Below are 56,888 nucleotides of genomic sequence, written 5' to 3' on the forward strand. Positions count from 1 at the left end.
CCGCGACCCAGCGCCGCTGACAGCGAGGCCTCGATCGCAGGAGTCGACGCGACCGCCTCGACGCAGCCGCGGCGTCCGCAGGTGCAGATGCGGGACGGGTCCGCGAGCGGCAGATGGCCGATCTCTCCCGCCACCCCGTACGCGCCCGTCACGACCTGCCCGTTCAGGTGCAGGCCGCTGCCGATGCCGCGACCGATCGTGACGATCGCGAACGACTCGGTGCCGAGCCCGACGCCGAACCAGTGCTCGCCGACGGTCAGGGCATGCACGTCGTTCTCGAGCGTCACCGGGCGGCCGAGTCGCTCCTGCACGGCGGGGCCGAAGGGCTCGTCGGTCCAGCCCATGATGGCCGACTCGCGCACGATGCCCGACGACGTGTCGACGTCGCCCGACACCGACACCCCGACGCCGGCGATGGCGTCGGTCTTGTCGCCGAGTCCTGCCTCGAGCGCGTCGACCACGTCCGCGATGGTGTCGGCGGCGGTGCCGGGGTCGTGCGCCGTCAGCGGACGGCTCGCGCTCACCAGGACGTTGGTGGCGAGATCGGTGGCGACGCCGATCACCTCGTCGACGTTGACCTTGATGCCGAGCATGACCATCGCGTCGGGCACGATCGACACCGGTGCGGCCGGGCGCCCGGGGTTGCCGTCGCGCTGCGTCGCGGGCGGGGCGTCGACGAGGCCCGCGGCGACGAGCGGCGAGACGGCCTTGGTGACGGCGGCCTGCGACAGCCCGGTCTGGCGCGCGATGTCGATGCGACTGATGGGGCTTCGCGTCAGGATGGTGGCGAACACCCTCGATCCGGCTTCGGACGCCGTGCGGATGAGCGTCGTGCGCGCGGCGGTGTCGTGGTCCATCGGTTCCCTCGGTCGTTGTCGTTACGGTAGCGAATCTGCGCGGGCGACGTGCGTCACGGCACTCGCAGGTGGCCGGCGGCGAACTCGAGCGCGTTCTCTTCGTCGAGGTCGCCACCGGCCTCGTGGCCGTTGTACGGCCACAGCACCACCTGCTTCTCGCCCGCGTAGGCGGTGAAGGCGGGAAGGACGGATGCCGGCGGGGCGATGCCGTCGCGCAGTCCGGTGCTGAGCAGCGCCGGCGCTGCCGCGCGCTTGGCGTGGTTGACGCCGTCGAAGTAGCGCAGCGTGTCGAGTGCGGCCGACGTATCGAGGCGGCGGTCTGCGAAGTACTGCGTGAGCAGCGCGTACGGGTGCTCGTCGCTGAGGTCGGCGGCCCGGTCGAGTTCGCACAGGAACGGCGCCTGCACGATCGCGACGGCGAGGTCGGGCACGAGTCCGGCGATCGCGAGCGAGATGCCGCCGCCCTGGCTCGCGCCTACCGTGCCGACCCGCGCGGGATCGACGAGGTCGAGGGTGCGCACCGCCTCCACCGCGCGCACGGCGTCGGCGTACACGCGGCGGTAGTAGTACTCGTATGGCGAGCGGATGCCGCGCGTGAGGAACCCGCCGGCAGAGGGCCCGCCGTCGGGGTGGTCGTCGTCGGTGTCGCCGTGGCCCTGGCCGCGGGCATCCACCACCAGATGGGCGTAGCCGGCGGCGGCCCACCGCAGATCGCGCAGCGCGTGCCCGCGGCCGTTGCCGTACCCGAAGAACTGGACGAGGCCCGGCAGGGGAGCGGTCGCGCCGTGCGGCACGCGCAGCCACGCGTGGATCGGCGTGCCGCCGAAGCCGCGGAAGGTCACATCGAACACGTCGATCACCGCCAGGCGCGTCGGCCGGGGCTCGATCGTGACGTCGAGGGGATGCCGCCGGGTCTCGGCGAGGGTCTCGGCCCAGAAGGCGTCGAAGTCGGAGGGCTCGGTCTGGGTGGTCGGCTCGTCGACGAGCGTGAGCTCACCGCGCATCGCGGGCTCCGATCGTGCGGGCGGCGGCATCCACGAGTCCCTCCAGGGGCACCTCGACGGAGCCGTTCGCGGGCACCTGAAGCTCCAGGCGACGGTCGCCGTACGCGACCGCGACCGTGCGGTCGTCGCCGCGGATGCTGCGCACGGTCGCCGTCGCGAGCGCCCCATCGCGCCACGCGAGGTCGACGACGAGGCCGGTGCGCGCGCCGAGTCCCTGCGCGTCGCCGTCCGCCCACGCGGAGGGGAGCGCCGGCAGCAGGCGCACCACGCCGCCGTGGCTCTGCACGAGCATCTCAGCGATCCCGGCCGGGAAGCCGAGGTTGCCGTCGATCTGGAACGGCGGGTGCGTGCTGAACAGGTTCGGCAGAAGACCGCCCCACTCCGAGCCGTCCACGGGTCCGTGGCGGGCGGCGTCGCCCTCGAACGGAGCGAGCGCTTCGTCGAGCAGCGACGCGGCCGTGTCGCCGTCGCCGATGCGCGCCCGCATCGCGATCTTCCACGCCCACGACCAGCCCATCGCGCCGTTGCCCCGCGCGTCGAGCAGCCGCACCCCGGCCTCGAACAGCTCGGGATCGCGGTCGCGGGTGAGCAGGTCGAGCGGGTGCAGCCCGATGAGCGGCGACAGGTGGCGGTGCAGCGGCTCGGCCTCGACGACCTCGGCCGACCACTCCTGGAGCCGGCCGTCCGCGCCGATCCCGATCGGCGCGATCGCGGCCAGGGCCCGGGCGATCTCGGCCGCCAGCAGGTCGTCGGTGCCGAGCGTCGAGATGGCCGTGAGCGCGCGCTCCAGCATGCCCCGGATGAGGAAGAGATCGGATGCCGCCGTCAGCCCGATCGCCGTGTTCTCACCGTCGGCGGCGACGAACGAGTTCTCGGGCGAGGTCGAGGGCGACGTGCGCAGGGTTCCGTCGGGCCCGGGAATGAGCCAGTCGAGGCAGAACTCGACGGCGCCGCGCATGACGGGCCAGATCCGCGAGCGGAGCAGCTCGACGTCGCCGCCGAACTCGTACGCGTCCCACAGGTTGTGGGTGAGCCACACGCCGCCCATCATCCAGATCGCCCAGCTGGGTGCGCCGTGTCCGCCGCCGACGGGAAGGCTCCAGCCCCACAGGTCGGTGTTGTGGTGCGCGACCCAGCCGCGGGCGCCGTACAGCTCGCGGGCGACGTCGGCGCCGGTGCGCGACAGGTGCTCGACGAGCGCGAGCAGCGGCTCGAACGCGTCGTCGAGGCCCAGGACGGGAGCGGCCCAGTAGTTCATCTGGGTGTTGATGTTGATCGTGTAGTTGGACGACCAGGCCGGGCGCAGCTGGTCGTTCCAGATGCCCTGCAGATTCGCCGGGGGTCCGCCGGCGCGTGACGCCGAGGCGAGCAGGTAGGCGCCGTACTCGGCGATCACCGTGGCGCGCAGCTGCGCGTCGTCGCCGTGCAGGATGTCGCGGTCGACGTCCCAGACGCCTTCCCGGCGACCACCGATCGCGAACCGCGCCCGAGCATGGCGCCGGCGGTCGGCGACGTGCTCGGCGAGCAGCGCGGACGGGGCGCGGCGAACCGCGGCATCCACCCGCTCTCTGGCGCGATCCCGGATCGCCTCACGGGAGGCGGTCCGCCACTCCCTGTCCTCGCCGGCCCACCACGACGCGGCGCGGGACGATGTGGAGAGGGCGATCAGCAGCCGGCGAGCCCCGCGGACGCTCGCGCCGGCAGGCGCGACCTCCACGGAGCCGTCGGTGTCCAGTGCGACCGAGACGGACGCGAATCCGTCGTAGTCGGCACCGGCCCCGGCGTACCGCAGGGGCGGTTCGACGGAGGTCTCGTGCAGGGGCGCGCCGTCGACGGGGATCTCGATGTCGAGTCCCAGCCCTTCCGGCGAGCTCCACAGCGGAGAGGTGAGCGAGAGGGATGCCGCGAACGCGACGTCGGCGGTGAGCTCGACGATCAGCGCCTGGGCCGGCGCCGATACCCAGGAGCGGCGCCGCAGCGTCCCTCCGGGCACCCGCAGAGTCTCGGTCAGCACCGCCTCGTCGAGGTCGAGCACGCGCGCCGGCGTCAGCGCCTCGGCGCCCTCGATCGCGACGGACAGGTCGGCGAGCGGCAGATACTCCTGCGAGTACGGACCCTCGAACGTCATCAGCAGCCGCTCGGCCGTGCGGACGTCGCCGGCATCGAGCGCAGCTCTCACTTCGGCCAGCCGCGCCGGGCCGGCGCCGCCTGCGAGCACCTCGTGCAGCGCCGTCGCCGGGCCGTCGGGCGTGCCCGACCAGACCGTCGCGTCGTTGAGTGCGTAACGGCCGGTCGCGCCGCCGAAGGCCATCGCGCCGATGCGCCCGTTGCCCAGCGGGACAGCGGCCTCCCACCGATCGGCGGGCGCGCTCCACGCCAGTCGCAGGGTGTCGCTCATCTGGGTCCTCGATCGCTCGGCGACGGAGATCTCGGGTGTCGGGCGTCATCGCCCGCAGACCTCGGATCTTTGCTTGCGACGCCAGCGTATTCATGATTAATTACCGATGTCAAGAAACTCGACGGAGGAGTGCGAATGGTCAACGGTGACGGTGCCGTCCATACCCTGCGGGCGGCGGGCGTCGCGCTGGTCGTCGACCTGGCGGGACCGCATCCCCGCGTGCTGCATTGGGGCGCCGACCTGGGCGACCTCGACCCGGAAGCCGCCGCTGCGCTGCGCGTCACCGCGGTGCCCGCGGTGCTCAACAACTCGCCCGACGTCCCCCGCGTGTTCTCCGTGTGGCCGACCGAGCAGGACGGCTGGGCGGGCACTCCCGCGCAGGCCGGACACCGCGGTGGCACCGCGACCACGCCGCGCCCTCGCCTCGTCGACGCCGACGTCGTCCACGCCACGGACGGCGGCGGCCGCATCGCACTCCGCTTCGACGACGACGTCGCCGGCACCTGCGCCCGTCTGCAGTACGGCATGGACGCCGCCGGCGTGCTGTCGATCGACCTCTCGATCGAGAATCCCGCGGAGGCGGCATCCCCCTATTCCGTGGATGGCCTGCGGGCGCTCGTCCCCCTGCCCGATCGGGCGGGCGAGCTGCTCGACTTCACCGGCAAATGGTGCCGCGAGCGCTCGCCGCAGCGGCTGCCGTTCGCGTTCGGCACGCACGCACGGCGTGCACGGCGCGGCAAGCCCGGCCATGACACACCGTTCCTGCTCGTCGCCGGAACGCCCGCGTTCGGATTCGGGCACGGCGAGGTGTGGGGCGCCCACTTGGCGTGGAGCGGCGACGGCGAGTACCTCGCCGAGCGGCTGCCCGAGGGCGCCGGCGCGCTGTCGCGCGTCATCGGGGCGGGAGAGCTCCTGCGATCGGGAGAGATGGTGCTGCAGCCCGGCGAGCGCTACGACGCGCCGACCGTGCTGTTCACCTGGTCCGACCGAGGGCTCGACGGGCTGTCGGCGCGGTTCCACCGGCGGCTCCGCGCCCGCCGCAGCCACCCGGGTTCGCCCCGCCCGCTCGTGCTCAACACCTGGGAGGCGGTGTACTTCGACCACGACCTCGAGCGTCTCGTCCAGATCGCCGACCGCGCCGCCGAGGTGGGCGTCGAGCGCATCGTGCTCGACGACGGCTGGTTCCAGGGGCGCCGCGACGCCAACGCCGGCCTCGGCGACTGGCTCGTCGACGAGCGGGTGTGGCCGGACGGCCTCGGGCCCTTCGTCGACGCCGTCCGCGCGCGCGGCATGCAGTTCGGCCTGTGGTTCGAGCCCGAGATGATCAGCCCCGACTCCGACCTCGCCCGGGCGCACCCAGACTGGGTGCTGGCGCCGCGGGAAGGAGTCGGGCCGACCGCGCGCAGCCAGCATGTGCTCGACATCGCGAACCCCGACGCGTACGCGCTCGTCCTCGAGCGCATCAGCGCGCTGGTCGCCGAGTACGACATCGACTACCTCAAGTGGGACCACAACCGCGACCTCGTCGAACCCGTCGGCCGCCGCGGCGACGGCGACCGGCCCCTCGTGCACGACCAGACTCTCGCGCTGTACCGGCTGCTGGACGAGTTGCGCGCCCGCCACCCGCGGCTGGAGATCGAGACGTGCTCGGGCGGCGGCGGGCGCGTCGACCTCGGCATCCTCGAACGCACCGACCGGGTGTGGGCGTCGGACTGCAACGACCCGGTCGAGCGGGCCCGCATCGAGCGCTGGACACGCCTGCTGGTGCCGCCCGAGCTGATCGGCTCGCACCTCGGCGCCGGTCGCTCCCACACGACATCGCGCGAGACCGACCTGTCGTTCCGCCTCGCCGTCGCGCTCACCGCGCACGCCGGCATCGAGTCCGACCTGACGGTCGCAGACCCCGACGACCTCGCGACCATCACCGCGTGGGCGGCGCTCTATCGCGAACTGCGCGACCTCATCCACACCGGCACCGTCGTCAACGCCGACCTGGCCGACGACGCGGCGATGCTCACCGGCATCGTCGCGCCCGACGGCGGGCGGGCCCTGTTCACCTGGGCGCGTCTGGCGACCTCGCCCGACGGGCAGAGCGGCCGCGTGCGCTTCCCCGGCCTCGACGCCGCCGCGCACTACCGCGTGCGCGTGCGCGCCGAGCTCGGCCCGACGAGCCGTCATGAGGTGACCGATCCGGAGTGGATGCTCCCCGCCGTCGACGGCGGCATCGAACTGCCGGGCACTGTGCTCGCCGTCGCCGGGGTTCCGCTTCCCACGCTCAACCCGCAGCAGGCGCTGCTCTTCGACGTCGTGAGGGTCGCATGAGCGACTGACGCGTTCGCATCTTCTGGGAACCGCGCGACGGGGCGCGGGGTTCACCGTCGAACCCACCGCAGAGAGGAAATCATGAACACCAGGAACCGCCACGCCCTCGGGCGACGGTGGCTCGCGGCGCTCGCTGTCGCTGCCGTCGGCACGACCATCGGAATCGGAGGTGCCGCGGCCGCCGCGGAGCCCCGAGCCGAAGCCTCCACTCCCGCACCCGCGGTCGCACCCGCGGCGACGACGCCTGACGACGCGCTCGGAGCGCGGCCGTACATGGGATGGAGCAGCTACAGCATGCAGGTCTACGCCGGCAACGGATCCACATGGATCACCGCCGATCAGATCATGGCGCAGTCCGATGCCATGCACGCGAAGCTGCAGTCCGCCGGGTACGAGTACATCAACATCGACGCCGCGTGGAACGACGGCGTCGACGAGTACGGCCGCCCGACCCCGAGCGCGAAGCTGTATCCGAACGGCCTCCAGGCCGTGATCGACCACATCCACGCCAACGGGCAGAAAGTCGGGCTCTACGCGATCCCCGGCATCTCGCCGCAGGTGTACGAGGCCGACCTGCCGATCTACGGCGCCCCCGACTGCTCGACGGGCGACATCGTGAAGCAGCCGATCCAGCAGGCGGACTACTGGGGGATCGGGTACCGCATCGACTTCTCGAACCCGTGCGCCCAGAAGTACGTCGACTCGATCGCCGACATGTTCGGCCAGTGGGGCATCGACTTCCTGAAGTTCGACAGCGTGACCCCGGGATCCGGCATCGGAGACCTGTCGCTCGACGCGCGCGACGACGTCAAGGCGTGGTCGCAGGCGCTGGAGCGCAACGGCATCTGGTTCGAGCTGTCGTGGGCGCTCGACATCCGGTACGCCGACTACTGGGCGCAGTACGCGAACGGCTGGCGCGTCGAGTGGGATGTCGAGTGCTACTGCGAGAAGACGGCGCTCACGAACTGGAACAACATCGCCCGCCTCTTCCCGCGCGCTGCGGACTGGTGGCGCTACGCCGGCCCCGACCGCGGGTGGAACGACTTCGACTCGCTCAACGTCGGCAACGGCAAGATGGACGGCCTGACCAAGGACGAGCGGCGCACCGCGGCGACGCTGTGGGCGGTCTCGGCGGCGCCGATGTACGTCGGCAACGACCTGACGCAGCTCGACGACTACGGCATCCAGCTGCTCACCAATTCCGAGGTCATCGCGGTCAACCAGGCCGGGCGACCGGCGCACCCCGTCTCGACGGCGTCCCCGCAGCAGACCTGGTACACCGCCAACCCCGACGGGTCGGTCACGGTCGCGGTCTTCAACCTCGGGCAGACGGATGCCGACATGACGGTGTCGCTGGCCGACGTGGGTCTCAGCGGTCAGGTCAAGGTGCGCGACCTGTGGGCCCAGAAGGACGTGGGCAAGGCCGAGGGGTCGTTCGTCGCCACCGACGTGCCCGTGCACGGCACGCGGCTGTTCACCTTCACACCGGCGAAGGGCGCCACCGTCGCCCTGAACGACGACGACGCACAGCTGAAGTACGAGGGCGCGTGGTCGCGCAACGGCGGCGAGGAGCAGGTCGCGGCATCGCAGTCGCTCACCGTCTCGGTGTTCGACTCGTCGACGGGCGGCACGGCGCCCGCCACAGGCTCGTCGCGAGTCATCGCGGTGAACGACACGGACCCGGGCATCGCGTACAGCGGCAACTGGGGTCACAGCACGGGCCGCGGGCTCGGCGACTACCAGGACGACGTGCACTACGGCGAGGCCGACGGCAGTGCCTTCCAGTACTCGTTCGTGGGCACCGGCGTCGACTGGATCACCGAGACGCACTCGTCGCAGGGCGACGCCGAGGTGTACATCGACGGTGTGCTGGCCGCGACGGTCAGCACCTACCAGGCCGAGGGCCGAGGTGCGCAGCAGGTCGTGTTCAGCAAGCGCGACCTGCCGAACGGTAGCCACACGATCCGCGTCGTGAAGAAGTCCGGACAGTTCATGCTGCTCGACCGCCTCGACGTCGTGCAGGAGAGCCTGCTCGACATCGACCACGTCGCCTTCGACCGTGCCGCTCCCGAGGATGCGACCGTCCACGTGCTGCGCGACCCGGGCGAGCTGCTGGGCGTCTATCGTGACGGCGCTGCGCTCAAGAGCGGCACCGACTACACGGTCGAGGGGGATGCCGTCGTGTTCGGCGCCGGGTTCCTCGGGGCGCTCGCCGACGGCGACACCGCTCTGGAGTTCCGCTTCCGCGGCGATCTGCGTGACGACGTCCACTGGGCGAAGGACGACGGCGCGGCGGTGTCGCTGACCTTCTCGGGCACCGCCGTCACCGTGAACGGCCCGATCGGTCCCGACCAGGGTGAGGTCGAGGTGTATCTCGACGGCAAGCTCGTCGACACCGTCGACCTGCACGGCGATGCGCGGCTCACGCAGCAGAAGCTGTTCGAGAAGAGCGGGCTGAAGAAGGGCCAGCACACGCTGCGGCTCGTGAAGACGTCGGGTGAGATCCTCCGCGTCGACGCCCTGTCGTACGTGACCGGCTGACGTACGCGCCCGAGGCCGGACTCCGTGCGGAGTCCGGCCTCGGGTCGCCGTTCGTCGCCCGGAAAAGGCGAAACCCCCGCGATGTAGAAGCTACGCGAGGGTTCCTGGGGTGATTGTAACGATCACCCGTGTGGCTCCGACCGGCATCGATCCGGTGACCTTTCGATTTTCAGTCGAACGCTCTACCAACTGAGCTACAGAGCCGTACGGCACATACAAGATCTGCCGCATCCTAGACGAAAGGCCCTCTTCAAGAAAAGGGCCCGTCGCTCGGAGCGACCCTGACGGGACTTGAACCCGCGACCTCCGCCGTGACAGGGCGGCACGCTAACCAACTGCGCTACAGGGCCATGCTTATTCAATTGTGGGCGTGACCCCAACGGGATTCGAACCCGTGCTACCGCCGTGAAAGGGCGGCGTCCTAGGCCGCTAAACGATGGGGCCGGGTGAACCGCGGGGGCTCACTGCCGAGGACCAAGCATACGTAAACATCGCGCAAAACACCAATCGAGGGCGTGGCGCTCTTGTGAAACCCCGTTCGCGGGGAGAAACTGTCGAGGTGACCGCTCCCTGAAGGCGGCCCTTCGACGTGCGAATCTGGGGGTTGCGCACCGCCGATCTGGGGGTTGCGCATGTTACTGATGTTGCTAGTGTGAAAACGCTGACGTCGCGAGGGGAGGACCCGTGCAACCCGACAACGTCACCGCCGACTCCACTGCGGAGTCCGATCTGCTCTCAGCGACCGAGTGCGGGTGCGCCCCGTCGCCGGCCGAGCGCAAGCGGCTCTGGCCGACGATGAACCGTCGGGCGGCGCTCGGCCTGGGCATCCTCGGCGTCGCCGCGCTGAGCGCGTTCGGCACCGCGGTGAGCCCGCTCGGCAGCCGTGCGTTCGCCGCCGACTATCCGTCGTGGGACGACGTCGAGGCGGCCAAGGCCAACGAGGCCGCCAAGCAGGTCGAGATCACCAACATCCAGAACCTCATCGCGGGACTGCAGGCCGACGTCGACGCCAAGCGGCAGATCGCGCAGCAGGCCTCCGAGGAGTTCTACGCCGCGCAGCAGGCCTTCTTCGACGCGGCTCTGCGTGCCGACCAGCTGCAGCAACAGGCCGACGCGCAGGCTGCGGCAGCGACAGCCGCCGCCGACAAGGCAGGACGCGTCGCCGCACAGCTGTACCGCAACGGCGGCGACGACACCTCGATGGAGCTGTTCTTCTCGGGATCGGCCAAGGGCGCCGACGACCTGCTCGCCCGCCTGGGCACGATGGACAAGCTCGTCGAGCGCAATCAGGATCTGTACGCGCAGGCGGTCACCGCCCGCGACTCCGCCCAGAGCCTCAGCGACCAGGCCGCGGTGCAGCGCACGGAGCGCGACCGGCTGCAGAAGCTCGCCGAAGAGAAGATGGTGGCCGCGCAGAAGGCCGCTGATGAGGCTCAGGCCGCTCTCGACCTGCAGACGGCGAAGCAGGGCGAGCTCGAGGCGCAGCTCGCCGCCCTGCAGGACACGACGGCGAAGACGATCGCCCAGTACCAGGAGGGCGAGCGCATCCGCAAGGAGGCCGAGGCCGCGGCAGCCGCCAAGGCGAAGGCCGACGCCGAGGCCGCAGCGCGCGCGAACTCCGGCGGCGGAGGCGGCGGCGGTGGTGGTGGCGGCGGAAGCGGCGGCGGTGGCGTCGTCATCGGCTCCGGCTGGTGCAGGCCCTCGTCGGGGTGGCGCAGTTCGGGCTACGGCAGGCGCGCCACGCAGTGCGGCAGCCAGGGCTGCTCCAGCAGCTTCCACTACGGCGTCGACCTCGCCGCCGGCTGCGGATCCGGGATCTACGCGGCTTCTGCGGGTCGTGTCGTGTATGCCGGATGGAACGGCGGCTACGGCAACTACGTCAAGATCGACCACGGCGGCGGCATCGGCACCGGGTACGGCCACATCCGCAACGGCGGCATCTTCGTCGGCGTCGGCCAGTGGGTGTCTGCCGGCCAGCTCATCGCGAGCGAGGGCAACACCGGCCGATCGTTCGGCTGCCACTGCCACTTCGAGACCTACGTCAACGGCTACCCGGTCAACCCGGTCGACTTCATGGCGGCCCGGGGCATCTCGGTCTGACCCCCCTGAACGCAGAAGAGGTGGATGCCGGGCGCCCGGCATCCACCTCTCTCGTTCGTTCAGGGGGTCACAGCGTGCTGGGAGCCACGCCTTCACCCTGGGTCTTGGTCTGGCCCTCGTGCTCCTTGAAGCGGTCGAACGCCTCGGCGACGAGGCGCTCGGCCTCTGCCGCGTCTGCCCATTCGTCGACCTTGACCCACTTGCCGGGCTCCAGGTCCTTGTAGTGCTCGAAGAAGTGCGCGATCTCTTTCTGCAGGTACTCGGAGATGTCGCCGACGTCCTGGATGTGCGCCCACCGCGGGTCCTTGGCGAGCACGGCGACGACCTTGTCGTCGCCGCCGGCCTCGTCGCTCATCTTGAGCACGCCGACGGGGCGGACGCTCGCGAGGATGCCGGGCGCCAGGTCGACGTCGAGGATCACGAGCACGTCGAGCGGGTCGCCGTCCTCGCCGAGCGTGTTCTCGAAGAACCCGTAGTTCGTGGGGTAGCCCATGGGCGTGTACAGGATGCGGTCGAGGAAGACACGGCCGGTGCCGTGGTCGACCTCGTACTTCACGCGGCTGCCGCGCGGGATCTCGATGACGGCGTCGTACGCGCCCATAGTGGTGCTCCTTCGGAAAGACTGCGGATGCCGTCGACAAGCCTAGTCGCGGCCCGCGATCCGGGTCGTTGAGAGGAGCGAAGACGAAACGAGGTGGGCCGCTCTCGAGAACCCGGCCCCGCTACCGTGGACGCGTGGACGCGCGCAGACCAGGACTGGACCCCGCCGTCGCCGAGGTGCGCCGGGCGGTCCGCCAGGCGCTGGCGGCGCTCGAGCCGGGTGGCACCGTCGTCGTGGCGCTCTCCGGCGGCGCCGATTCGCTCGCGCTGGCCGCCGCGACCGCGTTCGAGGCGCCCAAGCGCGGGCTGCGCACGGTGACGGTGACGATCGACCACGGTCTGCAGGATGGATCCGGGGATGCCGCAGCCGCCGCCGCGGCCGCGGCCGAGGCGCTGGGGCTCGAGGCCCGCATCGTGCGCGTCGAGGTGGGTGCCGCGGGCGGACCCGAGGCGGCGGCACGCGAGGCGAGGTACGACGCGCTGCGCGACGCGGCGATCGCCGAGGACGCTGCGGCGATCCTCACCGCGCACACCCTCGACGACCAGGCCGAGACCGTGCTGCTGGGCCTTGCTCGCGGGTCGGGCGCGACGAGCCTGCAAGGCATGGCCGAGGCATCCGGCCTCTCCGGAGTGCTGCTGCTGCGGCCGCTGCTGGGTGTGCGGCGTGCGACGACCCGTGCCGCGTGCGCGGCCGAGGGACTGGAGCCGTGGGAGGACCCGCACAACCGCGACCCGCGGTTCGCGCGCGTGCGCGTGCGCGAGAAGGTGCTGCCGGTGCTCGAGGGCGAGCTCGGCCCGGGCATCGCCGAGGCGCTGGCCCGCACGGCCGCACAGCTGCGCGAAGACGCGGCGGCGTTCGACGAGATGATCGACGAGACGATCGAAGACATCGTCGAGCACGCCGAGGCCGGCATCTCGGTCTCGGCGGCGGCACTGGCGGCGAACCCCGCCGCGCTGCGGCACCGGATCATCCGGCTGGTCGTCGCGAGCGAGTTCCACCAGAGCCTCACGCGGGCGCAGACGCTCGAAGTGGCGCGGCTCGCGACGGACTGGTCGGGTCAGGGACCCATCGACCTGCCTGGATGCCGCGCCCGCCGTGCCGGCGGGCGCATCGAGTTCACTGCCCGTCGCTGAGGAGACTTCTCTGCTGCGTGCCGGCGGGCGCATCGAGTTCACAGCCCACTGCTGAATAGACTCTCTGCATGCGCGCGGCCGACGTTTCCAGCGACATCACCGAAGTCCTCGTCACGGAGGAGCAGGTCCGAGCAAAGCTCGACGAGATCGCGGTGCAGGTCGCCGCGGATTACGAGGGCAAGGATCTGCTGCTCGTGGGAGTCCTCAAGGGGGCGGTCATGGTCATGGCCGACTTCTCGCGGTCTCTCAAGAAGCACGTCACGATGGACTGGATGGCGGTGTCGTCGTACGGCGCCGGCACGAAGTCCAGCGGTGTCGTGCAGATCCGCAAGGACCTCGACACCGACATCCTCGGCAAGCACGTCCTCATCGTCGAGGACATCATCGACTCGGGCCTCACCCTGAGCTGGCTGCTGGAGAACTTCGAGGCTCGCGGTGCGGCATCCGTCGAGGTCTTCGCGCTGCTGCGCAAGCCCGAGGCCGCCAAGGTCGAGGTGCACTGCAAGTACGTCGGGTTCGACATCCCGCCGGAGTTCGTCGTCGGCTACGGCCTGGACTACGCCGAGAAGTACCGCAACCTGCGCGATGTCGCGGTGCTCGCGCCGCACGTCTACAGCTGACCGTCATCCGGCGAGCAGGTCGATGAGGCCCGGCGGGGCCGCGAACGTCGAGATGTAGTCCACGATGAGCCGGCGGCAGCCGTCCAGCTCGACGGTGATCGGCGCCGCACCGCCGCCTGCGTCGAGCACGACGAGCGAGCCGGGCACGTCGTCGCAGGGCGCCGGCAGAGGTTCGGCCGAGGCGGCAGCGTCGAGCACGGCCCGCGTCTCGGCGGCGTCGAGCTCGCGCGTCCCGGTGAACCACGCCGTCCCTTCGGACTTGATGGTCACCCATGTCGTGGCGCCCGGCGCCGGTGTCGTGGCGGGGTTGGCCGCCTCGTCCGTGGAGTACGCGCAGAGCCGGAGCGAGTCGACCTCGCCCGGCGCCGGCACCCTCGGTGCGGCCCAGGGGATGGTCTGGATGCCGTCGCCCGACGGCGAGGGCTGGGGAGCGGGGCCCGCTTCGAGGTCTTCCGCGGGCGCGAGCCGCAGCGGCCGCGCGGCCCACGTCGGCGGGCATCCCGATTCGAGGGCTTCGCGCGGCTGCGCCAGCGTGCGCTGCTCCTCGTCGGTGCGCACCACGGTGAGCCCGGCGATCGCCTCGGCGACCAGGTCGACCTTCGGCTGGCCGCAGCCGTCGACCGGTATGCGGACGAGGATGCCTCGGCCGCCGGCATCCGTCAGCCAGATCTGTGGCGCGATCGTGGCGATCGCTGCGCAGGGGCCGAGGGAGCGTGCGTCGTCCGGCGTCGCCGGCACGGCCAGGAGGGGCGCCAGGTCGCCCTCGAGTCGCTCACGGGCGACGACCGACCAGATGCCCTGGTCGTCCTCGGCGGAATGGAACGGCAGGCAGCGCACCGCGGCGACGGGCTCGAAGCCGTCGGGGATGCGCCCGGCGTCGACGTCGGGGACGCCGGTCAGCGGGTCCGAGCCCGCACACGAGATCTCGTCGACGATGTCGGACGGGGCGAGCGCCGCGGGCACCGAGGCGCACCCGGTCAGCACGGCCATGGCCGCGATCAGGACGACGAGGGTGCGGCGGATGCGGGGCACGGAGTCCTCCTCGACGTGTCTCGTGCGACGCTTCACCACAAACTACCGGACGCCGGGGATTACGCCCGGGGCGAATGCACAGACGGCGCCTAGGAAGCCCGCTGTACCCTGAAACAACCGTCGACGGGGGTATTCGGTCCCGCGACGGGTCGTCGACGAAAGGGATCGGGCTCGGGCCCGCACCATGGACTTCAAGAAGATCACTCGCAACCCGCTCTTCTACGTCCTGCTGATCGGGGTCTTCCTCATCGTGGGGTTCTCGCTCATCTCGAGCCTGAACGGCGCGAAGCAGATCTCGACCCAGGAGGGTCTCGAGCTGCTCAAGGGCGACACCGTCACCGAGGTGGTCAACACCGACGGCGACCAGCGTGTCGACATGAAGCTCTCGAAGGACTACGAGGGCGCCAGCGACGTCCAGTTCTACTACGTGACCGCCCGCGCCGATGAGGTGGTCGACGCGATCAATGCCGCCGACCCCAAGGACGGCTTCAACGACGAGGTGCCGCGCGCCACGTGGTTCGACGGCTTCCTGTCGCTGCTGCTGCCGATGCTGCTGCTGGGTCTGCTGTTCTGGTTCCTGCTGTCCAGCGCCCAGGGCGGCGGCAGCAAGGTCATGCAGTTCGGCAAGTCCCGCGCGAAGCTCGTGACCAAGGAGATGCCGCAGGTCACCTTCCAGGACGTCGCCGGCTCCGACGAGGCGATCGAAGAGCTCGAAGAGATCAAGGACTTCCTGAAGGATCCGTCGAAGTTCCAGGCGGTCGGCGCCCGCATCCCGAAGGGCGTGCTGCTGTACGGCCCTCCCGGTACGGGCAAGACCCTGCTCGCGCGCGCCGTCGCCGGCGAGGCGGGCGTGCCGTTCTACTCGATCTCGGGCTCGGACTTCGTCGAGATGTTCGTGGGTGTCGGCGCCAGCCGCGTGCGCGACCTGTTCAACAACGCCAAGGACAACGCGCCGGCGATCATCTTCATCGACGAGATCGACGCGGTGGGCCGCCACCGCGGTGCCGGTCTCGGCGGCGGTCACGACGAGCGCGAGCAGACGCTCAACCAGATGCTCGTCGAGATGGACGGCTTCGACCCGAAGGCGAACGTCATCGTCATCGCGGCGACCAACCGCCCTGACATCCTCGACCCGGCGCTGCTGCGCCCGGGCCGCTTCGACCGTCAGATCGGCGTGGACGCGCCCGACCTCAAGGGCCGCCAGAAGATCCTCGAGGTGCACGGTCGCGGCAAGCCGCTCGCCGACGGCGTCGACCTCGAGGTGGTCGCGCGCAAGACGCCGGGCTTCACCGGTGCCGACCTCGCGAACGTGCTGAACGAGGCCGCGCTGCTGACGGCCCGCTCGAACGCTCAGCTGATCGACAACCGCGCCCTCGACGAGGCCATCGACCGCGTGATCGCCGGCCCGCAGCGCCGCACCCGCGTGATGAAGGACAAAGAGAAGCTCATCACGGCCTACCACGAGGGCGGCCACGCGCTCGCGGCGGCGGCGATGAACCACACCGACCCCGTCACGAAGATCACGATCCTGCCGCGCGGCAAGGCCCTCGGCTACACGATGGTGCTTCCGCTGGACGACAAGTACTCGGTCACCCGCAACGAGCTGCAGGACCAGCTGACGTACGCGATGGGCGGCCGCGTCGCCGAAGAGATCGTGTTCCACGACCCCACCACCGGCGCGTCGAACGACATCGAGAAGGCGACGAGCATCGCCCGCAAGATGGTCACCGAGTACGGCATGACCGGCGACATCGGTCCGGTCAAGCTGGGCCAGTCCTCGGGCGAGGTCTTCATGGGCCGCGACATGGGTCACGGCCGCGACTTCTCGGAGCGGATCGCCGAGCGCGTCGACTCGCAGGTGCGTGAGCTGATCGAGCAGGCGCACAACGAGGCGTACGAGGTCATCAACGCCAACCGCGGAATCCTCGACAAGCTGGCGCTCGCGCTGCTGGAGAAGGAGACGCTCGACCACCTGGAGCTCGCCGAGATCTTCAAGGACGTCAAGCGCCTTCCGCCGCGTCCGCAGTGGCTGTCGAGCGAGCAGCGCCCGGTCTCGGAGCTGCCCCCGGTCGAGGTGCCGCAGCGTCGCGACGAGGCAGGACTCGCGGCGAGCGTCGAGGCCGAGCAGGCGACGGCCGAGAAGGCCGCCAAGCGCCGTCCGTCCGGGCAGGCGCGTCCTGCGACAGCCTGAGGCGCGGCTGTGGCCGTCGACCGTGAACGTGTCGCCGCTCTCGTCCGCGAACTGCTCGAGGCGATCGGCGAGGATCCCGAGCGCCCGGGGCTGAAGCAGACCCCGGAGCGCGTCGCCGATGCGTACGCCGAGTTCTTCGCGGGAGTGGGTGCGGATCCCGCCGCTCCGCTCGCGCACACGATCTCGGTCTCGCGAGGGCCCGCGCCCGACACGCTGCCGTCGGGCGCCGTGATCCTGCGCGATGTGCTCTTCCGCTCCGTGTGCGAGCATCACCTGCTGCCCTTCCGCGGTCACGCGCACCTCGCGTATCTGCCGGGCGAGCAGGTCGTGGGGCTGGGCGCGCTTCCCAAGGTCGTCGAGATCCTGTCGTCGCGCCCTCAGGTGCAGGAGCGCCTGGGCGAGCAGATCGCCGACGTGATCGCCGGGTCCCTCGACGCCCGCGGCGTGCTCGTGGTCCTCGACGCGACGCACGAGTGCGTCACGATGCGGGGCGGGCGCCAGACGGATGCCTCGACCGTGACGATCGCGGCGCGCGGCGAGTTCGCCGAACCAGCCGCGCGGGCAGAGATCGTGGCGCTGATCGGGGCGGCACGATGAACCGCGATCGGCCGTTGAGCGAGCGAAGCGAGACGAAACGCCTCGGATGCACGAGCGACCCGGGGCGCCGATGACGCTCATCATGGGGATCGTGAACGTCACGCCCGACTCGTTCAGCGACGGCGGACGCTACGTCGATCCCGACGACGCCGTCGCGCACGGGCTGCTGCTGCGCGCGCAGGGAGCGGACGTCCTCGACGTGGGCGGCGAGTCGACCCGGCCCGGCGCCGATCGCGTCGATCCCCGCGTCGAGCAGGAGCGCGTCCTGCCGGTCGTGCAGGCGCTCGCCGAGGCCGGCATCCCGGTGAGCATCGACACCATGAACGCGTCGACCGCGGTGCTGGCCGTCGAGGCCGGTGCGCGGATCGTCAACGACGTCTCGGGCGGCCTCGCCGACCCCGACATGCTCGCCGCGATCGCGCCCACCGCGGCCGATGTCGCGATCGGGCACTGGCGCGGACACTCGACCGACATGTACGCCCGCGCCGAGTATGGCGACGTCGTCGGCGAGGTGATCGCCGAACTGCGCGAACGGGTCGAGGTGGCGGCATCCCTCGGCATCGCGCCGTCGCGCGTGATCCTCGACCCCGGTGTCGGCTTCGGCAAGCGCGGCGACCAGAACTGGGCCGTGCTGCGCGGGCTCGACCGCCTCGTCGGACCGGGTTCGCGGGTGCTGGTCGGCACGAGCCGCAAGCGGTTCCTCGCCGAGGCCCTCGACGACGAGCCCGCCGAGGTCGACGAGGCGCGCCGAGACGTCGCGACCGCGGTGACCAGCGTGCTGGCGGCGCAGGCCGGCGCGTGGGCGGTGCGCGTGCACGATGTCGCAGGTACGCGCGATGCTCTCACAGTGGCGCGCAGCTGGGAGGAGGGAGCCGCATGGGTCCGCTCGACGAGATCACGCTGACCGGCGTCCGGGCGTTCGGCCATCACGGCGTGTTCGCCGATGAGCGTCGTGACGGCCAGGAGTTCGTCGTCGATGTCAGCCTGTACGTCGACACGGCGGCGGCTGCGGCATCCGACGACGTCGCCGACACCGTGCACTACGGCGAGGTCGCGGAGCGCGTCGTGGAGCTCGTCGGACGCGATCCTCTGAACCTCATCGAGGGCGTGGCCGCGCGCATCGCCGACGATCTGCTGCAGCACCGCCTGGTGCACGTCGCCAGGGTCACGATCCACAAGCCGCACGCACCCATCACAGTGCCGTTCTCGGACGTGTCGGTCACGATCACACGCCGCAGGCTCGACGGGGCCGACGCGTGAACCGCCGGCTCGCACAGGGCTTCGACGGCGACGTCGAGCGCGACCCCCGGGCTCAGGTCGAGGCGGTCGTGGCGCTCGGCGCGAACCTCGGCGACCGTGCCGAGACGATGGCCGCCGCGATCACCGACTTGGCACGCCTCCCGCTGGTGGATGCGGTGCGCGCATCCGAGCCGGTCGAGTCCGTCGCGCTCAAGCCCGAGGGGAGGGATGCCGCGGCCCCCGCGTACCTGAACGCCGTGGCGGTGCTCACCACGCGCCTCGCGCCCTCGGTGCTGCTCGCGTACCTGCACGCGATCGAGCGCAGGCACGGTCGCGTGCGCGGCGCCGAGCGCTCGGCGCTGGAGGCCGGGTGGGAGGACCGCACGCTCGACCTCGACCTCATCGCCTACGGCGATGTCGTGAGCGACGACCCCCGCCTGCTGCTGCCGCACCCGCGTGCCGCGGAGCGCGACTTCGTGCTCGGGCCGTGGCTGGCTGTCGATCCCGACGCGGTGCTGCCCGGCGTGGGGCGCGTCGACGAGGCACTGCGCAGGCTGCAGGGGGAGCGATGAAGCGCACCGGTGCGGGCGTGCTCATCGTCGCGGCGGTCCTGGGTCTCGCCGCGGGTTTCCTCGTCGACCAGGTGCTGACCTCGGCCGGCCGCTCGACGTTCACGCCGGCCGTCACGCTGCCGATCCTGCTGGTGCTGCTCGGCGCGGTCGTGATCGCGCTCGCGGTCCCCATCCGGCGGGCCACGCGCGGCACCTCGAAGGCGGCCGTCAACCCGTTCCGTGCGCTGCGGATCGCGATGCTCGCGAAGGCCTCCAGCATCGTCGGGGCAGCTATCGGCGGACTGGGCGGGGGACTGTGGATCTTCCTCGCGACGCGGCCTGTCACGCCGTCGATAGGCTCGTGGGGAACGGTGATCGCGACGACCGTGTGCGGCGCCGTGCTGGTGGCCGCCGGACTCGTCGCGGAGCACCTGTGCACCATCCGGAAGGACGACGATGACGAACAGCCCGGAGATGATTCCGGACTCGAGCCGCGACTCAGGGACCACTGACACGCCTGGCGCGCCCAGCGGTGCCGCGGTGGGCGGTGGGGCGGCTGCGCCCGCGGAATCGTTCGACCGGATCGCAGAGCCGACGTCCGAGAACCGTCTCGTGCTCGAGGGCGGGGTGTGGCACCAGATCTCGCCCAAGTACGTGACCGTGCAGCTCATCTCGCACGGGTCGTTCCTCGCGATCGTGATCGCGGCGACGCTCGTGCTCACGCTGCTGCTGCATGTCGGCTGGTGGGCGTGGGCGGTCGGCGGCGTGCTTGCGGTGATCCAGGTGTGGACGCTCGCGATCCTGCCGAGGCAGGCGCGCTCGATCGGGTACCGGCTGCGCGAGGACGACCTCGTGTTCCGCCGCGGCATCCTGTGGCAGCGGTTCGTCGCCGTGCCGTACGGCCGCATGCAGCTCATCGACATCACCCACGGTCCGCTCGACCGCGGGTTCGGCATCGCGCAGCTCAAGTTCGTGACCGCCGCGGCGGCGACCGGCGTCGTGATCCCGGGGCTCGCCCAGTCGACGGCCGAGACTCTGCGCGATCACCTCATCGAGGTCGCCGAGAGCCGGCGCACGGGTCTATGACCACGGTTCCCGACTCCGCCGGCGGGCCCGCCGCGCCGCCGCCGCAGCTGGTGCGCTCGCCGCTCAGCGACGGCGAATGGCACCGGCTCCACCCGCTCACGCCCCTGCTGCGCGGCGGTCTGTTCCTGCTCGTCGTGATCGGCATCGTGTTCTCGAACCTGCGCGACCGGCTGCTCTACATCTTCCTGCCGTGGCTGGCGCCCGGCGTCGGCGACGAGGTCGTCGAGTGGGAGGAGATGGGCGGAGACCCGGTCGACTTCGTCATCGCGAACAACCTGTACGTGCTGGCCGCAGTGGCGGTGCTGGCCGTGCTGATCATCCTGGTGGCGGTGTTCTACACGTCCTGGCGGTTCCACACGTTCCGCATCACCGAGGACGACGTCGAGGTGCGCAGCGGCATCCTGTTCCGCACGCAGCGGCGGGCGCCGCTGGACCGTGTGCAGGGGGTGAACCTCACGCGCCCGATGATCGCCCGGCTGCTCGGCATGGCCAAGCTCGAGGTCGTCGGTGCCGGCATGTCGGCGAACGTCAAGCTCGAGTACCTCTCGACCGCGAACGCCGAGGCGGTGCGCGCCGACATCCTGCGTCTCGCCTCGGGTCGCCGGCTGGCTGATGAGGCTGCCCCGGTCGGCGCGCGTCCGGCGAGCCGCACCGCCGCGTTGGGGCTCACCGTCAGTCGCGAGCTCACCGGCATCCTCGAGGGGCCTGAGGCGCCCGTCGCCGAACCCGAGTCGGTCGTGCACATCCCGCTCGGCCGGCTCGTGGCATCCCACGTCCTCAGCATGTCGACGGTGGGTCTGCTCTTCGCGATCGTCGCGATCGTCGTCGGCGTCACGCAGGGAGTCACGTGGCTGCTGTTCGGCTTCGTGCCCGCGATCATCGGCTTCGGCGCGTACTGGGTCCGCTCGATCTTCAAGTCGCTGCGGTACTCGATCGCGCCGACGCCCGACGGGGTGCGCATCACGTACGGGCTCACGACGACGATCACCGAGATCCTCCCGCCGGGGCGCGTGCACGCCGTCGAGGTCACGCAGCCGATCCTGTGGCGCCCGGCAGGGTGGTGGACGATCCGCATCAACCGGCTCACCGGGCGCAGTGCATCCGACGGCAGCAACGACGACTTCACGACGGTGCTGCCCGTCGGCACGGTGGTCGACGTCGAGCGGGTGCTGCGGCTCGTTCAGCCGGCGATGACCGACGACGAGCGGGCGCTCGTGGTCGAGCAGGGCATGTTCGGCCCGCGGGAGGGCGACACGTTCGTCAACACACCGCGTCGCGCGTGGTGGATCCGGCCGCTGTCGTACCGGCGCAACGGCTTCCTGCTGACCGAGGACGAGCTGCTCATGCGGCGCGGCGTGGTGTGGCGCAAGATCGTGGTCCTGCCGCTGGCGCGGCTGCAGAGCTTCGGCCTGTACCAGGGCCCCCTCGATCGCCTCACGCGCGTGACCAACGGGCGCGCGCACGTCGTGCAAGGCCCGGTCACGCCTTTCCTCGCGGCGATCGACCGCGACGTCGCCTTGCAGCTGTTCGATGATGTGGCACGTGCATCGGTGCGGGCGGCGCAGTCCGACCGCACGCACCGCTGGGCGCAGGACGAGATGGATGCCGGCGTCCCGGCGCCCCCGGCGGCCTCGGTGCTCGCGCCCGTGCCCACGCCCCCGGCGTCGGCCGGCGCGCCCGCGGAGCCGCGCGTGCCGGAATCGAGTGCGACCGAGCTGCGTGTGCCGGAGGCGGGCGCCGCGGATCTGCCGGATGCGCCGACGCGACCGGCCGATCGTGAGGAGGACGGCGCATGACCCGTGACGGGCGTCTGGGCGTCGGCGTCATCGGCGCCGGCCGCGTGGGACCGGTGATCGGGGCGGCGCTCGCCGGCGCCGGCCACGCGCTGGTGGGCGTCACCGCCGGGTCGGATCCGGAGCGCGTCGAGGCGATCCTTCCGGGGGTCCCCGTGCTCGATGCCACCGAGGTCGCGCGTCGCAGCGAGCTCGTGATCGTCGCGGTGCCGCATGACCAGCTCGAGGGTCTGGTGGCCGGTCTCGCGGAGGTGGGCGCCTGGCAGCCGGGCCAGCTCGTCCTGCACACCGACCCGGCGTGGGGGACCGGCATCCTCGCTCCCGCCGTCGCGAAAGGGGCGATCCCGCTCGCCGTGCACCCTGCGATCGAGTTCAGCGGCACCTCGATGGACTTCCGTGCGCTCGCGAGCGCGTACGCGGCAGTCACCGCACCCGGACCGGTGCTGCCGATCGCGCAGGCGCTGGCGGTAGAGCTCGGCTGCGAGCCCGTCGTCGTGGACGAGTCCGCCCGCCCCGCATACGCCGAGGCGATCGCGACCGCACGCGACTTCTCGCGGTCGATCGTGCGGCAGGCGACCGCGCTGCTCGCCGAGGCCGGCGTTCCGCACCCTGGTGCGTACCTGTCGCAGCTGGCGCACACGACGATCGACCACGCGCTGAGCGAGGCCGGGTCGGGGCCGGCGGGCGATCCCGCCGCTACGATCCAAGGATGATCAGCACCGTCGACGCTCTGAAGACGCGGCTCGCCGAGGTGCGCGCCGGCGCACCAGATGCCCGGGTCGCACTCATCTCGACGATCGGCTCGCTGCACGACGGTCACATCGACCTCGTGCACCGGGCGCGCGAGGTCGCCGACATCGTGGTGGTGTCGCTGTTCGTCAACCGGCTGCGGTTCGGGTCGCCCGCCGAGTACGAGGCGTATCCGCGCACGCCGGACGACGACGAGCGGCTGCTGCAGTCGCTCGGCGTCGACGTGGTGTTCGCTCCTCGCGCGGACGAGCTCCTGCCCGACGGCGCCGCGACGACGAAGGTCGGCGCGGGCGACCTCGGCCTGCGGTACGAGGGCAGGTCGCGGCCCTACTACTTCGACGGTCTGCTGACCGTCGAGGCGAAGCTGCTCAACCTGGTGCGTCCCGATGTCGCCGTGTACGGCGAGCGGGACCGGCAGCGCGTGTTCCTCGTGCGTCGCATGATCCGCGACCTCTTCTTCGATGTCGAGGTCGCCACCGTGCAGACCGTGCGCCGCGACGACGGCCTGCCGGTCTCGACCCGCGTCGGCATGCTCGACGACCGGGACCTCGCCGCGGCGGTGCTGCTGCCCGCGGCGCTGGACGCCGCCGCGGCCAACGCCGATCGCGGGATCGATGCGTGCATCGCCGCTGCGCAGTCGACGCTCATGGGCGAGCCGCGCATCCGCCTGGAGTACCTGAGCGTCGTCGACCCGCAGACGTTCCTGCCCGCGGACGAGGGCTCCCAGGGGCCCGCTCTGGCGCTGATCGCGGCGACCGTCGCGGGCCACCGATTCGTCGACAACGCCGAGATCTACCTCGGCTGAGCACCGCCGAGCGGGAAGGACACCTGTCGTCCCCGCTCGGCGCCCTCCGGGCGGAGCACGCCGTCGTGTCCGCACGGAGTGCTGGCGATCACGAACCCTTGCGGGTGCGCACCGTGCTCTCTTCGACCTTCGCCCGCTTCTGCTCGCGCTTCTCTTTGAGCGACATCTGAGCGGGCTTCTTCGCCTGCTGCTTCGACATGGTGTCCTCGCTTCCCCTGTGATAGTTGGCGGGTCCGGCCGACCATAGCCCAGTTCGCGAGGGAAGTCACTTCGCCTCGGTCGCCGTCCGAGCGGAACGCTCACCACCGCTGCGCCGCGGGCGCCGACGGACTCAGCGAGCCCCGGGACGGCCCTCGGTAGAATCGACGGGTCCGCGCTCTGCGGACGACACCCCACTGAGGAGCCCACCCCGTGACCGACACGCCGCCGCCCGTCGAGCCGACCGAAGAAGACGTCTTCGAGCAGAAGGCCGTGCGGCTGGCCAAGCGCGAGCGTCTGATCGCCGAGCGGACGGATGCCGCGGGTGGGGCGTACCCGGTGAGCCTGCCGATCACCGACACGATCCCGGCGCTGCGCGAGCGCTTCGGCGATCTGGAGGCCGGCGCCGAGACGGGCGTCGTCGCGGGGGTCGCGGGTCGTGTGGTGTTCAGCCGCAACACCGGCAAGCTGTGCTTCGCATCGCTGCAGGCCGGCGACGGCAGCCGAATCCAGGCGATGGTCTCGCTCGCCGCCGTCGGCGAGGAGTCGCTGCAGCAGTGGAAGGAGCTCGTCGACCTGGGCGACCACGTGTTCGTCTCGGGCGAGGTCGTCTCCAGCCGTCGCGGCGAGCTGTCGGTCATGGTGTCGGACTGGCGTATCGCGTCGAAGGCCGTTCTGCCGCTGCCGAACCTGCACTCCGAGCTCAGCGAAGAGAGCCGGGTGCGCAGCCGCTTCCTCGATCTCATCGTCCGTGACCGCGCCCGAGAGACGGTGATCGCGCGCGCCAAGGTGAACGCGAGCCTGCGTGAGACGTTCTCCTCGCACGAGTTCATCGAGGTCGAGACCCCCATGCTGCAGGTGCAGCACGGCGGCGCCTCGGCGCGCCCGTTCATCACGCACTCGAACGCCTTCGACGCCGATCTGTACCTGCGCATCGCGCCGGAGCTGTTCCTCAAGCGCGCCGTCGTCGGTGGCATCGACCGGGTCTTCGAGATCAACCGCAACTTCCGCAACGAGGGCGCGGACTCCACGCACAGCCCCGAATTCGCGATGCTCGAGGCCTACCAGGCGTACAGCGACTACAACGGCATCGCCGACCTCACCCAGGAGCTGATCCAGAACGCGGCGATCGCCGTGTCGGGTTCGACGACGGTGGTGTGGGCCGACGGCACCGAGTACGACCTGGGCGGCCAGTGGGACCGGCTGTCGATGTACGGCTCGCTGTCCGAGGCCGCAGGGCGCGAGATCACACCGGAGACTCCCTTCGAAGATCTCGTCGCGCTCGCCGAGTCCGAGGGGGTCGAACTGCCCCCGCACGCCATCCACGGCAAGCTCGTCGAGGAGCTGTGGGAGCACTTCGTGAAGCCCGGGCTCGTGCGCCCGACGTTCGTCATGGACTTCCCGCTCGACACGAGCCCGCTGGTGCGTGAGCACCGCTCGATCCCCGGCGTCGTCGAGAAGTGGGACCTCTACGTGCGCGGTTTCGAGCTCGCCACGGGCTACTCCGAGCTCGTCGATCCGGTGATCCAGCGCGAGCGCTTCGTCGAGCAGGCCAAGCTCGCCGCGCGCGGCGATCTGGAGGCCATGCGCATCGACGAGGAGTTCCTGCGCGCGCTCGAGCACGGCATGCCTCCGACGGGCGGCATGGGCATGGGCATCGACCGCCTGCTGATGGCGGTCACCGGCCTCGGCATCCGCGAGACGATCCTCTTCCCGCTCGTCAAGTAGCCCCTTCCCAGGGCGATAGCGGACTCTCACCGCCGGAACGCCCAGTCCGGCAGGTGCCCCGCGCGCACGAACGAGAGCACGATCTGCGCCAGGCCGTGGTCGGGATCGATGTCGCACGCGCGCTGGGCGTACTCGCCGGCATGCGTCGAGCGGCCGAGCGCCCACGCCAGCCACGCGCACATCGCGAGCGGTCCGGGCAGCGCATCGCGCGGAGTGCACCCCGCGACTGTGCGGACGAGCTTCAGCGCGGCGTCCAGACGCGCGGGTGACGGCTGCTCGCCGTCACCCCACATGCGCATCGCGAGGTGCGGCGGGTACTCCTCGCCGGACTCCCACCGCAGCTGCGCGGCGAGTGCCTCATCGCCCTGGGCGAGATTGCCGCTCCACTGCACGAGGGCGATGTCGCGCAGCGACGGCCGTTCCAAGCACCAGACGAGTGCCGCCCGGTCGTAGGCGTCGAGGTCCTCGGGATCCCCGCGGAGCACGGCTTCGAACAGTTCGGGCAGATCGTCGAGGCGGGATGCCGCGGCGAGCGCGCGCGGGTCGACCCGGTCTGCGTCGGGGGATGCCGCCTCCGCGGCGATCCCGCTGACCGGCGCGGGCACCGGTCCGAGGTCGTCGGTCGGCGCGTGCGCCGGAGCCGGCGGATCCGCGGTGGCGGCGGCATCCACTTCTGGAGTGTCGGGCCCGCACAGCTGGGTGAGCGCGCGGCGCAGCTCGTGCAGTGCACGACCGACGAGCTCGCGCCGGCCCGGTTCGGGCTCGGGCAGCGCGGCGCCTGAGGCCTGGTCGCCCACGGGCAGCGGCAGCGCGGCGAGGTCCGCGTCCTCGCGGTCGAGCTCGTCGAGTCCACGGCCGCCGGCGGGGCTCTCCGGATCGAGGGCCGAGCCCCACGCATCCCGGGCCACGCACAGCAGGTCGGCGAGCCGCAGCCCGCACGCGTCGGCGCGGAGCGCGAGGGCGTCGAGCAGGTCGCGGTGCGGCATCCCCTCATCGGCGAAGCCGAGGTCGGTGTAGACGACCGCGGCGATCGCATCGGCCCCGGCCACGCGGCAGACCATGCCGATGACGGTCGACGCGACCCGATCCACCGCTTCCGCGTCGTCGGGCGGAAGATCGAACCGCATCGCACCGAGGCTGCGCGTGCCGCCGAACGGGATCACCACGAGGCTGCGGGTGGGCTGGAAGCCCAGCAGCCTCGGGACGAAGGAGAGGAACTGCGCGGCATCCGCGGCTTTCACGATCGTGGGGGTCATGGCGCACGACTCTCGTGGCCGGGGGGACCTGCGCGTAACCCCTGTGGATGGATCACGGCCGCGCGGAGCCGTCGGCGGCCCCTGGGGAGGAGGCGATACCCGCACGGCGTATCCTTGAAGGCATGGACTTCTGGACTGCGGCGCTGTGGACGCTTCTGCCGACCGTCCTGGTCTCGCTGATCTTCTTCTTCGTGCTGCGCAGCATCGTCCGCGCCGACCGCACCGAGCGGCGCGTGTACGCGAAGGTCGACGCGGAGGAGCGCGCCAAGCGGGGTCTGCCGCCCCGGGCCGCGGCATCCGGTCCCTCCGACAGCTGAGGCGGCGCGTCGTCGCCGCAATCCGGGCGTGTCGGCCGACCCCGCTACAGTGGGGCACACGTCAGCTCTGATCAGCGCTTGAGAGGCACTGCCCGATGATCACCGTCACGATCGACTCGACGTGGTGGGTGCTGACGATCCTCGTCATCGACATCATCATCCGCGTCACGGCCGTCATCGTGGTGCCGCGCAACCGCCGTCCCACCGCGGCGATGGCCTGGCTGCTGGCGATCTACTTCATCCCGATCATCGGGGTGTTCCTGTTCCTGCTCATCGGCAACCCGCGGCTGCCGCGCAAGCGGCGTCGCAAGCAGGAGCGCATCAACGACTACATCCACGACACGAGCGCATCCCTCGACTTCGGCACGCTCCGCCCGCACGCCCCGGCATGGTTCACCTCCCTGGTCACCCTCAACCGCAACCTGGGCGCGATGCCGCTGGCGGGCGACAACGCGGCGCACCTGATCCCCGACTACCAAGAGAGCCTGGACGTGATGGCCGACGCCATCCGCAAGGCACGGCGCTTCGTGCACGTCGAGTTCTACATCCTGCAGAGCGACGCCTCGACCGACAACTTCTTCCGTGCGCTCGAAGAGGTCGCGGCCCGCGGCGTGACGGTGCGCGTGCTGCTCGATCACTGGGCGAACCGCGGCAAGCCGTTCTACCGCAAGACGCTCCGGCGCCTCACCGCGATGGGGGCGCAGTGGCATCTCATGCTTCCGGTGCAGCCGTTCAAGGGCAAGTATCAGCGACCCGATCTGCGCAATCACCGCAAGCTGCTCGTGGTCGACGGGCTCGTCGGGTTCACCGGCTCGCAGAACGTGACGGCACCGACGTACAACCTCAAGAAGAACATCAAGCGGGGCCTGAACTGGGTCGACCTCATGGCGCGCATCGAGGGGCCGGTCGTGGCATCCATCAACGCGGTCTTCTTGAGCGACTGGTATTCCGAGACCGACGAGGTGCTCACCGAGCAGATCGACCTGTTCGACGTCACCGCCGGACCGGGCGACCTGGACTGCCAGATCGTGCCGTCCGGCCCGGGGTTCGAGTTCCAGAACAACCTCAAGCTGTTCGCGGGGCTGCTGTACGCCGCACAGCGCCAGATCATCGTCGTCAGTCCCTATTTCGTCCCCGATGAGGCGATGCTCCTCGCGATCACGACGGCCTGCCAGCGCGGCATCCACGTCGAACTGTTCGTGTCGGAGGAAGGGGATCAGGCGATCGTCTATCACGCGCAGCGCAGCTACTACGAAGCGCTGCTGCGCGCCGGCGTGAAGATCTGGATGTACAAGAAGCCGTACATCCTGCACACGAAGAGCCTGACGATCGACGACGAGGTCGCGATCATCGGATCGAGCAACATGGACATGCGCTCGTTCGGTCTCAACATGGAGATCTCGATGCTCGTGCGCGGCGAGGAGTTCGTCCAAGAGATGCGCGGCGTCGAAGACATGTACCGCTCACTGTCACGCGAACTCACGCTCGACGAGTGGGAGAAGCAGCCGCTCCGCTCGACCGTGCTCGACAACCTCGCGCGCCTCACGTCGGCGCTGCAGTGAGGCCTCCTCACGGCCGATCGTGACCGGCACGTTATCGAGGTACTGAGATTCCGGGCGCGATTGCGACACGATAGGGGTGACGGACGCCGTGGGGGAATAGCGTCCGCGGAATCCGAGGAGGCTCGCATGCCCACCCGCTCACGTTCTCTCGTCGCCGGTCTCGGTCTGGCACTGCTCGCCGCGGGCCTGCTGACCGCCTGCGCGACCCCGGCCGGCTCCGGATCGACGCCGACCCCGACGTCGACATCGCCCTCCGCCGCAGGCTCGGACGACCAGGCCGAAGAGATCGAAGCCGACGTCGCCTGGCTCGACGGAGGCCGCATGATCGGCGTGGTCACGCAGGGTTCGTCCACCTGCATCCCGGTCGCCGGCGATGTCGCCTACACGAACGGCGTGCTCGAGGTCGAACTGCTCGATCCGCCCGAGGCGACGGCCTGCACGATGGACCTCGTGCCGCGCGTCACGACCGTCGCGGTGCCGCCCGACGTCGACCCCACCCAGGAGCTCGAGATCCGCTTCACCGGCGACTACACCGGTGACGCGGATGTCGACGGCGTCCCCGGGCTCACCGGCGGCGGCCAGACCGACTATCTGCCGAGCGCCGGCTGGACCGGTGAGGACGGTCAGTTCGTCATCCTCACCTGGGGTTCGTCCTCGTGCGTTCCCGTCATCTCGGACGTCGCTCTCTCATCGCCGAGTGAGGTCGCCGTGACCTTCGCGGACCCGCCCGCCGATCAGGTGTGCACCGCCGACATGGCGCCGCGCGCGGTCGTCGCCCAGGTCGACGGCGTCGATGACGACTCCGAGGTCACCGCCGTCCTCACCGGAGACACCTTCGAGGGCGTGCGCGTCCCCATCATCGGCCACGACTGACACAGCGGATCCGGGATGCCGGGCGCCCGGCATCCCGGAACCCGCGCGCTGTCGCGCCCCGCGCTGTCGCGCCCCGCGCTGTCGCGCCCCGCGCTGTCGCGCCCCGCGCTGTCGCGCCCCGCGCTGTCGCGCCCCGCGCTGTCGCGCCCCGCGTTGCCGGGGTTCTTCGTGCTCCGCAGCCACTTTCGGCAACGTGCAGCACGCGGACCCTCGGAATGTGACTGCGGAAGCGCGGGGAGCGACGGGCGGACCGTTTCCTCCACAGGCAGGTACTGCGGGTGCAGTTCCCACCGATCGTGCAGAATGCGACTGCGAAGCGGTGGCGGCGGGCCACGGTGGCCCGATGAAACGCACACCGCTCCCTGAACATCTCGGCCGCACCTTCACTGTCGGGGCCGCCCGCGCGGCGGGCGTGTCCGGATCGCGTCTTCGCGCGGGCGACCTCGACGCGCCGTACCGCGGAGTCCGCGTCGTCAAGCGCGTCGCCGCAGTCGATGCAGGCACGCCGCCGGTGCGAGAGTCCGATCGGTCGCAGGTCAGAGAACAGCCGCAGGGCGAATCCGATGCGCTCGAACTGCGGGAGCGTGCGCTGACACTCGCGCTGACGATGCCGCCGAACCAGTTCTTCACCCATGTGACCGCAGCGATCCTCTGGGGGCTGCCGGTCCCCGCGTCACTTCTGCGAGATTCCTTCGGGCGCCTTCGGGACCTGGATGTCGGGGTCTTCGCGCCGGCGCGCCATCCGCGGCATGCCGGCGTGCGGGGTCATCAGCTGAGGTCGGGTCGCAACCATGTGGTGGTCCATGCCGAGCATGGCGTGAGGCTGAGCTCGGCCGCCAGCACCTGGGCGAGCCTTGCCTCCGTCGTGAGGGATGAGTACGACCTCGTCGCGCTGGGAGATGCCGTCGTGCGCGAGCCCATGTTCACGAACGATCCGCCCGCGCTCGCGACGATGGCGCAGCTTGCTGCCGCGGTCGGAGCAGGACGACGGATCGGAGTTGCCGCTCTGCGGGCCGCGCTCCCGCGCGTCCGCACCCGGTCTGCGTCGCGGATGGAGACCCGGTGCCGCCTGATCCTTGTCGATGCGGGACTGCCGGAGCCCGAGCTCAATCACGAAGTCCGCGGCGCCGACGGCGGACTCGTCGCGTGCGTCGACCTCGCGTATGCCGGCCACAAGATCGCGATCGAGTACGAGGGTGAGCACCACCTGACCGATCCGGACCAGTGGACGAAAGACATCGCGCGGTACGAAGCGCTCGCCGCTGCCGGCTGGTTCGTGATTCGCGTGACGAAGTCTCAGGTCTTCGACGCACGCGGCGACCTGGTGCTCAGAGTACGTCGCGCCCTGAGCGCCCGCGCATAGGCCGACACTGCTCCGCAGGCACTTCTCGATCGTGCGCACCAGGTGCGGGCGCAGAAGATGACTGCGGAACGGGTAAGGACCATTGCTCCGCAGTCAGATATCGACACCTCGGGGGGCGTCGACCCGCGGGAAGTGACTGCGGAGCAATCAGGTCGTGCGGAGGCGTGCGTCGGTTCGGGATGCCGGGCGCCCGGCATCCCGAAGGCCCGGGTTGCGGCGGCGGTCGCGGCCGACGAGGGCGGACGGGGTCAGTCGGCGCGCACCAGCAGCTCGCCGATCTCGCAGTCGAGCACGCGGCAGATCGCGGACAGCGTCGAGTAGCGGATCGCGCGGGCGCGGTCGTTCTTGAGGATGGACAGGTTCACGACCGACACCCCGACCAGCTCCGACAGCCGGGTCAGCGTCATGCCGCGCTCTTCGAGCAGCTCATCGAGGCGACAGTGGACTCCCGAGGGCCCTTCGTCTTCGGCCGGGGTCATACCAGCAGGTCCGTCTCACGCTGCAGCCGCACGCCGCGGCGGAAGGCGCGGGCCACGATGCCGACCGAGACGCCGGCCGCCCAGGCCGGTGCGAACGCCCAGAACTGCGCGCCGAGGTCGGCTCCGACGTCCTCCGCGCCGAGGGCGGCGAGCACGCCGTTGCGACCGAGGGTGTCGAAGAACATCACCGCTGCCGCGCCGAGCACGATCGCCCAGCCGATGACGTCGAACGCGCGCGCCGTCGCCGGCATGAAGATCCGGCCGCGCAACAGGCTGAACGCCACGAACATCACCGCGGCGATCACCAGCAGCGCGGCAAGGGCGCCGAGGACGATCGACAGCACGATCGCGGTGACCGAGACCGCGTTCACGCCCGGCGCGATGACCTCTGCCTGAGTCATGAATCCCTGCACCCCGGCTGTTTCGGAGTCCAGCTTGGCGTCGATGGGCACCTGGTCGACGTCGAACGTCCACGCGATCCCGCCCGGCCGGAAGACGTCAACGGCCCTCATCCCCGCTGCGGCCACGACGACGATGGCGGCCAGAGCTCCGACGACGATCACGGTCACCGCGTCCGCCGTCTCGGATCGAGTGGATGCCGCATCCTGCCGAACGCGCATCACACCAGTCCTTCGGTCTCGCGCTGCAGGCGCGTGCCGAGCTGGAACGCGGTCGCGACGAGGGCGAGGGCGAAGCCCCAGCCGATCGGCGCGAGATCGAGCGGCAGCATGAACAGGAAGAACACGTCCGTGACGGCGTCGTCCGTTGCCGCGAGATGTTCGACGAGCATCGCGCGCCCCCACGCTCCTGCGAACTGACCGAACAGCCCGCCGGCGATCACAAGGCACGCCACGGTGCCGATCGCGGCAGGCATCGACGCGCGGAAGGGCCGCCCGCGGATGAGCGAGACGCCCAGCCACCATGCGATCGCGCACACGCCGATCGTGGCGAGAGCGGGCAGGGCTCCCTCGAGCAGCAGCAGCCAGCTGACCCCGGTCGGCAGGGACGCGAACGTGACATCCGCCGAGGTGTAGACGGCCGCCGTCACGTCTGCGACCCCGTCGAGCGCCTCGACGTCGCCGCCGGTGACCGGCATCGGCACCGTCGGGTCATCGCCGAAGACGCTGATCGCGCGCTGCACGATCGCCACCAGGGCGGCGATCGCGACGCTGACCGCGCCGGTGGCGATCAGGCCCAGTGTGAATCCTTCGGCCCGCGAGACGTGGGTGCGCGGTGTGGCATGCATGGTCATCCTCGTTTCATCTCTCTCGTTCGGGGTGTCGACCGCCTTGCGGGTCACACCAGTCCTTCGGTCTCGCGCTGCAGCGAGGTGCCGTACCGGGCGAGCGCCGCGAATGCGCCGAGCCCGATCGCTGCGAACAGGGGCCAGAAATCCAGCGACAGGCCGCTCGCCGCTTCGAGTCCCGCAGGCGCCTGACCGGCGCGGATGATCTCGTCGGCGGCCAGCGTGCCGCCCCACTGCGACAGGACCTGCGCCGCGAACCCGCCGACGAGGCAGATCGCCGCGGCGAGGATGCTGAGCCGCGCGATCTCGGGCGCGAACGGGTGTCCCTGCATGAAGCGCCAGCAGGCGATCGCCACCAGCGACGCGAGGGCGACGGTGACGAGGCTCCCGGTCAGATCGCCGGCGGCGAGGATCGTCCGCGTCGAGGCGGACAGCCCCGCAGCCCCGACCTCGGCCGTCGTGAAGCCGCCGGCCATCAGACTCGGCACCTCGGCGGCGAGCGGGTCATACGTCGAGTCGACGGGCCAGTACGTCGCCGAACGCAGCGTGAACCACGGGTACACGTTCGGCGAGAACCACAGGACCGTGATGTACGTCGCGCCGAGCAGGGTGATGCCCGCCCATGACGCCGACACGATCAGCGCGATCCGCACCACCGGCGTGGCCGTCTGCGTCTTCCGCGCGCGGAACACCGCGACGATCAGCACGATCGGCAGCGCCATGGTGATCACCGCCATGACGATGGGCATGTACGTCGTCATCCCGCCGCTCCATATCGATAAACGTTATTATCGAAAAACGTTAAACCCAACGGATGCTGCACCGCAAGCGTTTCCGCCCGGATCGATGTTGCGGAGCCCGCGCTATGCCCACGGCGAACATCGCCGTTCGGTCCGGGCCCTCTGGCTACCCTCGATGTAAGGCGCAGTGGGCTCACCGCCCGAGACGCCCCGGAGGAGTGAACGAGATGTTCGAGAGATTCACCGACCGTGCCCGTCGTGTGGTCGTCCTCGCCCAGGAAGAGGCGAAGATGCTCAACCACAACTACATCGGCACCGAGCACATCCTGCTCGGTCTCATCCACGAGGGCGAGGGCGTCGCCGCCAAGGCGCTCGAGAGCCTGGGCATCTCGCTCGACGCCGTGCGCGAGCAGGTGCAGGACATCATCGGCCAGGGTCAGCAGCAGCCGACCGGCCACATCCCCTTCACGCCGCGCGCCAAGAAGGTGCTCGAGCTGAGCCTGCGCGAAGCGCTGCAGCTCGGGCACAACTACATCGGCACCGAGCACATCCTGCTCGGCCTCATCCGCGAGGGCGAGGGCGTCGCCGCCCAGGTGCTCGTCAAGCTCGGCGCCGACCTCAACAAGGTGCGCCAGCAGGTCATCCAGCTGCTCTCGGGTTACCAGGGCAAGGAGCCCGCAGGTGTCGCCAGCGGCGCCGGCGAGCAGACCCAGGGCACCACGCAGGGTGGCTCGCAGGTGCTCGACCAGTTCGGCCGCAACCTCACGCAGGCCGCGCGCGACAACAAGCTCGACCCGGTCATCGGGCGCGAGAAAGAGATCGAGCGCGTCATGCAGATCCTGTCGCGCCGCTCCAAGAACAACCCCGTCCTCATCGGCGAGCCCGGTGTCGGAAAGACTGCGGTCGTCGAGGGTCTCGCGCAGGCCATCGTCAAGGGAGATGTGCCCGAGACGCTCAAGGACAAGCAGCTGTACTCCCTCGACCTCGGCTCGCTCATCGCCGGCTCCCGTTACCGCGGTGACTTCGAAGAGCGCCTCAAGAAGGTGACCAAGGAGATCCGCACGCGCGGCGACATCATCGTCTTCATCGACGAGATCCACACCCTCGTGGGTGCGGGCGCTGCCGAAGGCGCGATCGATGCCGCCAGCATCCTGAAGCCGCTCCTCGCGCGCGGCGAGCTGCAGACGATCGGCGCGACGACGCTCGACGAGTACCGCAAGCACTTCGAGAAGGATGCCGCCCTCGAGCGCCGCTTCCAGCCGATCCAGGTCGCCGAGCCGAGCCTGCCCCACGCGATCAACATCCTGAAGGGGCTGCGCGACCGCTACGAGGCGCACCACAAGGTGCAGATCACCGACGGCGCGATCGTCGCCGCGGCGAACCTCGCCGACCGGTACATCTCGGACCGCTTCCTGCCCGACAAGGCGATCGACCTGATCGACGAGGCCGGCGCACGCCTGCGCCTGTCGATCCTGTCGAGCCCGCCCGAGCTGCGCGAGTTCGACGACAAGATCGCCAAGGTCCGTGAAGACAAGGAGCGCGCCTCCGAGGACCAGGACTTCGAGAAGGCCGCCGCGCTGCGCGACGAGGAGAAGTCGCTTCTCGCCGAGCGCCTGCGCCTGGAGAAGCAGTGGCGCTCGGGCGATGTCGCGTCGCACGCGGTCGTCGACGAAGGCCTGATCGCCGAGGTGCTCGCCCAGGCGACCGGCATCCCGGTGTTCAAGCTCACCGAAGAGGAGTCGAGCCGTCTCGTCTTCATGGAGAAGGCGCTGCACCAGCGCGTCATCGGTCAGGAAGAGGCGATCGCCGCCCTCTCCAAGACGATCCGCCGCCAGCGCGCCGGCCTCAAGGACCCGAAGCGCCCCTCCGGCTCGTTCATCTTCGCCGGCCCCACGGGCGTCGGAAAGACCGAGCTCGCCAAGGCGCTCGCCGAGTTCCTCTTCGACGACGAGGCCGCGCTGATCTCGCTCGACATGTCGGAGTTCGGTGAGAAGCACACCGTCTCGCGCCTGTTCGGTGCCCCTCCCGGGTTCGTCGGGTTCGAAGAGGGCGGCCAGCTCACCGAGAAGGTTCGCCGCAAGCCGTTCTCGGTCGTGCTCTTCGACGAGATCGAGAAGGCGCACCCCGACATCTTCAACTCGCTGCTGCAGATCCTCGAAGAGGGTCGTCTGACCGACGGTCAGGGACGCGTCATCGACTTCAAGAACACGGTGATCATCATGACGACGAACCTCGGCTCGTCGGCGATCGCCGGCGGTCCGGTCGGCTTCCAGGTGGAGGGCGACCAGGGCACGACCTATGACCGCATGAAGGGCAAGGTCAACGAAGAGCTCAAGCGCAACTTCAAGCCCGAGTTCCTCAATCGCGTCGACGACATCATCGTCTTCCCGCAGCTGAACAAGGACGAGCTGCGCCAGATCGTGGGCCTGTTCGCCAAGCGCCTCGGCGAGCGTCTGCTCGACCGCGACATGACCGTGGAGCTCACGGATGCCGCCAAGGACAAGCTGATCGAGATCGGCTTCGACCCGACCCTCGGCGCCCGCCCGCTGCGTCGTGCGATGCAGCGCGAGGTCGAGGACCGCCTGTCCGAGAAGATCCTGCACGGCGAGCTGAACCCCGGCGACCACGTCAAGGTGGACGCCGAGAACGGCGAGTTCGTGTTCGAGCACGGCCCGCGCGGCGAGAAGGTCGCGGTGGGCGTCGTCCACGGCGGCGAGATCACCGCGACGCCCGACCTCGCGGCGAACGCCTGACCCGAGACAGCGACACACGAAGAGCGGATGCCGGCGGCATCCGCTCTTCGTCGTTCGGGGCCTACTTGAGGCTGCCCGCGGTCAGGCCCTCGGTGATCTGCCGGTTGAAGGCGATGTAGATGATGATCATCGGGATCGTCACGATCGACAGTGCGGAGAACAGCAGGCTGTAGTCCGTCACGTAGCGGCTCGAGAACGCGAGCAGACCCGTCGGAATCGTCTTCAGATCGTCGTCCTGGATGTACAGGAGCGCCAGTAGGAACTCGTTCCAGCACGACAGCGCCGAGAACACCGCGACCGTTGCGAGCCCGGGACGCAGCAGCGGCATCGCCACCATGCGGAAGATGCGGAAATCCCCGGCGCCGTCGATCCGCGCAGCCTCGAACAGCTCTTCGGGTATCTCGTCGAGGAACACCTTGAGCAGGTACGTGGCCAGGGGGAGCCCCATCGCGGTGTAGGGAATGATCAGAGCCAGGTAGGTGTCGGTCAGACCCAGGTTCGTGAACATCGTGCTCTGCGCGATGAAGTACGACTGCAGCGGCAGGATGAGGCCGAGCGACAGGAGGCCGAGCAGCAGCTTCGCCCCGCGGAATCGATACCGGCTGAACGCGAACGCGGCGGCGGACGAGAGCACGAGGATCGCGAGGACCGACACCGCAGTCACGATCGCGCTGTTGAGCGCGTAGCGGCCGATGTTGCCGACCTCCCACGCCTCCGCCCAGACCGAGAAGTCGATTCCCGTCGGAAGCGAGAACGGAGTCGTGAAGATCTCGGAGTTCGTCTTGAAGCTCGACAGCACCATCCAGATGAGCGGGATGAAGAAGACGAGCGCGAGCAGGGCGAGGCCGACGTAGACGACGCCACGGCCGAGGCGGATCCCGATGCTCATCGGACCATCTCCGGTTCGAGGGCGGGTGCTGCCGGAGATACGGGCGCGAGCGTGGCTGTATCGTCACCCGGCCCCCGCGGTGCGCGATCCCGCCGATCTGAGCGGTGCCGCAGCGTCGTCATGATGAGGCCGATGGCGACGATGACGGCCGTGAGGACGACGGCCATGGCCGAGCCGTAGCCGACCTCCCCGGTGTGGAAGACCGCCTGCACGAGGTACGTCGTCGGGATCTCGGTCGCGTGGTAGGGCCCGCCGTTCGTGAGGACGTAGAAGAGGTCGAATGACTGGAACCCGCCGGTGACGCACAGAAGCACGGCGACCTCGATCGACTTGCGAATGATGGGCACCCGCACTCGCCAGAAGATGGTGCTCTCCTTCGCGCCGTCGAGGCGGGCTGCCTCGACGACTTCAGCGGGGACCTGCCGGAGTGCCGCGTAGAAGATCGTCATGTAGAACCCGGCGTAGACCCACCCGGACACGACGCAGATCGCGAGCAGTGCAGTCTGCTCGTCCCCGAGCCACACGCGCGTCCAGTCTTCGAGTCCGAATGCGCGCAGCGCTCCGTTGAGGAGCCCGAAGTCGGGGTTGTAGACGAAGGACCAGAGGACCGCGACGACGACCATCGGGAGCATGACCGGTGTGAAGATGGCGACGCGGAACCAGAGCGACCCGCGTTTGACCGAGATCGCGAGACCGGCGAGGACGAGGCCCACGAGCACCTCGACGACGAGCGTCACGAGGATGTACACGACGACGTTCACGAATGACTGCTGGAACACGGCGTCGCCGAAGGCGCGCAGGTAGTTGTCGACGCCGACGAACACCGCGTCGCTGTACCCGTCCCACTCCGTCAGGCTGAAGGCGCCTGTGAAGACGAACGGCACGAGCACGGCGAAGCCGAAGACGATGAGTGCGGGCGCTATGAACAGGTACGGGGCAAAGGGCCGGTGTGCCCTCATGGGTCCTCCGATCGTGCAGCGGGGGGCCGAGGTGGTCGCCTCGGCCCCGCCTGGTCGCTACTTGGTGAGTGTGTCCTGTAGCTGGGTGAGGGCGTCTGCGGCCGTTGTCCGTCCGCCGAGGACTTCGGAGAGGCTGCGGTAGAAGGCGTCGGCGACGTCGAGCTCGTAGCCGGTGTCGGGCGGGCTGATGACGACCTCGGACTCGGACAGGAGCGAGTTGAGGCGCACGGTGCGCTCGTCGATCGAGTCGGACGTGGTCGCCGTCACGGGGACGGCCTCGGCGTCGATGAATGCCTGGGTGTTCTCGGCGGAACTGAGCAGTGCGAGGAACTCTGCCGCCTTCTCCTGCTTCTGGTCGCCGCTCTTGGCGTTGACGATGTAGCCGGTGACGACGCCGATGACGCTGTCGGGGTCGGCCTCGGACGGCATGGCGGGCAGGTTCTCGAAGTCGAAGTCGAGGTCGGGCGCTTCGTCGATGGCCCAGCTGACGAGCCATGAGCCGATCGCGTGCATCGCGGCCTTGCCTTGGAAGAACAGCTGTGCGCCCTCGTTGTCGTCGATCGCGTTGACCGAGTCGTTGACGCATTTGTGTTCGGCGAGGTCCTCGACGTACCCGAACGCCTTCTGCCATTCGGGTGTGTCGAAGTCGGCCTCGCCGCTGAGCGCCTGGTCGTACGCCTCGTGTCCGACGACGCGGGAGACGAGGTGGGCGAGCCAGTTGCCTGCAGCCCAGAGGTCCTTGTTCCCCGATGCGATCGGGATGAAGCCTTCTTCGTTGAGGGCGTCGCACGCGTCGAGCAGTTCGTCCCATGTGGTCGGAGGCTCGATGCCGGCGGTGTCGAGGATCTCGGTGTTGTACCAGAGCACGTTCGTGACGTCGGCGATGTGCGGCAGCATGAGGACCCGTCCATCGACGGTCACCGCCCCGTACTGGGACTCGTCGAGGACGCCGGTGAGGGGGCCGTCCTCGATGAAGGGCGTGAGGTCGGCGGCGAATCCATCCGCGTCGCGTTCGAGGAGCCGATTGCCCGCCCATTCGAAGTAGAGGTCGGGTGCGTTGCGCCCGTTCAGAAGGTTCGGCAGGCCGATCGTCTGGTACAGGTCGTCCTTCTGGAAGTTCAGATCGACCTTCCAGCCGTCGTTGGCGGCTTCGAACTCGTCGGCGACGGATTCCCAGACGCGGATCTGGGCCTCGCCGGGCGAGCCCATCGCGATGCGCAGAGTATGGTCGTCGGCTGCCGACGCGCCGCCGGAGCAGCCGGCGAGGGCGAGGACCGTGACGCCCGCCGTCGCCACCGCGACAGCGGAGTGCAGGTGTCTGTTCAGCGCGGATGTGGCTTTGCCGGCCAGAACCGGACGGACATGTGCGACTCTGCGCATGTTGTCCCCTTTCTAGTTAGTAAAGTTTCCTATCTGCAGATTAGACCCCAGACGCAGTGGTTCTGTCAATGATCTGAAACCACGAGAGGGGGAAACGTAGCCGAGTCGTGACCAGCGCGCGTCGGATGCGCCCGCGTGACGCTGTCGACGAGGCGAAGAGGCCGCGGATCCGGGGGCGGTCTGCGAGGCGCACAGGTCTGCCGCCGACTCCGAGAACCTCGATCGCGGGGATCCGAGAGTTTGGAACCGATCGTTGACACCGAGGTCGACGGCCGCTAGCGTCCGAGACAGGAAAGTTTCCTAACTTACTCGATGGCGCCGCTCAACGGCCCGACAAGAGCTCGAAGCGACCATCGATCGAAGTCAGTCACATCACAACCAGGAAGGAAAGCCATGCACGTCAAATGGAAACCAGCGGTTCTCGTCGTGGCCGTACTCGCCTGCCTTCTGGGGACGACGCCCGCAGTATTCGCTGCCCCGCCCGTCCACGCACAGAAGGCGACGATGCTCTACACGTACGATGAGGCGCTGAGCAAGCTCGGCTCGTCCGAGGCAGAAGCCGCGGTGAAGATGTACATCGGCTTCATTCAGGATCCGACGTATCATCCCGCGACCGCGAACCCGGGCGTCGAGATGCCCTCGGGTCTCGCCAACGCCAACACCTTCGTCAACCACGAACTTGACGTCAAGCCGTCACTCTTCCCGGCGCTTCGTGGCGTGAACACCTCGGTCCTCGACCACAACCGCAAGAACCTGTGGATCGGCACGGATCACGGCGTCACGAGAATCAACCTGAAGAGCAGCAAGACGACGGAGTACGAGGCGGCCGACGACGCACTCGTCGACGACAACGTGCTGCTCCTCATCTCGGATGGTGGCAAAGGCGTGTTCGTGATCACGGAATCCGGCGTCGCCCGGATCTACCAGTGAGGAGGGAGAGCGACTCATGTCAATGATGAACAAGAAGCTCCACAGGGTGATCGGCTGCGTCGCAGCCGCTGCCGTACTCGTCTCGCTGCCGGCGATGCCGGCTCTCGCCGCCAAGCCGCAGGCCGCTTCGTTCTCGGCGGTCGAACTGGAACCCGTCCGCACGAAAGAGGTCACCTACTTCAAGCCCGGGACGACGACCCCGGCGATCCAGTGGGTGACCGGCGCGACGGCGCTGACCTTCCTGCCGACCACCGTGACCGGTGATGTCACGAGTGCGGTGAAGGACGCGGAGGGTGTCTACTGGATCGGAACCGAGAACGGACTGCAGCGCGTCAACTTCGAAGAAGAGGATGAGCGCGACATCGTGCAGTACTTTGCCGGGCCACGCTACATGTTCGACGGTGACGACCATGTGACTGCGCTTGCCAGTGACGGGCAAGGCGGCGTGTGGGTTCAGAATGCACGCGGCATCACGCATATCGCGATGCCGTACAAGACGCTGAACGAGAAGGCTGCTGCCTACGAAGACATCATTCAGGCGGTCCATGATCGCAGGGGGATGACCTCGGATGCTGGGTTCACGTTCACTCCCACCGACCCGGCACGCGGGATCAACTATGGCGACGGTACATTCACGTCGCATGCAGGCACGTCCGACAACGACGGTCTGTGGACGGCGATGTACGCCATCGGTGAGATCTACCGCTACCGGACATTGCTCGAGCAGGGCGGTTCGCAAGCGGAAGTCGCTGCCGCGAAGGACGCCGCGCTTCGCGCCACCAAGGCGGTGCTCCTGCTCGACTACGTGTCGGGCCGGGGCAATGGCTTCCCTGCGCGCTCGTACATGTTGACGAGTGAAGCAGAGGCGCGGACATCTGACGGCACGGACTTCGGCTACCAGAGTCAGAATGGATTCTGGTTCCATCCTGTGATGGACGGCTCGCCGAATCCGAACGGAATCATCCCCACGATGGAACGTCTCGACGAGAACGGCAACCCCATCGAGCCCATCGGCTACTCGATCGTCCGTGTGACGAAAGACGCGATGACCAAGATCGGCGGCAAGCTGTTCCCCTCTGGTGGTGACGGCGAGATGAACTATAACGGGCTCACGCTGACGGCGGATGCCGTGACGAAGCTGAATGATTCACGCCCTTCCGGTGCGCAGCTGGGCACTGATGTCTATGTGAAGGTGAATGGTTCAGTGCAGCAGGTGCTTCCTGTCGTCACCTCGGCCACCAATACCAAGGTGAAGCCGAGTGCCGACACCGGGACGAGCGCCACGAATCCGCCCCTCTTCCAGCTCACCGTGCCGGTTTACGAGCAGATTCCGACATTCTTCAACGACTTGTTCCCCGCGTCGGCGATCAAGAATGGCAACATCGATATGAGCCAGATCGTCTACAAGGCAGACACGTCGTCTGATGAAGTCATCGGACACTATGCGCTGTTCTTCGCAGCCAACGAGCTGCTCGTCGGCAAGAGCAGCGATCCAGAAATGCTCGAGCTCAAAGAGATCGTCGAGCAGGCGACCGAGCGCATGACTGATCTCATCCTGAAGGACGACCACTTCTACATCGAGGACGCGACCGGCAAGTCGACCCTGTGGTCCAAGTGGTTCGCCAAGTACTTCAACGACACCACCGGTGCGATGGAGCAGCGTCCGGAATGGGCCTCGCACGTCGGCGTCGACGCCGACGGTGAGGACTCGCTTTCATACGGCTATGAAGATGCGCCGCTGAATGCGCTGGAAGTCATGTCCATCCTCAAGACGGCGAGCAACATCGTCGGCAAGCAGGAGTACAAGGACGCCTACGAGCTCCTGTTCGACACTTCGGGATACAGCAAGGAAGAGCCGTACATCAACGGCAAGGGCTACATCGACATGGCGAACGAGTACATCGACCGCCGTCTCGTCAGGCAGGCGACGAACGCATACGGGATCAACAACAACCAGTTGGTGACCCGAGACAACTATGCGGCTGCCTATGCTGAAGCGGGGGACGACATCGAAGATCGTTCGAACATCAACGCAACTCTGCATGATGATTGGACTCAGTACATCAACTACTCCGACGAGGAGCTGGCTTGGTTCGCACTGTACCCGCTCATCCTGCAGGAGAAAGACCCTGCCAAGCGTCAGCCGATCGTCACGGCATTCGATCAGTGGTACGCGAATGAGGTGCGCGAAGAGAATCCGTACTATACGTTCCTCTACCAACTGGCACATCCGGAGCGGAAGGACATCGATCTTCAGTCGGCTGTTCGGTACCTGTATCGCCAGTACGAGTATCAGATCGAGTTCCCGATGCAGACGAACCGTCAGGACGTCCTCTACATCGAACCGGGCGACCGCGACGATTACAAGCAGACGAACTATGTGCTGCCGCCCGATGAGCGACGTGCGATGAAGAACAACGGGAATCCCTTCGAGACTGAGAACTCGACTACCGGGGTATATCCCGGTTACGACTACAACAGCGGCAGCTTTGTCGTCGGGTTCACATTCACACTGCCCTACTGGATGGGTCGTTATCACGGCATCATCAAGGAGTAGTGCGACGCGAGTCGCATGAGAAGACCACCACGCCGGCGTAAGACGTCGGGTGGTGGTCTTCTCAGGTTCGCCGCCATTCCGACAATTCCTGCGTGCGATATTCGCGTTGACAGTATCGATCGTGGCCATTACTGTTTAGATAGTAAAGTTTCCTAACTTCCCCGGAGGATCGCGGTGACCGCATCGGTACCAGTCGACAGCCGCGGCCCGGCACCCGCACAGCCAGGCCTGCTACGCACTCTGAACAACCGCGTCGTGCTCGACCTTCTGATCGAACATGGCACGTTGAGCCGGAGCGACGTGCACACGCTCACTGGGCTCTCGAAGCCCACTTCGTCGTCGCTGCTCCAGCGGCTTGAAGAGAGCGGCCTCGTGCGTCCGAGCGGGCTCGGCGAAACCGGTCCGGGAGGCCGTGCGCCGCAGCTCTACCGCATCAATCCGGCCGCCGGGTACGCGGCGGCGGTCGACGTGCGCCCTGAGAGCGTGCGGGTTCGCATCGCTGACATCGCGGGGACCGTCGTCATGGAGCGGGTGGACGAGAACGACCAGTCCGCAGAGGGGCCGAAGAGTGCCGCCGCCACCATCCGGTCCTGCTGCGACGAGGCGGGGCTTTCGCCCGCTGAGCTCGACGCGATCGTCGTCAGCGTGCCCGGCTCCTACGACATCGCGACCGACACTCTCAGCTACGTCGACCATCTGCCCGGTTGGCAGCACGCTTCCGTCGGCGCCGAACTGCGAATGCTGTTCCCCGAGGCGTCGGTCGCCATCGAGAACGACGTGAATCTCGCCGCGATCGCCGAGCGGCATGCCGCCCGGGGCGAGTCCGAGAGCTTCTTCCTCTTCTGGCTCGATGATGGCGTCGGTGGAGCGATCATGATCGACGGAGCGCTTCATCGCGGCAGCCGCGGCGCTGCCGGCGAGGCTGCGTTCCTGCTCATCCCCGGTGCCGTGTTCGATGCCGAGAGCCGCACCGAGGGAGCGCTCGAGCGCATCGTCGGCTACCAGGCGCTGCGCGCGCTCGCCGCCGATGCCGGGCACGAGGCGGCGACCGCACCCGAGGCGCTGCGTGCGCTGCTCGACGATCCCGCGGCGGCGCCTGCCGTCGGCGAACTCTGCCATCGCTATGCGTGCGCCATCGTCTCGGTGATCGCCCTCCTCGACCCGGCTCGTATCGTGCTGGCCGGCGAGCTCGCACGGCTCGGCGGAGAGAAGCTGCGCGTCGAGGTCGCTCGGCAGCTCGCCGAGATCATGCCTACGGCGCCTCAGCTCACCGTCACCGTAGCCACCGACACCCCCATCCTCGACGGCGCGATGATCATGAGCCTCGGGATCGCACGCGACCGGGTGTTCACGACGTGAGCGGGCGGCGCATTCGGCTGGCTGTGGTGGGCGGCGGCTCCACCTACACGCCCGAGCTCGCGGACGGCATCGCTCGCCTCGGTAAGACGCTGCCCGTCGAGGAGCTCGTGCTGGTGGATCCTGACCCCGCACGCATCGAGGTCGTCGCGGGGCTCACATCGCGCATACTCGCCGCTGCGGGCAGCACCTGCCGTGTCACCTCGACCGCTGACATCGCGGCGGCCGCGCAGGGTGCAGACGCTGTACTCGTACAGCTGCGCGTCGGTGGGCAGGCCGCGCGTGGTCGCGACGAGAGCTGGCCGCTCGACTGCGGCTGCATCGGGCAGGAGACGACGGGGGCCGGCGGACTCGCCAAAGCACTCCGCACGATCCCTGTCGTGCTCGACATCGCCCGTCGGGTGCGTGCCGTCAATCCCGACGCCTGGATCGTCGACTTCACCAACCCTGTCGGGATGGTGACGCGTGCGCTGCTCGACGACGGGCATCGCGCGGTCGGGCTGTGCAACGTCGCGATCGGCTTCGAGCGGCTCTTCGCTTCGCTGCTCGGCGTCGAGCCGGAACGAATCGAGCTCGACCACGCCGGGCTCAACCACCTCAGCTGGGAGCTCGGCGCGCGCATCCGGCATGACGACGGGACAGCGACCGAGGTGCTCGACCGTCTCATCGACGCGCACGGCGAGGCTCTCGTCGAGGAGACCGAGCTGCCGCTGCCTCTGCTGCGCTCCGAGGGCGTGATCCCCTCGTACTACCTGCGGTACTACTACCAGCACGACGAGCTCGTGTCGCGCGCGGGCGACGGGCCCTCGCGCGCCGCGCAGGTCGCGGCGCTGGAGGCCGAGCTGCTCCAGCTGTACGCCGATCCGGCGCTGGACCGCACGCCCCCGCAGCTGCGCGGCCGTGGCGGTGCCTACTACTCGGATGCCGCGGTCGGCCTGCTCGCGAGCCTGCTCGGCACGGGCGCGGCGCGCGATCACATCGTGAACGTGCGAAACCGCGGCATCCTGCCCTTCCTCGACGACGAGGCGGTCATCGAGGTGCGTGCGAAGGTGGGACCGGACAGCATCCACGCGCATCCGGTGCCGGCGGTGCCTCCACTGGTCTCGGGGCTCGTCGCGCATGTCGCGCGCTACGAGCAGCTGGGTGTGGAGGCCGCCCTGCACGGCGGTCGCGACCGGGTGGTCCGGGCGCTTCTCGCACATCCCCTCGTCGGACAGTACGCGACCGCGCAGGCGCTCGCAGACCGGCTCATCGCCGAGAACAAGGAGTGGCTGCCGTGGGCGCAGTGACCGAGCCGAGGCTGCTCGCATTCGACGGCGGAAACAGCAAGACCGACGTGCTGCTCGTCGACTTCGACGGGACGGTGATCGCACGCGCGCGTTCCGGGCCTTTCGCGCCTCACATCGTCGGCGCGGGCCCCGCCGTCGCGACAGTGGCACCTGCCGTGGAACACGTGCTCGCGATCGCAGGCCTCACCAGTGTCGACGTCGTAGCCGGATACCTCGCGAATGCCGATCTTCCGGAGGAAGAGGCGACGATCGCCGACGCGATCGCTTCCTACAGGTGGGCGCCTCATGTCGAGGTGCGCAACGATACCTTCGCCATGCTCCGCGCGGGCACCGATGCCGAGGCGGGCGTCGCGGTCGTCTGCGGGGGCGGGATCAATTGCGTCGGGATCGCTCGCGACGGACGCCACGTGCGCTACCCCGCACTCGGCCGAGCCACCGGCGATTGGGGCGGCGGGTTCGCCATCGGCAAGGAAGTGCTCTGGCATGCGAGCCGCGACGAAGACGGTCGCGGCCCTGCGACGCTGCTCACCGACCTGGTCGCACGGCACTTCGGATGCTCGTCCGCCGTCGAGGTCGCGACAGGCATGCACCTGGGCACCATCGACCGTGATCGCACGCACGAACTTGTGCCGCTGCTGTTCGCTGCGGTGGACGCAGGCGACGCCGTCGCGGCCGGAATCGTGCAGCGCCAAGCCGAAGAGATCGCACTGCTCGCGACCACGACGATCCGCCGCATCGACGCGCTCGACGTGCCGATCGACGTCGTACTGGGCGGCGGGATGCTCACGAGCCGTCACCCGGCGCTCATCGATCCCGTGCTCGAAGGGATCGGCGCGGTCGCGCCGGGCGCCGTCGTCTCGATCGTCAGCGATGCGCCGATCGTCGGCTCCGCGCTGCTGGGCCTCGAGCACCTCGATGCGCTCGTGGGACGACACGGCTCCGCACCCGGCCGCCGCGACCGGCTGCGGGCCACGCTGGAGGCGCCGCACGCAGTGCTGGCGTGACGCAGCGCATCGGACTGGCGGCAATCGGCGCGGCGCCGGAGGGCGGACGGCTGGTTCCCGTGGACGACGCCTGCCGCCGCCGCGACAGCGGCGCGCGGGTGCCTACTCCCTGTGTCCTGCTTCTCCATCAGTAGGCGAGAGGCTCGTCATCGAGCGCTCGGGGTTCGGGGCGGGGAAGGGCGGGTGGTCGCAGACCTCGGCGAGCGTCATCTCGAGCGCATCGCCGAAGATGCGTAGGCCGCGCGTGCGGAGATCGTCGAGGAAGGGGCGCAGGAGAGAGCCGTCGGTGTCGAGGCGGCCCTCCGCCGTGAGTCTCGCGAGCAGTTGCATCGCGGCGGCGCCGACGGCGAACGCCTCGATCCACGGACGGCCCTCGGCGATGAGACGTTCGTTCGCGATCGGGCCGTGCAGCAGCCGATCGGCGGATGCCGCGAGCCGGTCGGCGAGGGGGCCGAGCACGCGCACCGCCCGCGCAGTGTCGCCGAGGAGCATGCCGAAGGTGTGTTCCTCGAGGGCGAACGTCACCTCAGGCGCGTCGAGCTGGCTCAGGCAGGACGACCGCGAGTTGTCGGCGAAGTCCCGGTAAGCCGCCGCGTCGGGGCCGACGACGTCGCGAAGCGCGGCATCCCAGCTCGACTCCGGATCGTAGTCTGCGGGGGAGCGCAGATAGTCGGCGATCGTCGCGATGGCGATCTTCGAGGACTCGAAGCGCTCCATCGCGTTCGCGATCACGCCCTCGGCGCTCGCCGCGAGGCCGGCAGCGCGCCCGCGGTACGGGCCGACGTGCAGTTCGTGCCGCATCGCGACGTCATTGACGGGGTAGTTGTCCCAGTAGGTCGGTCGACGCCCCGTCGCACGGGTGAACACCTCGGCGTCCGCGACGTCGAGCGTCGCCGAGCAGATCGCGCGCCCGGTCCAGAACAGCGCGATGTCGGGGTCGAGCGCCTGGCCGAGCTCGGCGACGTACGGCTCGTCGCCGTAACCCCAGTACTCCGTCGGGCACACGATGAGGGTCGAATCGGGGACGCGTTCGCCGAGGCCCTGGAAGACGAGGTTCGCGAGCGTCGCCTGGGCCTGCGCGATCGAACCGAACCGTGCGATGTCGGCGTCGTGCTGAAGCCGCTGCGGGACGTCGTCGACGAGCAGGCCGAAGTGCCGGATGCCGAGAGCCGCCACGGAGGCGAGTTTATCGAGGACGCGCCCTGCGTCCTCCGGATCGGAGTAGCGGATGCTGAGCCCTGGGGAGAGACAGTAGATCAGTTCTACGCCGACCGGCGCCGCGGCTGCCGCGAGCTCCGCGAGGTCGGCCAGCGCTGCGGGATCGTGCGGCCGCGCCCAGTCGCGCCGCAGGAACGGGTCGTCCTTGGGCGAATAGACGAAGCGGTTCATCCCGCGCTCGCCGATGAAGCGGATCATGTCGAGCCGGTCCTCGTGGGTCCACGGCGTGCCGTAGAAGCCCTCGACGACCCCGCGGATCGCGAACGCCGGCGCCCCGGCGCCTGCCGCCGTCACGATCGCCCCAGGATCGCGTCGTTGATCGCATCGCCCGTGTCGACGTTGCTGCTCGCGTAGACGCGGGGTTCGATGCCCGCCGCGACGGCGAATCCGACACTCTGCGCGACGACGGCGTTGACGATGGCGGCGCCCACCGCGGTCGACGTCGGGGCGACGCGGCGGGCGAAGCCGGGCACCTCGACGGCCGCATCGCCGAGCGCGCCGCGGTTGTCGATCACGATGTCGGCCAGTTCGAGCAGCCGGCGCCCGCCGCCGCGCGGGGTCGTCGCCTGCGAGTGGGTCACGCTGGTGACCGCGATCACGGTGAGGCCGCGGACGCCCGCCTCGGCGGCGAGCTCGGTCGTGACCTGATTGCGGCCAGAGTTGGAGAAGACGAACAGGACGTCGCCGGTCGCGACGCCGTGGGCGTCGAGGATCTCGCGTGCGAGGCCCGGGAGCCGCTCCAGCCGCGTGCTCAGCGACGCATTCGCGTGCAGCATCAGGCCCTCGAACAGGATCGGGCGCACATCGGCGAGGCCACCCGCGCGGTAGTAGAGCTCCTCGGCGAGCATGTGCGAGTGGCCGGATCCGAAGGCGTGGATCTCGCGGCGGCCACCCATCGCTGCCGCGACGACCCGTGCCGCCTCGGTGATGACGTCCCACTGGGTGTCGAGCACCTCTTGCACGAGGTCGACGACGCACGCGAGATAGCGGCGGCCGGGGTCGTCGGGAGTGGATACGTCGTGCATGTCAGCCTCTCGTCCAGGTGTACAAGCCGGCGGCACCGGCCTGCGAGATCACGAATGCGCCGTCCAGGGCATCGCCGAGCGGCGACCTCGGGTCGAAGGCATCCGATTCCGCGCTCAGGCGCTCGACGAGGCGAGGGCGAAGCTGGGCGCCGAGGCGTCCGAGGATCACCAACGGCGTGCGATCGGGCCCGCCGATGTGCTCGCGTGCGGTGCGGGCGACGAGTGCGAGCTCGTCTACGGCCGTGTCGATGATGTTCATGGCGACCCGGTCGTCGCCCGCTGCCGCCACCAGCACTGCCGGCGCGAAGTGCGCGATCTCGTCGACGGCGCGATCCGACGAATGGATACGGATCGGCAGGTCGGACAACGCGCCGAACTGCGCCTCGGCGGCTCGGGCGAGGATCGTGCCGGGACCGCGTCCGTCTCCGGCGCGAAGCACCGCCCCGAGCCCTGCTCGGCCGATCCAGTATGCGCCGCCTTCATCGCCGAGGAGGTATCCGTGGCCGCCGATGAGGCGCGTCGTGGAGTCCGCCGGCCCGCGTAGCGCGCAGGCGACGCCGGTTCCGACGGAGAGTGCGACACCCCAGCCGCCGTGGAACGCGCCGGCGTGGGAGGTGATGCCGTCGTCGCAGACGACGACTCGGTCGGCGCCCACGGCGTCCGACACGAGTTCCGCGAGGCGCGCGCAGCCGGCACGGTCGCTCGGCACTGTCGTCAGGCCGAGGACGGCGGTGCCGACCGGTTCGGCGCCCGCCGCCTGCCAGGAGTCGATGATCGTGGCGGCGACGGAAGCGAGCGTCTCGGGACCGCGCCAGCTCACGCCTGGCGCGGAGGCCGCACCACCCGACGACAATCGGACGCGCACTGCCGACTGTCCGCCGTCCACCGCGAGGATGCGGGTCTCAGCGACGGTCATGACCCGGCCCCGCCCTCGACGACGCCCGCCCCGCCGCCGACCTCTGCTCGCAGCTGGTACTTGTCGCCGCGGTAGACGCACGTGGCGAGCATGACGATGCGGCCCGAGAGATCCCGGTCGATCATGCTCACGCGAAGGCACGCCTGGTCCGGGCCGATTCCGAGAAGCTCTGCGCTCGCCGGAGCGGGGAGCACCGGCTCGATGCGCATGCTCGCGGCGCTCGCGACGAGGTCGTGCCGCGATGCGAGGGCCTCGTAGAGCGATCCGTCGAGATCGCTGCGCGTCAGGTGGGGCGCGTAGGCGACGGGAAGGTGCACGCTCTCGATCGCCATGGCTTCGGAATTGCCGAGGCGCAGGCGCAGCAGGCGGAACACGGGCGAGCCGACAGGCACGCGCAGCTGCGACGCGAGGGCGTCGTCGGCGGTGATCGTGCGGAACTCGAGGACGCGGCTGCTCGGCTCGATGCCGCGCGCGCGCATATCGTGCGTGAAGGACGTGAGGCCGATCACGTGCAGGACGGGGCTGAACACGACGTACGTGCCCGAGCCGCGGCGACGCTCGAGCAGCCCTTCGCCGACGAGCTCGTCCACCGCGGCGCGCAGCGTCATGCGCGCGACGCCCCAGTCTACGGACAGCTCGCGTTCGCCCGGCAGCCGGCGTCCAGGGCCGAGTTCTGCGATCAGGTCACGCAGTCGGCCGCGCAGCAGATCGCGGGTGCGTGTCTTCGACGTTGAGAACACGAGGAGAGTAGAACTCATCCGATCGCGAAGTGCAAACCAGTGCCTAGACCAATTCCGAGTGGAGCGGTCGCTCGCTCACGGGGCGAAGCGTTGTCGCGAGCACCCGCCGTCCGTGCTGGAATCGGCCCGCGAACTAGACCACTTTGCGATCCACTTCTCGAGATGGGGCCTCGTGGTGCGCCGTCGGCTATCGTGTCGCCGTGTACACGCGTGCCACCAGGGTCGACGATCTGCCGGTCGTCTATCGCATCTGCCACGAGAACGGTCTGCCCGATGACGGCTCGGAGCGGTCGCCTGAGCTGCTCGGACACGTCTACGTGGGGCCGTATCTGGTGGCCCCCGGGACCCGTTCGATCGTGGTGGTCGACGACCAGGGCGTCGCCGGGTACCTCCTGTGCGCCCGCGACACGCGCGCCCACGAGGCGTGGGTCGAGGAGCACTGGCTGCCGGGGCTGCGCGCCGACCTGCCCCTCGATCGCCCGCGCCCGCGCGCGGATCAGGAGATCGTCGAGCTGCTGCATTCGCCGGAACTGGCGCCCGATGACGTGGTCGGGGAATATCCGGCCCACCTGCACATCGACATGATGGAGCGGTTGCGCGGCCGGGGAGTCGGGGGCGCCCTCATCGAGGAGCTGTGCGCGCTGCTCGCGGACGAGGGCGTGCGCGGCATACACCTCAACGTCGGAACGGACAACGAAGGCGCCATCCGCCTCTATCGACGGCTCGGATTCACTGACGTCGGGCGGGGTGACTCTTCCCTCTACCTCGGCCGTACGCTCCCCACCGGCGCGGGCGCATGACTCTCGTAGTGACCACGCCCCGACTGTTTCGTCTCGTTCCCTCGTCGCTCGCTCGACGACCGGGAACGGGGTTCTACGCTTGACGGGTGGCAGAGTTCACGATCCGGCCGGCGCGCACGCGTGACGTGCGGCGCATTCAGGCCCTCCTCGAGCCGTTCGTGCAGCGGCGCATCCTGCTCGGCAAGGACCTCGTGGTGCTCTACGAGGCCACGCAGCAGTTCCTCGTCGCTGAGGACGCCGACGGCGAGCTCATCGGCTGCGGCGCGCTGCACGTGATGTGGGAGGATCTCGGCGAGGTACGCACCCTCATCGTCGCCGACGGCTGGCTGCACCACGGCGTCGGCCGTGCGATCGTCGACGGTCTCGAGCAGAACGCGCGCACTCTGGGCCTGTCGCGCCTGTTCTGCCTGACGTTCGAGGTCGACTTCTTCACGCGCCGCGGTTTCGAGCCGATCGGCGAGCAGGTCGTGGATCCCGACGTGTACTCGCAGCTCATCCGCTCGCCTGACGAGGGCGTCGCCGAGTTCCTCGATCTCGCGCACGTGAAGCCGAACACGCTCGGCAACACCCGCATGCTCAAGCGCCTCTGACCGGGCGTTCTCGAACCTCAGGGTTTCACGGCTCGGCGCGCGCCGGTTCGGGATGCCGGCGGCCGCGGTTTAGCCTGTCAGCATGACCGGCACCACCGCGCGACGTCGCCACTCTCCGGCGGTGTACCGTCGCAGGCGCATGGTGCTGCTCGTCGGAGTGCTCATGGTCGTCGCCGTGGTCTGGCTGCTCATCGCTCAGCCCTGGGCCGGCGCCGATCAGGCGGACGCCAAAGACGCGCAGACGACGAAGCAGAATCAGACCGACGCCCTGCCGGTGCCCTCTTCCGGCGCCACCGAGGTCGCGGGAGACGCCAACGCCGGAGATGCGGGCACGACGGCCGGCGCCACGGACAATGCGACGCCCACCCCGGGCCCGACGTCCACGGCGCTGCCGTGCGTAGCCAGCGCGGTCTCGGTCGAGGCTGTGACCTCGGCCGACACGTACTCCGGCGATGAGAGCCCGCAGTTCTCCATCAAGCTCACCAACAACGGCCCCGACTGCACACTGAACGTGGGGACGAGCGGCCAGTCCTTCACAGTCACGAGCGGCGACGACGTGTGGTGGCGCTCGACCGACTGCCAGAGTGAGCCGAGCGACATGATCGTGACCATCGCCGCCGGTCAGACGGTGTCCAGCGCGTCGGCTCTCGCCTGGGATCGCACACGCTCCGCCGTCGGCACCTGTGCCGACGAGACCCGGCCGCGCGCGCCGGGCGGCGGCGCCTCGTACAACCTCACGGTAGAGATCGGCGGCATCCCGTCGATCCAGCCGAAGCAGTTCCTGCTCTACTGAGCTGGGCTCGGCGTTCGCTCTGCGGCGCGGCACGCCCCGCAGAAACCGCGGAGCGGGGCGTCCCCCCGGACCGCCCCGCTCCCCGCACCGGGTGTAGCCGAACAACCGGTCGTGCGTGCTTTCGACGATTGTCACCCCTATTGGTACGCTGTGTCTACCTTTGAGGCAGAACTTTTGAGGGGATGGCGGGAGTTGGGGTTCACGAGAAAGCCGGTGATCGGCCTGACGACCTACCTTGAGCAGACGACGCAGGGTGTGTGGGACGTTCGGGCGGCCTTCCTGCCGCAGCAGTACTTCGACGGCGTGACCTCGTCCGGCGGCATCGCGGTGCTCCTGCCGCCTCAGCCTGACGTCCAGGCGGCGGCAGAGGCGGTGCTGGACGGACTGGACGGTCTCGTGCTCACCGGTGGGCTGGACGTCGAGCCTGCGCTGTACGGCGCGGTGCGGCATCCACTCACCGATCCGGCCCGACCCGACCGTGACGCGTGGGAGCTCGCGCTGTTCCGCGGGGCGGAGCGGCGGCGCATGCCGGTGCTCGCGATCTGCCGTGGGCTGCAGCTGGTCAACGTCGGGCGCGGCGGCACCCTTCATCAGCACCTGCCCGACGTGCTGGGCACGGAGCGGTACCAGCTCGGCGGCGGGGTCTTCGCGGTCAACGAAGTCCTCGTCGACGAGCACTCGCGGCTTGCGGACCTCATCGGCGCGGGCGCGCTCGACGTGCACAGCTACCACCACCAGGGCATCGACCGGCTGGGCGAGGGGCTCATCGCCTCCGCGCGCACCGACGACGGGCTGGTGCAGGCGTTCGAGTCCGACGGAGAGGGATACGTCGTCGGCGTGCAGTGGCACCCCGAAGAGAACCCCGAGGATCGCCGGCTCTTCGAGGGGCTGGTGGCCGAGGCATCCACCTTCGCGCTGTCGTCCGCGCTGCAGCCATGACCGACGCGCCGCTGCCGGAGGTGCGCAAGGCCGTCTACCGGCCGGTGCGCGAGGGCAACGCGCTCGAAGACACCACGGCGAGACTCGTGCAGACCGTGCGGCTCGGCGTCGTGCCGCCAGGGGAGTCGCTGCCCTCCGAACGCGAGCTCGCGACGATGTACGCGGTCAGCCGCGACACGGTGCGCGAAGCGATCCGCGAGCTCGCCGATGCCGGGTATCTGGTGCGCCGACGCGGCCGCTACGGCGGCACGTTCGTCGCCGACCCGCTGCCGCAGCCGGAGAACCCGCGCGAGGTCACGGCCGAAGAGATGGAGGACGTCCTGGGCATGCGGCGCGTGCTCGAGGCCGGGGCTGCGCGCACCGCCGCAGCACGCACGCTCGACGCCACGGCCCGCGCCGAGTTGTGGGCGCACTACGAGGCCGTGGCTGCGGCCGACGAGTCCGACTATCGGCGGCTCGACACCCAGCTGCACCTCGCCATCGCCGAGGCCGCCGGCATCCCCTCGCTCGTCGCCCTCGCGGCCGAGAACCGGGCGCGGGTCAACGAGTGGCTCAACACGTTCCCGCTGCTGCACCGCAACATCGAGCACTCCAACGCGCAGCATGAGCGGATCGTCACCGCGATCCTCGCGGGACGCCCGGATGCCGCCGTCGCGGCGATCCTCGAGCACCTGGCAGGGTCGGAGGCGCTGCTGCGCGGGTTCCTCGCCTGACGCCTCGTGCACCGCGGCACATGCCGCGGCCCGCAGTGCGGCATCCATCCGCTGATTAGGCTGGTGGGGTGGCAGGCAAGAAGCGCGCGAAGAAGGCGAAGGAACCTCTGGAGTTCCGCAATACGCAGCTGAGCGACGCGCTGCAGACGCAGGACATGGCGGCGGTCGCGTTCGCGCTGCGCCACGGCCCGACGGTCGTGCCGCTCATGCAGGCCGGGCAGCGTGACAACCCGCTCGACGTCGGCGAGGTGTGGACCTACCGCGATCCGAAGACCGGTGACCTCGCCCTGCTGCTGTTCAGCGATGCCGCCCACAAGCCGGCCGCACTGCCGCCGGGCGTCGCCCTGCAGTCGCCGGGATGGCTGCGTGCGTTCCTCGGGACCCACCAGGACCGCATCACCACCGTCTTCTTCGACATCGCCGGCCCACATCCGATGCAGGCGACACCCGCCGACATCATCGCGGCGCTCGACGCCTGACGCGGGCATCTGCGGGGCATCCGCGACACACCGACCGCGGTGCGCGGGCGGCGGGCGCGTTGGGGCATGCTCGCGGGGTGGAATACCTCCTGGTGGGCATGGTGTGCGCAGCCGGACTCGTGATCCCGATCGCGCTCGGCTTCGTCGACCCGCAGCGGCGCCGCCGCTCACGGGGACGCTGAGCGCCGGCTCTCTGGAGGCCCGATGCCCCTCACCCCGACGCAGACGCTCGCCCGGATCCTGGCAGCGGGTGTGACCGCGGCGCTGTCGCTCGCCCTCGCCTCGTGCGCGGCGGGCGAGGTTCCGTCGTCGGGGCCGCTCGCCGTGCACGAGCGGCCCGACTACGGCATGGATGCGCTGCTCGGCGGCGTGCTGCGGACGGATGGCGGATGCGTTCGCGTCGAGCCGTCCGCCGGGAGCGCGGGCACGGCCACCGTGGTGAGCTTTCCGGCGGGCGACGCCACCTGGAACGGCGAGGTGCTCACCTGGCGCGGCGAGGAGTATCGCGACGGGGATGAGATCTCGCTCGGCGGTGGCCTCGCCCCGGAGCCGCCCGGCTATGTGCCGGAGGATTGCGGCGACCTCGAGGTCTGGCAGGTGTCTCCGCTCTGACTCCGGCTGCGGGCGGGACTCAGAAGTCGGGGACGTCGTCGCCCGGTCGGCCCTTCGTGCGGGCGCGCACATCGTCGAGTGCGCCACGGAGCCGCCCCGACCGATTGTCGATGAGGTCGCGGTAGCCCAGCCGCGCGGCCTCGCTGCGCCGCTGCGCGGCCTGCGTGACCGGCCGGATCTCACCCGCGAGACTCAGCTCGCCGACCGCGGCCAGGTGACGGGGGATCGTGAGGTTGGTGACGGCGCCTGCCACCGCGAGGGCGATCGCGAGGTCGGCTGCCGGCTCGACGAACCGGACCCCGCCGACTGTCGACACGTAGACGTCCTTGTCTGAGGTCTTCACGCCGACCCGCTTCTCGAGCACCGCCAGCACCGTCGCGACGCGAGCGGCGTCGACGCCGTTGACGATGCGTCGCGGGTTGGGCGACTTGCTGTCGATCACGAGCGCCTGCACTTCGACGGGAAGCGCCCGCCGGCCTTCGAGGGCGATCGACACGCACGTGCCCGGCTCGGTCGTGCCGTGCCCGAGGAACAGCGCGCTCGGGTCGGGCACCTCGGCGATGCCGGCGCCGGTCATGTCGAAGCAGCCGACCTCGTCGGTCGGACCGAATCGGTTCTTGAGCGCGCGAACGAAGCGCAGCGAGGTCTGCCGGTCGCCCTCGAACTGGCACACGACGTCGACCAGGTGCTCGAGGATGCGCGGACCGGCGATCGAACCATCCTTCGTGACGTGGCCGACGATGATCGTCGGAATCGAGCGTTCCTTCGCGATGCGGATCAGCGTCGCGGCGACCTCGCGCACCTGCGATGGATGCCCGGCCATGCCCTCGGACAAGGCGGACGACACCGTCTGCACCGAGTCGACGATGAGCAGCTCAGGCGCGACCTCGTCAACGTGCCCGAGGATGGTCGCCAGGTCGGTCTCGCTCGCGAGGTACAGCTCGTCGTGCAGCGCGCCCGTGCGCTCCGCGCGCAGTCGCACCTGGGCCGTGGACTCCTCGGCGCTCGCGTAGAGTACGCGACGGCCGGCGCGCGCCGACTGCGCTGCGACCTCGAGCAGCAGCGTCGACTTGCCGACGCCCGGCTCGCCCGACAGCAGGATGGCGGCGCCGGGTACGATGCCGCCTCCGAGCACGCGGTCGAACTCGCCCACGCCGCTCGTGCGTCGCGGTACGTCCGAGGTGTCGATGCGCGTGATCGGCTGTGCCGCCCGCGCGGCCCCGGGCGCGACGGGCGTCACCGATCGCAGGATTCCCGTCTGCTCCGCGGCCTCGACCACCGTGCCCCACTGCTGGCACTCGCCGCACCTGCCCACCCACTTGTGCGTCGTCCACCCGCATTCGGTGCACCGATACGGCGCGGTCTGGGTGGGGCGTCGGGGTGCTGCCATGCGTTCAGCGTACGTGCGGCCCCCGACACGGGCCCGGCGGCGCAACGAGTTCTCGATCCTCCAGTCGCTTCGTGCGGAATCGCGCCGGCGTGCGATCCGCCAGAGGTGGCTGCGGAGCTGACGCCGAACTGATGGACGCAGAACCGAAAGAGAGTGGATGCCGGGGCCGCCGGC

51 protein-coding genes and 3 tRNA genes (1 of these 54 cut by a window edge) are annotated in these 56,888 nt (G+C 69.7%); 33 read left to right on the forward strand and 21 right to left on the reverse strand.

Going from position 1 to position 56,888, the window contains the following annotated elements; genetic code table 11:
• The 3 genes in view from IF188_RS06570 to IF188_RS06580 are tightly spaced (at most 53 nt apart) and all read right to left on the reverse strand, a layout consistent with a single transcriptional unit that may run on beyond the window.
• On the reverse strand, window positions 1-857 hold the 5' portion of the coding sequence (locus IF188_RS06570; protein ID WP_191170984.1) for an ROK family transcriptional regulator. 310 nt of this gene lie to the left of the window's left edge; the window shows 857 of its 1,167 coding nt (coding positions 1-857); the start codon lies at window positions 855-857; the stop codon falls past the left edge of the window.
• Window positions 858-910: 53 nt separating this feature from the next.
• Window positions 911-1,861 carry an acetylxylan esterase gene (locus tag IF188_RS06575; RefSeq protein WP_191170985.1) on the reverse strand — a complete coding sequence of 317 codons (951 nt, stop codon included), beginning with the start codon at window positions 1,859-1,861 and terminating at the stop codon, window positions 911-913.
• The gene (locus tag IF188_RS06580) at window positions 1,851-4,259 is read right to left on the reverse strand and encodes a glycosyl hydrolase family 95 catalytic domain-containing protein (RefSeq protein ID WP_191170986.1); all 2,409 of its coding nucleotides are present in this window, start codon (window positions 4,257-4,259) and stop codon (window positions 1,851-1,853) included. Before IF188_RS06580 ends, IF188_RS06575 begins: the two co-directional genes overlap by 11 nt.
• A gap of 135 nt (window positions 4,260-4,394) precedes the next feature.
• Between IF188_RS06580 and IF188_RS06585 the strand changes: the two genes are divergently transcribed.
• Entirely contained in the window at window positions 4,395-6,581 is a 2,187-nt protein-coding gene (locus tag IF188_RS06585; RefSeq protein WP_191170987.1) for an alpha-galactosidase, read from the forward strand.
• An 81-nt stretch (window positions 6,582-6,662) separates the two neighbouring features.
• The gene (locus IF188_RS06590) at window positions 6,663-9,122 is read left to right on the forward strand and encodes a X2-like carbohydrate binding domain-containing protein (RefSeq protein WP_191170988.1); all 2,460 of its coding nucleotides are present in this window, start codon (window positions 6,663-6,665) and stop codon (window positions 9,120-9,122) included.
• Between the two features lie 131 nt (window positions 9,123-9,253).
• On the opposite strand, the gene IF188_RS06595 is transcribed toward IF188_RS06590, so the two are convergent.
• From IF188_RS06595 to IF188_RS06605, 3 genes are all read right to left on the reverse strand, one after another.
• Window positions 9,254-9,326 (reverse strand) — tRNA-Phe (locus IF188_RS06595).
• A gap of 72 nt (window positions 9,327-9,398) precedes the next feature.
• Window positions 9,399-9,472 (reverse strand) — tRNA-Asp (locus IF188_RS06600).
• A gap of 21 nt (window positions 9,473-9,493) precedes the next feature.
• A tRNA-Glu gene (locus IF188_RS06605) sits at window positions 9,494-9,566 on the reverse strand.
• Window positions 9,567-9,806: 240 nt separating this feature from the next.
• On the opposite strand from IF188_RS06605, the gene IF188_RS06610 reads away from it, so the two are divergent.
• Window positions 9,807-11,222, forward strand: a complete 1,416-nt coding sequence (locus IF188_RS06610; protein ID WP_191170989.1) for a peptidoglycan DD-metalloendopeptidase family protein — start codon at window positions 9,807-9,809, stop codon at window positions 11,220-11,222.
• 67 nt (window positions 11,223-11,289) lie between these two features.
• Here the strand turns inward: IF188_RS06610 and ppa are convergent, their stop codons facing one another.
• A complete protein-coding gene (ppa, locus tag IF188_RS06615) occupies window positions 11,290-11,823 on the reverse strand; it encodes an inorganic diphosphatase (RefSeq protein ID WP_191170990.1) in 534 nt (177 codons plus the stop codon).
• A 134-nt stretch (window positions 11,824-11,957) separates the two neighbouring features.
• Between ppa and tilS the strand changes: the two genes are divergently transcribed.
• Entirely contained in the window at window positions 11,958-12,956 is a 999-nt protein-coding gene (tilS, locus tag IF188_RS06620; RefSeq protein WP_191170991.1) for a tRNA lysidine(34) synthetase TilS, read from the forward strand.
• 68 nt (window positions 12,957-13,024) lie between these two features.
• Window positions 13,025-13,576, forward strand: a complete 552-nt coding sequence (gene hpt / locus IF188_RS06625) for a hypoxanthine phosphoribosyltransferase (RefSeq protein ID WP_191170992.1) — start codon at window positions 13,025-13,027, stop codon at window positions 13,574-13,576.
• Between the two features lie 3 nt (window positions 13,577-13,579).
• On the opposite strand, the gene IF188_RS06630 is transcribed toward hpt, so the two are convergent.
• Complete coding sequence (locus tag IF188_RS06630; protein ID WP_191170993.1) at window positions 13,580-14,608, reverse strand: hypothetical protein; 1,029 nt, start codon at window positions 14,606-14,608, stop codon at window positions 13,580-13,582.
• A 184-nt stretch (window positions 14,609-14,792) separates the two neighbouring features.
• On the opposite strand from IF188_RS06630, the gene ftsH reads away from it, so the two are divergent.
• From ftsH to lysS, 11 genes are all read left to right on the forward strand, one after another.
• Window positions 14,793-16,799, forward strand: a complete 2,007-nt coding sequence (gene ftsH, locus IF188_RS06635; protein WP_191170994.1) for an ATP-dependent zinc metalloprotease FtsH — start codon at window positions 14,793-14,795, stop codon at window positions 16,797-16,799.
• A gap of 9 nt (window positions 16,800-16,808) precedes the next feature.
• A complete protein-coding gene (gene folE, locus IF188_RS06640; RefSeq protein WP_191170995.1) occupies window positions 16,809-17,396 on the forward strand; it encodes a GTP cyclohydrolase I in 588 nt (195 codons plus the stop codon).
• A 70-nt stretch (window positions 17,397-17,466) separates the two neighbouring features.
• Window positions 17,467-18,300, forward strand: a complete 834-nt coding sequence (gene folP / locus IF188_RS06645) for a dihydropteroate synthase (RefSeq protein WP_191171068.1) — start codon at window positions 17,467-17,469, stop codon at window positions 18,298-18,300.
• Window positions 18,273-18,656, forward strand: a complete 384-nt coding sequence (folB, locus tag IF188_RS06650) for a dihydroneopterin aldolase (protein ID WP_191170996.1) — start codon at window positions 18,273-18,275, stop codon at window positions 18,654-18,656. The genes folP and folB overlap by 28 nt, the downstream gene beginning before the upstream one ends.
• Complete coding sequence (folK, locus tag IF188_RS06655; protein WP_191170997.1) at window positions 18,653-19,207, forward strand: 2-amino-4-hydroxy-6-hydroxymethyldihydropteridine diphosphokinase; 555 nt, start codon at window positions 18,653-18,655, stop codon at window positions 19,205-19,207. The genes folB and folK overlap by 4 nt, the downstream gene beginning before the upstream one ends.
• Window positions 19,204-19,698 (forward strand): DUF3180 domain-containing protein, encoded by a 495-nt coding sequence (locus IF188_RS06660; RefSeq protein WP_191170998.1) that lies wholly within the window; start codon window positions 19,204-19,206, stop codon window positions 19,696-19,698. The genes folK and IF188_RS06660 overlap by 4 nt, the downstream gene beginning before the upstream one ends.
• Window positions 19,643-20,272: a PH domain-containing protein gene (locus IF188_RS06665; RefSeq protein ID WP_224751530.1), complete on the forward strand. Its 630-nt coding sequence runs from the start codon at window positions 19,643-19,645 to the stop codon at window positions 20,270-20,272. The genes IF188_RS06660 and IF188_RS06665 overlap by 56 nt, the downstream gene beginning before the upstream one ends.
• Complete coding sequence (locus tag IF188_RS06670) at window positions 20,269-22,068, forward strand: PH domain-containing protein (RefSeq protein ID WP_191170999.1); 1,800 nt, start codon at window positions 20,269-20,271, stop codon at window positions 22,066-22,068. The genes IF188_RS06665 and IF188_RS06670 overlap by 4 nt, the downstream gene beginning before the upstream one ends.
• The gene (locus IF188_RS06675) at window positions 22,065-22,778 is read left to right on the forward strand and encodes a Rossmann-like and DUF2520 domain-containing protein (RefSeq protein WP_191171000.1); all 714 of its coding nucleotides are present in this window, start codon (window positions 22,065-22,067) and stop codon (window positions 22,776-22,778) included. The genes IF188_RS06670 and IF188_RS06675 overlap by 4 nt, the downstream gene beginning before the upstream one ends.
• Entirely contained in the window at window positions 22,775-23,620 is an 846-nt protein-coding gene (locus tag IF188_RS06680) for a 4-phosphopantoate--beta-alanine ligase (protein ID WP_191171001.1), read from the forward strand. The genes IF188_RS06675 and IF188_RS06680 overlap by 4 nt, the downstream gene beginning before the upstream one ends.
• A 411-nt stretch (window positions 23,621-24,031) precedes the next feature.
• Window positions 24,032-25,546 (forward strand): lysine--tRNA ligase, encoded by a 1,515-nt coding sequence (lysS, locus tag IF188_RS06685; protein ID WP_191171002.1) that lies wholly within the window; start codon window positions 24,032-24,034, stop codon window positions 25,544-25,546.
• A 26-nt stretch (window positions 25,547-25,572) separates the two neighbouring features.
• Here the strand turns inward: lysS and IF188_RS06690 are convergent, their stop codons facing one another.
• Window positions 25,573-26,802 carry a DUF4192 family protein gene (locus IF188_RS06690; RefSeq protein ID WP_191171003.1) on the reverse strand — a complete coding sequence of 410 codons (1,230 nt, stop codon included), beginning with the start codon at window positions 26,800-26,802 and terminating at the stop codon, window positions 25,573-25,575.
• Window positions 26,803-26,924: 122 nt separating this feature from the next.
• Here IF188_RS06690 and IF188_RS06695 point away from each other — a divergent pair, with 122 nt between their 5' ends.
• The 4 genes from IF188_RS06695 (at window position 26,925) to IF188_RS06710 (ending at window position 30,917) form a co-directional block, all read left to right on the forward strand.
• A complete protein-coding gene (locus IF188_RS06695; protein ID WP_191171004.1) occupies window positions 26,925-27,119 on the forward strand; it encodes a hypothetical protein in 195 nt (64 codons plus the stop codon).
• Window positions 27,120-27,214: 95 nt separating this feature from the next.
• The gene (gene cls / locus IF188_RS06700) at window positions 27,215-28,681 is read left to right on the forward strand and encodes a cardiolipin synthase (protein WP_191171005.1); all 1,467 of its coding nucleotides are present in this window, start codon (window positions 27,215-27,217) and stop codon (window positions 28,679-28,681) included.
• Between the two features lie 126 nt (window positions 28,682-28,807).
• Complete coding sequence (locus IF188_RS06705) at window positions 28,808-29,554, forward strand: hypothetical protein (protein WP_191171006.1); 747 nt, start codon at window positions 28,808-28,810, stop codon at window positions 29,552-29,554.
• A 343-nt stretch (window positions 29,555-29,897) separates the two neighbouring features.
• The gene (locus tag IF188_RS06710) at window positions 29,898-30,917 is read left to right on the forward strand and encodes an endonuclease domain-containing protein (protein ID WP_191171007.1); all 1,020 of its coding nucleotides are present in this window, start codon (window positions 29,898-29,900) and stop codon (window positions 30,915-30,917) included.
• 248 nt (window positions 30,918-31,165) lie between these two features.
• Here IF188_RS06710 and IF188_RS06715 read toward each other — a convergent pair whose 3' ends face one another.
• The 4 genes from IF188_RS06715 to IF188_RS06730 are packed head-to-tail and all read right to left on the reverse strand — an operon-like array spanning window position 31,166 to window position 33,403.
• Complete coding sequence (locus IF188_RS06715; RefSeq protein WP_191171008.1) at window positions 31,166-31,396, reverse strand: helix-turn-helix domain-containing protein; 231 nt, start codon at window positions 31,394-31,396, stop codon at window positions 31,166-31,168.
• On the reverse strand, window positions 31,393-32,016 hold the full coding sequence (locus IF188_RS06720) for a DUF2975 domain-containing protein (protein ID WP_191171009.1): 624 nt from the start codon (window positions 32,014-32,016) through the stop codon (window positions 31,393-31,395). The genes IF188_RS06715 and IF188_RS06720 overlap by 4 nt, the downstream gene beginning before the upstream one ends.
• Window positions 32,016-32,642, reverse strand: coding sequence for a hypothetical protein (locus tag IF188_RS06725; RefSeq protein ID WP_191171010.1), 627 nt, complete (start codon window positions 32,640-32,642; stop codon window positions 32,016-32,018). The genes IF188_RS06720 and IF188_RS06725 overlap by 1 nt, the downstream gene beginning before the upstream one ends.
• A gap of 50 nt (window positions 32,643-32,692) precedes the next feature.
• Entirely contained in the window at window positions 32,693-33,403 is a 711-nt protein-coding gene (locus IF188_RS06730; RefSeq protein ID WP_191171011.1) for a hypothetical protein, read from the reverse strand.
• A gap of 206 nt (window positions 33,404-33,609) precedes the next feature.
• Here IF188_RS06730 and IF188_RS06735 point away from each other — a divergent pair, with 206 nt between their 5' ends.
• Window positions 33,610-36,135, forward strand: a complete 2,526-nt coding sequence (locus IF188_RS06735; protein ID WP_191171012.1) for an ATP-dependent Clp protease ATP-binding subunit — start codon at window positions 33,610-33,612, stop codon at window positions 36,133-36,135.
• A 61-nt stretch (window positions 36,136-36,196) separates the two neighbouring features.
• On the opposite strand, the gene IF188_RS06740 is transcribed toward IF188_RS06735, so the two are convergent.
• From IF188_RS06740 to IF188_RS06750, 3 genes are read right to left on the reverse strand one after another with little or no spacing between them, the layout of a single operon-like run.
• Entirely contained in the window at window positions 36,197-37,024 is an 828-nt protein-coding gene (locus IF188_RS06740; protein ID WP_191171013.1) for a carbohydrate ABC transporter permease, read from the reverse strand.
• Window positions 37,021-37,983, reverse strand: coding sequence for a carbohydrate ABC transporter permease (locus tag IF188_RS06745; protein WP_191171014.1), 963 nt, complete (start codon window positions 37,981-37,983; stop codon window positions 37,021-37,023). Before IF188_RS06745 ends, IF188_RS06740 begins: the two co-directional genes overlap by 4 nt.
• A 57-nt stretch (window positions 37,984-38,040) precedes the next feature.
• A complete protein-coding gene (locus IF188_RS06750) occupies window positions 38,041-39,279 on the reverse strand; it encodes an ABC transporter substrate-binding protein (protein WP_318152812.1) in 1,239 nt (412 codons plus the stop codon).
• Between the two features lie 396 nt (window positions 39,280-39,675).
• Between IF188_RS06750 and IF188_RS06755 the strand changes: the two genes are divergently transcribed.
• From IF188_RS06755 to IF188_RS06775, 5 genes are all read left to right on the forward strand, one after another.
• Complete coding sequence (locus tag IF188_RS06755; RefSeq protein ID WP_191171016.1) at window positions 39,676-40,293, forward strand: hypothetical protein; 618 nt, start codon at window positions 39,676-39,678, stop codon at window positions 40,291-40,293.
• Between the two features lie 25 nt (window positions 40,294-40,318).
• The gene (locus IF188_RS06760; protein WP_191171017.1) at window positions 40,319-42,850 is read left to right on the forward strand and encodes a hypothetical protein; all 2,532 of its coding nucleotides are present in this window, start codon (window positions 40,319-40,321) and stop codon (window positions 42,848-42,850) included.
• A gap of 255 nt (window positions 42,851-43,105) precedes the next feature.
• A complete protein-coding gene (locus IF188_RS06765) occupies window positions 43,106-44,209 on the forward strand; it encodes an ROK family transcriptional regulator (protein ID WP_318152813.1) in 1,104 nt (367 codons plus the stop codon).
• Between the two features lie 26 nt (window positions 44,210-44,235).
• Window positions 44,236-45,495 (forward strand): family 4 glycosyl hydrolase, encoded by a 1,260-nt coding sequence (locus tag IF188_RS06770; RefSeq protein ID WP_318152814.1) that lies wholly within the window; start codon window positions 44,236-44,238, stop codon window positions 45,493-45,495.
• Window positions 45,483-46,499, forward strand: a complete 1,017-nt coding sequence (locus IF188_RS06775) for an N-acetylglucosamine kinase (RefSeq protein ID WP_318152815.1) — start codon at window positions 45,483-45,485, stop codon at window positions 46,497-46,499. Before IF188_RS06770 ends, IF188_RS06775 begins: the two co-directional genes overlap by 13 nt.
• 102 nt (window positions 46,500-46,601) lie before the next feature.
• Here IF188_RS06775 and IF188_RS06780 read toward each other — a convergent pair whose 3' ends face one another.
• From IF188_RS06780 to IF188_RS06795, 4 genes are read right to left on the reverse strand one after another with little or no spacing between them, the layout of a single operon-like run.
• Window positions 46,602-48,011 carry a protein O-GlcNAcase gene (locus IF188_RS06780; RefSeq protein ID WP_191171019.1) on the reverse strand — a complete coding sequence of 470 codons (1,410 nt, stop codon included), beginning with the start codon at window positions 48,009-48,011 and terminating at the stop codon, window positions 46,602-46,604.
• Complete coding sequence (locus IF188_RS06785; RefSeq protein WP_191171020.1) at window positions 48,008-48,742, reverse strand: sugar isomerase domain-containing protein; 735 nt, start codon at window positions 48,740-48,742, stop codon at window positions 48,008-48,010. The genes IF188_RS06780 and IF188_RS06785 overlap by 4 nt, the downstream gene beginning before the upstream one ends.
• A 1-nt stretch (window position 48,743) precedes the next feature.
• On the reverse strand, window positions 48,744-49,658 hold the full coding sequence (locus tag IF188_RS06790) for an N-acetylglucosamine kinase (RefSeq protein WP_191171021.1): 915 nt from the start codon (window positions 49,656-49,658) through the stop codon (window positions 48,744-48,746).
• Window positions 49,655-50,398, reverse strand: coding sequence for a GntR family transcriptional regulator (locus IF188_RS06795; protein WP_318152816.1), 744 nt, complete (start codon window positions 50,396-50,398; stop codon window positions 49,655-49,657). The genes IF188_RS06790 and IF188_RS06795 overlap by 4 nt, the downstream gene beginning before the upstream one ends.
• A gap of 200 nt (window positions 50,399-50,598) precedes the next feature.
• Between IF188_RS06795 and IF188_RS20505 the strand changes: the two genes are divergently transcribed.
• From IF188_RS20505 to IF188_RS06830, 7 genes are all read left to right on the forward strand, one after another.
• A complete protein-coding gene (locus tag IF188_RS20505) occupies window positions 50,599-51,198 on the forward strand; it encodes a GNAT family N-acetyltransferase (RefSeq protein ID WP_191171023.1) in 600 nt (199 codons plus the stop codon).
• An 86-nt stretch (window positions 51,199-51,284) separates the two neighbouring features.
• Window positions 51,285-51,788, forward strand: a complete 504-nt coding sequence (locus IF188_RS06805) for an amino-acid N-acetyltransferase (RefSeq protein WP_191171024.1) — start codon at window positions 51,285-51,287, stop codon at window positions 51,786-51,788.
• A gap of 82 nt (window positions 51,789-51,870) precedes the next feature.
• Window positions 51,871-52,581, forward strand: coding sequence for a hypothetical protein (locus tag IF188_RS06810; RefSeq protein WP_191171025.1), 711 nt, complete (start codon window positions 51,871-51,873; stop codon window positions 52,579-52,581).
• A 213-nt stretch (window positions 52,582-52,794) separates the two neighbouring features.
• Entirely contained in the window at window positions 52,795-53,520 is a 726-nt protein-coding gene (locus IF188_RS06815; protein ID WP_191171026.1) for a gamma-glutamyl-gamma-aminobutyrate hydrolase family protein, read from the forward strand.
• The gene (locus IF188_RS06820) at window positions 53,517-54,233 is read left to right on the forward strand and encodes a FadR/GntR family transcriptional regulator (protein ID WP_191171027.1); all 717 of its coding nucleotides are present in this window, start codon (window positions 53,517-53,519) and stop codon (window positions 54,231-54,233) included. The genes IF188_RS06815 and IF188_RS06820 overlap by 4 nt, the downstream gene beginning before the upstream one ends.
• 68 nt (window positions 54,234-54,301) lie before the next feature.
• On the forward strand, window positions 54,302-54,712 hold the full coding sequence (locus IF188_RS06825) for a dehydrogenase (protein ID WP_191171028.1): 411 nt from the start codon (window positions 54,302-54,304) through the stop codon (window positions 54,710-54,712).
• A 204-nt stretch (window positions 54,713-54,916) separates the two neighbouring features.
• Complete coding sequence (locus IF188_RS06830; protein ID WP_191171029.1) at window positions 54,917-55,324, forward strand: hypothetical protein; 408 nt, start codon at window positions 54,917-54,919, stop codon at window positions 55,322-55,324.
• Between the two features lie 19 nt (window positions 55,325-55,343).
• Here the strand turns inward: IF188_RS06830 and radA are convergent, their stop codons facing one another.
• Window positions 55,344-56,714 carry a DNA repair protein RadA gene (radA, locus tag IF188_RS06835; RefSeq protein WP_191171030.1) on the reverse strand — a complete coding sequence of 457 codons (1,371 nt, stop codon included), beginning with the start codon at window positions 56,712-56,714 and terminating at the stop codon, window positions 55,344-55,346.
• Window positions 56,715-56,888 lie beyond the last annotated feature (174 nt).

Source organism: Microbacterium helvum (genome assembly GCF_014779795.1).
GTDB lineage: Bacteria > Actinomycetota > Actinomycetes > Actinomycetales > Microbacteriaceae > Microbacterium > Microbacterium helvum.

What these genes read in the sequence shown, in the direction of transcription:
- IF188_RS06575 (WP_191170985.1), bottom strand. Translation starts at nt 1,861, where the DNA reads ATGCGCGGTGAGCTCACGCTCGTCGACGAGCCGACCACCCAGACCGAG.
- IF188_RS06580 (WP_191170986.1), bottom strand. Translation starts at nt 4,259, where the DNA reads ATGAGCGACACCCTGCGACTGGCGTGGAGCGCGCCCGCCGATCGGTGG.
- IF188_RS06585 (WP_191170987.1), top strand. Translation starts at nt 4,395, where the DNA reads ATGGTCAACGGTGACGGTGCCGTCCATACCCTGCGGGCGGCGGGCGTC.
- IF188_RS06590 (WP_191170988.1), top strand. Translation starts at nt 6,663, where the DNA reads ATGAACACCAGGAACCGCCACGCCCTCGGGCGACGGTGGCTCGCGGCG.
- ppa (WP_191170990.1), bottom strand. Translation starts at nt 11,823, where the DNA reads ATGGGCGCGTACGACGCCGTCATCGAGATCCCGCGCGGCAGCCGCGTG.
- hpt (WP_191170992.1), top strand. Translation starts at nt 13,025, where the DNA reads ATGCGCGCGGCCGACGTTTCCAGCGACATCACCGAAGTCCTCGTCACG.
- ftsH (WP_191170994.1), top strand. Translation starts at nt 14,793, where the DNA reads ATGGACTTCAAGAAGATCACTCGCAACCCGCTCTTCTACGTCCTGCTG.
- folP (WP_191171068.1), top strand. Translation starts at nt 17,467, where the DNA reads ATGACGCTCATCATGGGGATCGTGAACGTCACGCCCGACTCGTTCAGC.
- folB (WP_191170996.1), top strand. Translation starts at nt 18,273, where the DNA reads ATGGGTCCGCTCGACGAGATCACGCTGACCGGCGTCCGGGCGTTCGGC.
- IF188_RS06660 (WP_191170998.1), top strand. Translation starts at nt 19,204, where the DNA reads ATGAAGCGCACCGGTGCGGGCGTGCTCATCGTCGCGGCGGTCCTGGGT.
- IF188_RS06665 (WP_224751530.1), top strand. Translation starts at nt 19,643, where the DNA reads ATGACGAACAGCCCGGAGATGATTCCGGACTCGAGCCGCGACTCAGGG.
- IF188_RS06670 (WP_191170999.1), top strand. Translation starts at nt 20,269, where the DNA reads ATGACCACGGTTCCCGACTCCGCCGGCGGGCCCGCCGCGCCGCCGCCG.
- IF188_RS06675 (WP_191171000.1), top strand. Translation starts at nt 22,065, where the DNA reads ATGACCCGTGACGGGCGTCTGGGCGTCGGCGTCATCGGCGCCGGCCGC.
- IF188_RS06680 (WP_191171001.1), top strand. Translation starts at nt 22,775, where the DNA reads ATGATCAGCACCGTCGACGCTCTGAAGACGCGGCTCGCCGAGGTGCGC.
- IF188_RS06690 (WP_191171003.1), bottom strand. Translation starts at nt 26,802, where the DNA reads ATGACCCCCACGATCGTGAAAGCCGCGGATGCCGCGCAGTTCCTCTCC.
- IF188_RS06695 (WP_191171004.1), top strand. Translation starts at nt 26,925, where the DNA reads ATGGACTTCTGGACTGCGGCGCTGTGGACGCTTCTGCCGACCGTCCTG.
- cls (WP_191171005.1), top strand. Translation starts at nt 27,215, where the DNA reads ATGATCACCGTCACGATCGACTCGACGTGGTGGGTGCTGACGATCCTC.
- IF188_RS06705 (WP_191171006.1), top strand. Translation starts at nt 28,808, where the DNA reads ATGCCCACCCGCTCACGTTCTCTCGTCGCCGGTCTCGGTCTGGCACTG.
- IF188_RS06710 (WP_191171007.1), top strand. Translation starts at nt 29,898, where the DNA reads ATGAAACGCACACCGCTCCCTGAACATCTCGGCCGCACCTTCACTGTC.
- IF188_RS06715 (WP_191171008.1), bottom strand. Translation starts at nt 31,396, where the DNA reads ATGACCCCGGCCGAAGACGAAGGGCCCTCGGGAGTCCACTGTCGCCTC.
- IF188_RS06720 (WP_191171009.1), bottom strand. Translation starts at nt 32,016, where the DNA reads ATGCGCGTTCGGCAGGATGCGGCATCCACTCGATCCGAGACGGCGGAC.
- IF188_RS06725 (WP_191171010.1), bottom strand. Translation starts at nt 32,642, where the DNA reads ATGCATGCCACACCGCGCACCCACGTCTCGCGGGCCGAAGGATTCACA.
- IF188_RS06730 (WP_191171011.1), bottom strand. Translation starts at nt 33,403, where the DNA reads ATGACGACGTACATGCCCATCGTCATGGCGGTGATCACCATGGCGCTG.
- IF188_RS06735 (WP_191171012.1), top strand. Translation starts at nt 33,610, where the DNA reads ATGTTCGAGAGATTCACCGACCGTGCCCGTCGTGTGGTCGTCCTCGCC.
- IF188_RS06740 (WP_191171013.1), bottom strand. Translation starts at nt 37,024, where the DNA reads ATGAGCATCGGGATCCGCCTCGGCCGTGGCGTCGTCTACGTCGGCCTC.
- IF188_RS06745 (WP_191171014.1), bottom strand. Translation starts at nt 37,983, where the DNA reads ATGAGGGCACACCGGCCCTTTGCCCCGTACCTGTTCATAGCGCCCGCA.
- IF188_RS06755 (WP_191171016.1), top strand. Translation starts at nt 39,676, where the DNA reads ATGGCGCCGCTCAACGGCCCGACAAGAGCTCGAAGCGACCATCGATCG.
- IF188_RS06760 (WP_191171017.1), top strand. Translation starts at nt 40,319, where the DNA reads ATGAACAAGAAGCTCCACAGGGTGATCGGCTGCGTCGCAGCCGCTGCC.
- IF188_RS06785 (WP_191171020.1), bottom strand. Translation starts at nt 48,742, where the DNA reads ATGCACGACGTATCCACTCCCGACGACCCCGGCCGCCGCTATCTCGCG.
- IF188_RS06790 (WP_191171021.1), bottom strand. Translation starts at nt 49,658, where the DNA reads ATGACCGTCGCTGAGACCCGCATCCTCGCGGTGGACGGCGGACAGTCG.
- IF188_RS06810 (WP_191171025.1), top strand. Translation starts at nt 51,871, where the DNA reads ATGACCGGCACCACCGCGCGACGTCGCCACTCTCCGGCGGTGTACCGT.
- IF188_RS06820 (WP_191171027.1), top strand. Translation starts at nt 53,517, where the DNA reads ATGACCGACGCGCCGCTGCCGGAGGTGCGCAAGGCCGTCTACCGGCCG.
- IF188_RS06830 (WP_191171029.1), top strand. Translation starts at nt 54,917, where the DNA reads ATGCCCCTCACCCCGACGCAGACGCTCGCCCGGATCCTGGCAGCGGGT.
- radA (WP_191171030.1), bottom strand. Translation starts at nt 56,714, where the DNA reads ATGGCAGCACCCCGACGCCCCACCCAGACCGCGCCGTATCGGTGCACC.